General features: G+C 65.6%; 55 protein-coding genes and 1 tRNA gene (1 of these 56 running past the window's edge). 31 read left to right on the top strand and 25 right to left on the bottom strand.

Features of this window, described 5'->3' with window-relative positions; all coding sequences use genetic code 11:
• Positions 1 to 16 carry the 3' end of a LysR family transcriptional regulator gene (locus tag POF53_RS03955; RefSeq protein WP_498966473.1) on the top strand. It extends 890 nt beyond the left edge of the window, so the window shows 16 of its 906 coding nt (coding positions 891-906); the start codon falls outside the window, past its left edge; it ends in the stop codon at positions 14 to 16.
• 117 nt (positions 17 to 133) lie between these two features.
• Here POF53_RS03955 and POF53_RS03960 read toward each other — a convergent pair whose 3' ends face one another.
• Positions 134 to 1,039, bottom strand: coding sequence for a TauD/TfdA dioxygenase family protein (locus tag POF53_RS03960; RefSeq protein ID WP_062359903.1), 906 nt, complete (start codon positions 1,037 to 1,039; stop codon positions 134 to 136).
• Between the two features lie 28 nt (positions 1,040 to 1,067).
• Entirely contained in the window at positions 1,068 to 2,108 is a 1,041-nt protein-coding gene (locus POF53_RS03965; protein ID WP_498966475.1) for an ABC transporter substrate-binding protein, read from the bottom strand.
• A gap of 299 nt (positions 2,109 to 2,407) precedes the next feature.
• On the opposite strand from POF53_RS03965, the gene POF53_RS03970 reads away from it, so the two are divergent.
• The 5 genes from POF53_RS03970 (at position 2,408) to POF53_RS03990 (ending at position 7,808) form a co-directional block, all read left to right on the top strand.
• On the top strand, positions 2,408 to 3,991 hold the full coding sequence (locus POF53_RS03970) for an ABC transporter permease (protein WP_498966477.1): 1,584 nt from the start codon (positions 2,408 to 2,410) through the stop codon (positions 3,989 to 3,991).
• Positions 3,988 to 4,851 carry an ABC transporter ATP-binding protein gene (locus POF53_RS03975; protein ID WP_232854806.1) on the top strand — a complete coding sequence of 288 codons (864 nt, stop codon included), beginning with the start codon at positions 3,988 to 3,990 and terminating at the stop codon, positions 4,849 to 4,851. The genes POF53_RS03970 and POF53_RS03975 overlap by 4 nt, the downstream gene beginning before the upstream one ends.
• Before the next feature lie 85 nt (positions 4,852 to 4,936).
• Positions 4,937 to 5,013 (top strand) — tRNA-Arg (locus tag POF53_RS03980).
• Between the two features lie 328 nt (positions 5,014 to 5,341).
• Positions 5,342 to 7,072: a dipeptidase gene (locus POF53_RS03985; protein WP_498966479.1), complete on the top strand. Its 1,731-nt coding sequence runs from the start codon at positions 5,342 to 5,344 to the stop codon at positions 7,070 to 7,072.
• 298 nt (positions 7,073 to 7,370) lie between these two features.
• Positions 7,371 to 7,808 carry a CBS domain-containing protein gene (locus POF53_RS03990; RefSeq protein WP_203648906.1) on the top strand — a complete coding sequence of 146 codons (438 nt, stop codon included), beginning with the start codon at positions 7,371 to 7,373 and terminating at the stop codon, positions 7,806 to 7,808.
• A 6-nt stretch (positions 7,809 to 7,814) separates the two neighbouring features.
• On the opposite strand, the gene POF53_RS03995 is transcribed toward POF53_RS03990, so the two are convergent.
• The 3 genes from POF53_RS03995 to POF53_RS04005 all read right to left on the bottom strand — a co-directional run bounded on the left by POF53_RS03995 (position 7,815) and on the right by POF53_RS04005 (position 9,279).
• A complete protein-coding gene (locus POF53_RS03995; protein WP_028688591.1) occupies positions 7,815 to 8,453 on the bottom strand; it encodes a hypothetical protein in 639 nt (212 codons plus the stop codon).
• 70 nt (positions 8,454 to 8,523) lie between these two features.
• Positions 8,524 to 8,766 carry a DUF2789 domain-containing protein gene (locus POF53_RS04000; RefSeq protein ID WP_203648908.1) on the bottom strand — a complete coding sequence of 81 codons (243 nt, stop codon included), beginning with the start codon at positions 8,764 to 8,766 and terminating at the stop codon, positions 8,524 to 8,526.
• Between the two features lie 60 nt (positions 8,767 to 8,826).
• Entirely contained in the window at positions 8,827 to 9,279 is a 453-nt protein-coding gene (locus POF53_RS04005; RefSeq protein WP_498966482.1) for an aminoacyl-tRNA deacylase, read from the bottom strand.
• Between the two features lie 123 nt (positions 9,280 to 9,402).
• On the opposite strand from POF53_RS04005, the gene POF53_RS04010 reads away from it, so the two are divergent.
• Positions 9,403 to 10,725 (top strand): NfeD family protein, encoded by a 1,323-nt coding sequence (locus tag POF53_RS04010; protein ID WP_498966484.1) that lies wholly within the window; start codon positions 9,403 to 9,405, stop codon positions 10,723 to 10,725.
• Between the two features lie 3 nt (positions 10,726 to 10,728).
• A complete protein-coding gene (locus POF53_RS04015) occupies positions 10,729 to 11,481 on the top strand; it encodes a slipin family protein (RefSeq protein ID WP_203648914.1) in 753 nt (250 codons plus the stop codon).
• Positions 11,482 to 11,572: 91 nt separating this feature from the next.
• Here POF53_RS04015 and POF53_RS04020 read toward each other — a convergent pair whose 3' ends face one another.
• From POF53_RS04020 to POF53_RS04030, 3 genes are all read right to left on the bottom strand, one after another.
• Entirely contained in the window at positions 11,573 to 12,199 is a 627-nt protein-coding gene (locus POF53_RS04020) for a LysE family transporter (protein WP_498966487.1), read from the bottom strand.
• Positions 12,200 to 12,469: 270 nt separating this feature from the next.
• A complete protein-coding gene (locus tag POF53_RS04025) occupies positions 12,470 to 13,057 on the bottom strand; it encodes a mechanosensitive ion channel family protein (RefSeq protein WP_232854803.1) in 588 nt (195 codons plus the stop codon).
• Positions 13,057 to 14,904 carry an ATP-binding cassette domain-containing protein gene (locus POF53_RS04030; RefSeq protein ID WP_498966490.1) on the bottom strand — a complete coding sequence of 616 codons (1,848 nt, stop codon included), beginning with the start codon at positions 14,902 to 14,904 and terminating at the stop codon, positions 13,057 to 13,059. Before POF53_RS04030 ends, POF53_RS04025 begins: the two co-directional genes overlap by 1 nt.
• 113 nt (positions 14,905 to 15,017) lie before the next feature.
• On the opposite strand from POF53_RS04030, the gene POF53_RS04035 reads away from it, so the two are divergent.
• Positions 15,018 to 15,497 (top strand): TIGR02444 family protein, encoded by a 480-nt coding sequence (locus tag POF53_RS04035; protein ID WP_232854801.1) that lies wholly within the window; start codon positions 15,018 to 15,020, stop codon positions 15,495 to 15,497.
• Here the strand turns inward: POF53_RS04035 and POF53_RS04040 are convergent.
• The gene (locus tag POF53_RS04040; RefSeq protein WP_203648944.1) at positions 15,473 to 16,555 is read right to left on the bottom strand and encodes an AlgP family protein; all 1,083 of its coding nucleotides are present in this window, start codon (positions 16,553 to 16,555) and stop codon (positions 15,473 to 15,475) included. The two genes, POF53_RS04035 and POF53_RS04040, sit on opposite strands and share 25 nt — an antisense overlap.
• Positions 16,556 to 16,779: 224 nt before the next feature.
• On the opposite strand from POF53_RS04040, the gene POF53_RS04045 reads away from it, so the two are divergent.
• On the top strand, positions 16,780 to 17,445 hold the full coding sequence (locus tag POF53_RS04045; protein ID WP_232854800.1) for an FKBP-type peptidyl-prolyl cis-trans isomerase: 666 nt from the start codon (positions 16,780 to 16,782) through the stop codon (positions 17,443 to 17,445).
• A 1-nt stretch (position 17,446) separates the two neighbouring features.
• On the opposite strand, the gene POF53_RS04050 is transcribed toward POF53_RS04045, so the two are convergent.
• The 7 genes from POF53_RS04050 to POF53_RS04080 form a co-directional block, all read right to left on the bottom strand.
• The gene (locus POF53_RS04050) at positions 17,447 to 17,917 is read right to left on the bottom strand and encodes an Rsd/AlgQ family anti-sigma factor (RefSeq protein WP_050703285.1); all 471 of its coding nucleotides are present in this window, start codon (positions 17,915 to 17,917) and stop codon (positions 17,447 to 17,449) included.
• Between the two features lie 230 nt (positions 17,918 to 18,147).
• Positions 18,148 to 18,645 (bottom strand): disulfide bond formation protein B, encoded by a 498-nt coding sequence (locus tag POF53_RS04055; RefSeq protein WP_232854799.1) that lies wholly within the window; start codon positions 18,643 to 18,645, stop codon positions 18,148 to 18,150.
• 481 nt (positions 18,646 to 19,126) lie between these two features.
• Entirely contained in the window at positions 19,127 to 20,365 is a 1,239-nt protein-coding gene (locus POF53_RS04060; protein WP_498966494.1) for a heme biosynthesis protein HemY, read from the bottom strand.
• Positions 20,362 to 21,462, bottom strand: a complete 1,101-nt coding sequence (locus POF53_RS04065) for a uroporphyrinogen-III C-methyltransferase (RefSeq protein WP_232854797.1) — start codon at positions 21,460 to 21,462, stop codon at positions 20,362 to 20,364. The genes POF53_RS04060 and POF53_RS04065 overlap by 4 nt, the downstream gene beginning before the upstream one ends.
• A gap of 46 nt (positions 21,463 to 21,508) precedes the next feature.
• A complete protein-coding gene (locus POF53_RS04070) occupies positions 21,509 to 22,276 on the bottom strand; it encodes a uroporphyrinogen-III synthase (RefSeq protein ID WP_232854796.1) in 768 nt (255 codons plus the stop codon).
• Positions 22,273 to 23,214: a hydroxymethylbilane synthase gene (gene hemC / locus POF53_RS04075; protein WP_232854795.1), complete on the bottom strand. Its 942-nt coding sequence runs from the start codon at positions 23,212 to 23,214 to the stop codon at positions 22,273 to 22,275. The genes POF53_RS04070 and hemC overlap by 4 nt, the downstream gene beginning before the upstream one ends.
• 200 nt (positions 23,215 to 23,414) lie before the next feature.
• Positions 23,415 to 24,164, bottom strand: coding sequence for a LytR/AlgR family response regulator transcription factor (locus POF53_RS04080; RefSeq protein ID WP_203648967.1), 750 nt, complete (start codon positions 24,162 to 24,164; stop codon positions 23,415 to 23,417).
• 297 nt (positions 24,165 to 24,461) lie between these two features.
• Here POF53_RS04080 and argH point away from each other — a divergent pair, with 297 nt between their 5' ends.
• The gene (gene argH / locus POF53_RS04085; RefSeq protein WP_232854793.1) at positions 24,462 to 25,856 is read left to right on the top strand and encodes an argininosuccinate lyase; all 1,395 of its coding nucleotides are present in this window, start codon (positions 24,462 to 24,464) and stop codon (positions 25,854 to 25,856) included.
• A gap of 112 nt (positions 25,857 to 25,968) precedes the next feature.
• Here the strand turns inward: argH and POF53_RS04090 are convergent, their stop codons facing one another.
• Complete coding sequence (locus POF53_RS04090; protein ID WP_232854792.1) at positions 25,969 to 26,628, bottom strand: glutathione S-transferase family protein; 660 nt, start codon at positions 26,626 to 26,628, stop codon at positions 25,969 to 25,971.
• A 146-nt stretch (positions 26,629 to 26,774) separates the two neighbouring features.
• On the opposite strand from POF53_RS04090, the gene POF53_RS04095 reads away from it, so the two are divergent.
• The 3 genes from POF53_RS04095 to POF53_RS04105 all read left to right on the top strand — a co-directional run bounded on the left by POF53_RS04095 (position 26,775) and on the right by POF53_RS04105 (position 30,390).
• Entirely contained in the window at positions 26,775 to 27,074 is a 300-nt protein-coding gene (locus POF53_RS04095) for a hypothetical protein (protein WP_203648973.1), read from the top strand.
• A gap of 51 nt (positions 27,075 to 27,125) precedes the next feature.
• Positions 27,126 to 27,371 (top strand): TIGR02647 family protein, encoded by a 246-nt coding sequence (locus POF53_RS04100; protein ID WP_050703275.1) that lies wholly within the window; start codon positions 27,126 to 27,128, stop codon positions 27,369 to 27,371.
• Positions 27,372 to 27,525: 154 nt separating this feature from the next.
• The gene (locus POF53_RS04105) at positions 27,526 to 30,390 is read left to right on the top strand and encodes a class I adenylate cyclase (protein WP_203648975.1); all 2,865 of its coding nucleotides are present in this window, start codon (positions 27,526 to 27,528) and stop codon (positions 30,388 to 30,390) included.
• A gap of 145 nt (positions 30,391 to 30,535) precedes the next feature.
• On the opposite strand, the gene rnk is transcribed toward POF53_RS04105, so the two are convergent.
• The 3 genes from rnk to cyaY form a co-directional block, all read right to left on the bottom strand.
• Positions 30,536 to 30,946, bottom strand: a complete 411-nt coding sequence (gene rnk, locus POF53_RS04110) for a nucleoside diphosphate kinase regulator (RefSeq protein ID WP_232854790.1) — start codon at positions 30,944 to 30,946, stop codon at positions 30,536 to 30,538.
• A gap of 156 nt (positions 30,947 to 31,102) precedes the next feature.
• Positions 31,103 to 31,321, bottom strand: coding sequence for a DUF1289 domain-containing protein (locus POF53_RS04115; RefSeq protein ID WP_203648977.1), 219 nt, complete (start codon positions 31,319 to 31,321; stop codon positions 31,103 to 31,105).
• A 1-nt stretch (position 31,322) separates the two neighbouring features.
• Positions 31,323 to 31,655, bottom strand: coding sequence for an iron donor protein CyaY (gene cyaY / locus POF53_RS04120; RefSeq protein WP_028688616.1), 333 nt, complete (start codon positions 31,653 to 31,655; stop codon positions 31,323 to 31,325).
• A gap of 207 nt (positions 31,656 to 31,862) precedes the next feature.
• On the opposite strand from cyaY, the gene lptM reads away from it, so the two are divergent.
• From lptM to POF53_RS04150, 6 genes are read left to right on the top strand one after another with little or no spacing between them, the layout of a single operon-like run.
• Positions 31,863 to 32,069 (top strand): LPS translocon maturation chaperone LptM, encoded by a 207-nt coding sequence (gene lptM / locus POF53_RS04125; protein ID WP_050703271.1) that lies wholly within the window; start codon positions 31,863 to 31,865, stop codon positions 32,067 to 32,069.
• Positions 32,070 to 32,078: 9 nt separating this feature from the next.
• Positions 32,079 to 33,326, top strand: a complete 1,248-nt coding sequence (gene lysA, locus POF53_RS04130; RefSeq protein WP_254463882.1) for a diaminopimelate decarboxylase — start codon at positions 32,079 to 32,081, stop codon at positions 33,324 to 33,326.
• Positions 33,327 to 33,330: 4 nt separating this feature from the next.
• The gene (gene dapF, locus POF53_RS04135) at positions 33,331 to 34,161 is read left to right on the top strand and encodes a diaminopimelate epimerase (RefSeq protein WP_110734086.1); all 831 of its coding nucleotides are present in this window, start codon (positions 33,331 to 33,333) and stop codon (positions 34,159 to 34,161) included.
• Between the two features lie 13 nt (positions 34,162 to 34,174).
• A complete protein-coding gene (locus POF53_RS04140; RefSeq protein WP_254463881.1) occupies positions 34,175 to 34,885 on the top strand; it encodes a DUF484 family protein in 711 nt (236 codons plus the stop codon).
• Complete coding sequence (xerC, locus tag POF53_RS04145; protein ID WP_498966502.1) at positions 34,885 to 35,784, top strand: tyrosine recombinase XerC; 900 nt, start codon at positions 34,885 to 34,887, stop codon at positions 35,782 to 35,784. The genes POF53_RS04140 and xerC overlap by 1 nt, the downstream gene beginning before the upstream one ends.
• Positions 35,781 to 36,476 (top strand): HAD family hydrolase, encoded by a 696-nt coding sequence (locus tag POF53_RS04150; RefSeq protein ID WP_254463879.1) that lies wholly within the window; start codon positions 35,781 to 35,783, stop codon positions 36,474 to 36,476. Before xerC ends, POF53_RS04150 begins: the two co-directional genes overlap by 4 nt.
• Before the next feature lie 199 nt (positions 36,477 to 36,675).
• Here the strand turns inward: POF53_RS04150 and sutA are convergent, their stop codons facing one another.
• From sutA to glnK, 3 genes are all read right to left on the bottom strand, one after another.
• The gene (sutA, locus tag POF53_RS04155; RefSeq protein ID WP_110734080.1) at positions 36,676 to 37,005 is read right to left on the bottom strand and encodes a dormancy-specific transcriptional regulator SutA; all 330 of its coding nucleotides are present in this window, start codon (positions 37,003 to 37,005) and stop codon (positions 36,676 to 36,678) included.
• Between the two features lie 431 nt (positions 37,006 to 37,436).
• Positions 37,437 to 38,771: an ammonium transporter gene (locus tag POF53_RS04160; protein WP_028688622.1), complete on the bottom strand. Its 1,335-nt coding sequence runs from the start codon at positions 38,769 to 38,771 to the stop codon at positions 37,437 to 37,439.
• Positions 38,772 to 38,818: 47 nt separating this feature from the next.
• Complete coding sequence (gene glnK, locus POF53_RS04165; protein ID WP_002555808.1) at positions 38,819 to 39,157, bottom strand: P-II family nitrogen regulator; 339 nt, start codon at positions 39,155 to 39,157, stop codon at positions 38,819 to 38,821.
• Between the two features lie 406 nt (positions 39,158 to 39,563).
• Between glnK and POF53_RS04170 the strand changes: the two genes are divergently transcribed.
• The 9 genes from POF53_RS04170 to POF53_RS04210 all read left to right on the top strand — a co-directional run bounded on the left by POF53_RS04170 (position 39,564) and on the right by POF53_RS04210 (position 49,947).
• On the top strand, positions 39,564 to 39,827 hold the full coding sequence (locus POF53_RS04170; protein WP_203648991.1) for an accessory factor UbiK family protein: 264 nt from the start codon (positions 39,564 to 39,566) through the stop codon (positions 39,825 to 39,827).
• A 3-nt stretch (positions 39,828 to 39,830) separates the two neighbouring features.
• Complete coding sequence (locus POF53_RS04175; protein WP_498966506.1) at positions 39,831 to 40,184, top strand: gamma-glutamylcyclotransferase family protein; 354 nt, start codon at positions 39,831 to 39,833, stop codon at positions 40,182 to 40,184.
• A gap of 41 nt (positions 40,185 to 40,225) precedes the next feature.
• Positions 40,226 to 40,654, top strand: coding sequence for a TOBE domain-containing protein (locus tag POF53_RS04180; protein WP_203648995.1), 429 nt, complete (start codon positions 40,226 to 40,228; stop codon positions 40,652 to 40,654).
• A 920-nt stretch (positions 40,655 to 41,574) separates the two neighbouring features.
• Entirely contained in the window at positions 41,575 to 44,286 is a 2,712-nt protein-coding gene (mgtA, locus tag POF53_RS04185) for a magnesium-translocating P-type ATPase (RefSeq protein ID WP_498966508.1), read from the top strand.
• 10 nt (positions 44,287 to 44,296) lie between these two features.
• On the top strand, positions 44,297 to 44,731 hold the full coding sequence (locus tag POF53_RS04190) for a DUF2493 domain-containing protein (protein WP_232854786.1): 435 nt from the start codon (positions 44,297 to 44,299) through the stop codon (positions 44,729 to 44,731).
• A gap of 50 nt (positions 44,732 to 44,781) precedes the next feature.
• On the top strand, positions 44,782 to 46,269 hold the full coding sequence (locus POF53_RS04195) for a YifB family Mg chelatase-like AAA ATPase (RefSeq protein WP_498966511.1): 1,488 nt from the start codon (positions 44,782 to 44,784) through the stop codon (positions 46,267 to 46,269).
• A gap of 227 nt (positions 46,270 to 46,496) precedes the next feature.
• The gene (locus POF53_RS04200; RefSeq protein WP_203649041.1) at positions 46,497 to 46,748 is read left to right on the top strand and encodes a DUF2790 domain-containing protein; all 252 of its coding nucleotides are present in this window, start codon (positions 46,497 to 46,499) and stop codon (positions 46,746 to 46,748) included.
• A gap of 31 nt (positions 46,749 to 46,779) precedes the next feature.
• The gene (locus POF53_RS04205) at positions 46,780 to 47,796 is read left to right on the top strand and encodes an alpha/beta hydrolase (RefSeq protein ID WP_498966513.1); all 1,017 of its coding nucleotides are present in this window, start codon (positions 46,780 to 46,782) and stop codon (positions 47,794 to 47,796) included.
• 363 nt (positions 47,797 to 48,159) lie between these two features.
• Positions 48,160 to 49,947 carry a monovalent cation:proton antiporter-2 (CPA2) family protein gene (locus POF53_RS04210; protein ID WP_498966515.1) on the top strand — a complete coding sequence of 596 codons (1,788 nt, stop codon included), beginning with the start codon at positions 48,160 to 48,162 and terminating at the stop codon, positions 49,945 to 49,947.
• A gap of 3 nt (positions 49,948 to 49,950) precedes the next feature.
• Here POF53_RS04210 and POF53_RS04215 read toward each other — a convergent pair whose 3' ends face one another.
• Positions 49,951 to 50,238 carry a HigA family addiction module antitoxin gene (locus POF53_RS04215; RefSeq protein WP_498966517.1) on the bottom strand — a complete coding sequence of 96 codons (288 nt, stop codon included), beginning with the start codon at positions 50,236 to 50,238 and terminating at the stop codon, positions 49,951 to 49,953.
• A 477-nt stretch (positions 50,239 to 50,715) separates the two neighbouring features.
• Here POF53_RS04215 and POF53_RS04220 point away from each other — a divergent pair, with 477 nt between their 5' ends.
• Positions 50,716 to 51,000 carry a DUF6124 family protein gene (locus tag POF53_RS04220; RefSeq protein WP_028688634.1) on the top strand — a complete coding sequence of 95 codons (285 nt, stop codon included), beginning with the start codon at positions 50,716 to 50,718 and terminating at the stop codon, positions 50,998 to 51,000.
• Positions 51,001 to 51,090: 90 nt separating this feature from the next.
• Positions 51,091 to 52,002: a LysR substrate-binding domain-containing protein gene (locus POF53_RS04225; protein WP_234561890.1), complete on the top strand. Its 912-nt coding sequence runs from the start codon at positions 51,091 to 51,093 to the stop codon at positions 52,000 to 52,002.
• A gap of 117 nt (positions 52,003 to 52,119) precedes the next feature.
• On the opposite strand, the gene POF53_RS04230 is transcribed toward POF53_RS04225, so the two are convergent.
• Entirely contained in the window at positions 52,120 to 54,090 is a 1,971-nt protein-coding gene (locus POF53_RS04230) for an amidohydrolase (protein ID WP_498966520.1), read from the bottom strand.
• Between the last annotated feature and the right edge of the window lie 60 nt (positions 54,091 to 54,150).

Below are 54,150 nucleotides of genomic sequence, written 5' to 3' on the forward strand. Positions count from 1 at the left end.
TGATACCGAGTTGTAGCGGATAGGGGCTGCTGCGCAGCCCTTTCGCGGCGCAAGGCTGCTCCTACAGGGGAACAAGATCTCCTGTAGGAGCGGCCTCGTGCCGCGAAAGGGCCGCAAAGCGGCCACAACGATCTCAGCCCTTGCGCGTGGTCCGGCTCAGTTGCCCATCCACCCCCACCGGCACCTCGCCAGCCAGGGTCACGCGGCGCACGATGCGCGGCTGGGTGCCGTAGTCATCCACTGCATAGTGCTGCGTCGCGCGGTTGTCCCAGATCGCCACGTCCCCCGCCTGCCAGCGCCAGCGCACGGTGTTTTCCAGGCGTGTCACATGCCCCTGCAGCAGCGCGAACAGATGCTGCGAGTCCGCCAGCGAGTAACCCTTGATACGTTTGACGAAATGCCCCAGCTGCAACGCCCGCTCGCCGCTGATCGGATGCACCCGCACCACCGGGTGCTCGGTCTCGTAAACCGTCGAGGTAAACACCTTGCGGTAACGCTCCAGCTTGGCCGGATCGACATCCGGCTTCACGCTGGCATAGTCGTATTCGTTGCTGTGCACCGCCCACAGCTTGTCGGCCAGTTCGCGCAGTGGCTCGGGCAGTTCCTGGTAAGCCGCGGCGGTGTTGGCCCACACCGTGTCGCCACCGGCAGCCGGGGCCACCACGCTGCGCAGGATCGAGGCCTTGGGGTAGGCGTCGACGAAGGTCACGTCGGTGTGCCAGGAGTTGGCCCGCTGCCCCTCGGCGCCATCGAGCTGCAGCAGGTAGCTGGTGCCATCGACCACCGGCACCGTGGGGTGGGCGATCGGCTCGCCGAGCAGCTGGGCGAAGGCCTCCTGGCCCACGTCGTCCAGGTGCTCCTGGGCCCGGAAGAAGATCACCTTGTGGCGCACCAACGCCGCCTGGATGGCATCGATGGTGGCTGGATCGAGGTCGGCGGACAGCTTGATACCACGGATCTCGGCGCCGATGCGCCCGGCAACGGGGTGGATGTCGAGTTCGAGGGTTTGCGGCGCGGTGGCCAGTGCGGCGTTGCTCATGGTCGTGCTCCTCACGGTTGTTGTCGGGTCAGCGGGCGGCCTGGACGGCCTGGTCCTGGCGCTGTGCGGCATCGATGAAACGCGGTTCGATCCAGTCGGCCACCTGGAAGCCGCGGCGGATCAGGCGCTCCTTGACGGCCAGGTCCACGCCCTGTTGCAGCAGGCCGACGAAACCGGCATCCAGGCGTGGGTCGAAGTAGTTGGCAAGGTTCTCCTGGGCAAGGTCGTCGCGCAGGATCGCCTTCGGCCAGTTGGCGGTGTTCGCGACCAGGTCCACATAAGCTTCGCGGTTGCGTTCGTCGCGCAGCCACTTCACCGCCTGCTCCTGGGCGTTGACCACCCGCTGCACCAGGTCGGGGTGCTGGCGGATGAACTCGCCGGTACCGAGCAGCACCGCCTGGGTGCTGCCGGCGCCCTTGAGGTCGCGGGAGTTGACCGGCAGCTCGACCAGCCCGCGTTCGCGCAGCGACAGCAGGTTGGACAGGCCCCAGGTGGCGTCGATCTGCTTGGCGGCCAGGGCGGCGTTGGCCGCGTTGAAATCGAGGTTGATGACTTTCAGCTCACGTTCGGACAGCCCCTGGCTGGCCAGGGCGCTGGCGAACGACAGCTGGTTGGCGGTGCCGCGGAACACCGCCACGCGCTTGCCCTTGAGGTCCTGCAGGCTGTGGATGCCCGAGCCCGGCACCACACCGAGGTAGCTCTTCACCCCACGCACCCCGGCCGACAGCACACGGGTGTCGAGGCCGTTGGCCTTGCCGATGATCGCGGCCAGGTCGCCCAGGTAGGCGAAGTCCGCCTGGCCGTTGGCCAGGGCCTCGTTGACCACGGGGCCGGCGCCCTTGAAGAAGCGCCAGTCGATACGGATGCCGTCCTTGGCGAACTCTTTCTCCAGCAGTTGCTGGTCGCGCAACACATCCACCACGCCGCCGGCGCTGGGCTTGCTGCCGGCGCTGAGGTCGGGCACGGCGATGCGGATCACATCCGGCTGGGCGGCATGGGCTGCCACGGGCATGGCGCTCAACACGGCGGCGAGCAACGGGCTGAGCAGCTGGCGGAAGGCGGTTTTCATGGCAAGGCTCCTTGGCAGGCTGCCACCGGCGATGGCCGGCGCTATGGGCCAGAAGCTAGGCGGGTCTGGTTAGAACCTACAAAGATCAAAACTTCATTTTTTAGTAACCAGAAGGCATAAATCAGGCGCCATGCGGGCCTGCGGCTGGCTTGCAGGAAACGCATGGAAAATATGAGGAAAACGCAACGGGACGGGGCTTTCGCATGCACCGGGCGCATGCTCTTATCTCTTGAGTTTCGCTTGTGAGAATTTTTAATTCCATAAGTGAATAAACAAGGAACGGTTTGAGAGGTGCCCTGATGAGCGAAGTCTTGAGCGTAAGCCTACGCCGTCTATGGGGGCCGCTGCGCGGCCCTTTCGCGGCGCAAGGCCGCTCCTACCTGCCGTGGATCGTGCCACTGGCGGTGGCGGCCTTGTGGGTCGTCGCCAGCCGTGAGCACTGGATGAGCGAGCAGATCCTGCCTGCCCCCGCGCTGGTCTGGCAAAGCGCGCAGGAGTTCGGCTCGGGCGAGCTCTGGACTCACCTGTGGATAAGTCTGCAGCGCCTGATCTGGGGGTTGCTGGCAGGGATCACCAGTGGCTTGCTGCTGGGTACCTGGCTGGGCGGATCGCGGCGGGCGCAAACACTGGTGCTGCCCACCTTCGTCGCCCTGGCGCAAATCCCGACCCTGGCCTGGATCCCGCTGTTCATGCTGTTCTTCGGTATCGGCGAACTGCTCAAGCTGGTGGTGCTGGTCAAAGCCGTGGTGGTGCCGGTCACGCTGCATACCCTGGTGGGTGTGCGCGATGCCCAACCTAAACTGCGCGAAGCCGCCGCCGTCCTGCGCCTGCCCCCTCACCTGCTGTTCCTGCGCCTGCTGCTGCCCGCCGCGCTGCCGGCGTTTCTTGCCGGTGTGCGGCTGGCCCTGGCCACCGGCTGGACGTCATTGCTGGCGGTGGAACTGCTGGCCTCCAGCGAAGGCATCGGCTACCTGATGGTCTGGGGGCGGCAGTTGTTCATGCTCGACCTGGTGTTCCTCTGCATCTTGCTGATCGGCCTGGTCGGCGCACTGATGGATCGCGGCTTCTCACGCCTGGAACGCGGCCTGTTGCACTGGCCGCAACCGGCCACGGGCGAACAGCTGCGCGGCCAGGTGCCACGCGGCTGGCAAAGCCTGCTGCTGCCCGCGGGGCTGTTGCTGCTGTGGCAGGCGGCCAACAGCCTTGGCTGGGTCGATGCCAACATCCTCTCTTCACCGCTGGATGTGCTGCGCAGCCTGTACGCAGGCCTGCTCGACGGTTCGTTACCCGAGGCCCTGCGCCTGAGCCTGCAACGCACCCTGGCCGGTCTGCTGCTCGGCGGCGGGGCAGGCTTCGTGCTGGGCCTGCTGCTGGGCCTGTCAGCCAACGCCGAGCGCCTGCTCGGCCCGAGCCTGTCGGCGCTGCGCCAGGTGGCGCTGTTCGCCTGGGTGCCGCTGCTGACTGCCTGGTTCGGCCTGGGCGAGGGCGCCAAGCTGGTGTTCGTCGCGCTGGCGGCGTTTTTCCCGCTGCTGATCGCCACCCAGCGCGGCATCGCCAGCCTCCCACCACAGCTAGGCGAGGCGGCACAGGCCCTGCGCCTGGACCTGCCACACCGGCTGCGCCTGCTGGTGCTGCCCGGCGCCGCCCCGGCGATCTTCGCCGGGCTGCGCCTGGCGCTGATCTACGCCTGGCTCGGCACCATCGGCGCCGAGTACTTCATGCCCTCGGACGGCGGCATCGCCAGCCTGATGATCGGCGCCCAGCAATTGTTCCGCATGGACCAGGTGATGGCCGCCATGGTCCTGATCGGCCTGGTAGGCGCCCTGCTCGGCCACCTCGGCCAACGCCTCGAATCGCGCGCCACGCGCTGGAGATCCGCATGAACGCCTTCATCACCCCGGCCCTGCACGCGGCCAACCAACCCGACGCCACGCCGCCGCTGGTCAGTTTCGAGGGGGTCGGCAAGACCTTCAGCGTCGATGGCCAGCCCTTCGAGGCGATCCGCGATTTCGACCTGTCGATCAACGAAGGCGAGTTCATCGCCATCGTCGGCTCCTCCGGCTGCGGCAAGTCCACCCTGCTGCGCCTGCTGGTGGGGCTGGACACCGACTACAGCGGCACGATCCAGGTCGACGGCCAGCCGGTCAACGGCATCGGCGGCGAACGCGGCATCGTGTTCCAGGAGCACCGCCTGTTCCCATGGCTGACGGTGGCGCAGAACATCGGCCTGGGGCTGGTCAACGAGACACTCACCCAGGGCGAGCGCGCCCGGCGCGTGCACGAGTACGTGCAACTGGTGGGCCTGGTCGGCTTCGAATCGGCCTATCCGCACCAGCTGTCCGGCGGCATGGCCCAGCGCGTGGCCATCGCCCGTGGCCTGGTGGCCAGCCCACGGATCCTGCTGCTGGACGAACCCTTCGGCGCCCTCGACGCGCTGACCCGCCAACAGCTGCAGGATGAACTGCTGGCGATTCGCGAACGCTCGGGGATCACCATCCTGCTGGTCACCCACGATGCCGAGGAGGCGACCTACCTGGCCGACCGGGTGGTGGTGCTGGAGCCGAGGCCCGGACGGATCAAGGCGGTGGTGGAAATCGACCTGCCGCACCCGCGCCAGCGCACCGGCGTGGCATTGCATGGCTTGCGCGAAAAGGTCCTGCACCAGATCACCGGCCATGGCGGATATCTGAAGCCGGCGGTACAGCGGGTGGAGGGGCTGCGCCCGGAGCTGATCGCACTGTGACCGGCCCCGCTGTCCCCCTGGGAAAAAACTCCACAGATCAAGGCCATGGACGCCACCGACACAGATGGGTATCATGCGGCCCGTTGCACTCGTAGCTCAGCTGGATAGAGTACTGCCCTCCGAAGGCAGGGGTCGTGGGTTCGAATCCCGCCGAGTGCGCCATGACATCAGCAAAAGCCCCGCTCAGATCGCTCTGGCGGGGCTTTTTCGTTTCCGGGCCTCAGCACTGCACGATGATCTGGCCTTGCAAGTTCCGGAACATTGGTCTCGAGGGGGCTTCTCTGGTGACACGATGCTTATTACAAAAAGCGCTAATGATACGCATTTTTGTCATAAACCTGCGGGCCGCGCCGTAGATGAAAGCTTGCACGTTTGTGCAGAAAAGCACATTGCCACCTCTCCCGTGCCGGTGGTCATTGGTGATAGCTTGAGCATCTTCCGTTTGCGTAAACGGTCACCCTCCACCCCTTGCAAAGGAATGCCCACACCCATGCCCTTCACCAAGCTATCCGCCGTATCGCTCCTGCTGGCCAGCGTGGCCATGTTCTCGATCCCGGCCCAGGCCAACCTCTCCCAGCAGCAGTCCGCCGCCATCATCAAGGCCTACGACGGCAGCGACCCGGCCGACTTCAAGCAGTTCCTCGGCAAGCTGGCCGGCAGCGACCTGGCCAAGGCCGCCAAGCTGGACGACACCCTCAAGCTGTACCTGGCCGGCAAGCCGCTGAGCGCCGAGCAGCAGGACGAGATCAACCGCCTGCTGGGCCTTTACACCCGCATCAAGTACGGCAAGGCCGCCAAGGAAACCCTGCGCGAGCTGGTGGAAATCCCGACCGTTCGCAAAGAGGGTGTGCCGCAGCACGAGAACCCTGAGTTCATCAAGATCGCCGACAAGATCAAGGCCCTGGCCGAGGGCTTCGGCCTGACGTTCCGCAACATCGACAACCGCGTCTACGAGATCACCCTCGGTGAAGGCAAGGAAGTGATCGGCATCCACGCCCACGCCGACGTGGTACCGGTCACTCCGGAAAACTGGAAGCTCAAGGACGGCACCAAGCTCGACCCGTTCAAGGTCACCCTGGTGGGCGACCGCATGTATGGCCGCGGCACCGAGGACGACAAGAACGGCATCGTCGTCGCGCTGTACGCGCTGAAGGTGGCCAAGGACGAGAAGCTGCCGCTGGCGCGCCAGTTCAAGCTATTGGTGGACACCACCGAGGAAACCACCGGCGACGCCATCCCCTACTACTTCGAACGCAACGCCACCCCCGACTACAACCTGGCGCTGGATGGCGGCTACCCGGTGGTGATCGCCGAGAAGGGCTATGGCACCGTCATGGCCACCTTCGCCAAGCGTGCCGGTGACGGCAAAGGCGCCGAAGTGATCAACCTCACCGGTGGCCTGGCCACCAACCAGATCCCCGGCAGCTCGGTGGCGACATTGACCGGCGACAAGCCGGCCGACCTGGCCAAGGCGCTGAACAAGGCCGGCGCGGCCTACGTCAAACGCCATGGTGGCGACTTCAGCATCGACGCCAAGGTCGACGGCAAACAGGTGCTGCTCACCGTGACCGGCGTGTCGGCGCACTCCTCCGAGCCCGAGTCCGGGGTCAACCCGGTGGCGCGCATGCTCGACTTCCTCAACGGCCTGGGCAAAGACGTACCGCTCAAGCACAACCACATCACCGACGCCGCCCGCTACGCCGCCGACAACTGGGGCCTGGACTACCTGGGTAACAAGCTCGGCGTCGGCTTCAAGGACGACTTCATGGGCCCGCTGACCACCTCGCTGACCTTCGTCGGCCTGGATGACCAGGCGCTGAAGCTGGCCGTGAACCTGCGCATTCCAAAGGGCAAGTCGCTCGACACCCTGAAGGGCGAGATCGCCGGCAAGCTCGATGCGTGGAAGGCCAAGAGCAAGACCCCGGTGGCCTTCGACTACACCCTCGACGAGCCGATGTACCGCAACCCCGAGGGCGAATGGGTCAAGGCCCTGCTGGCCGTGGCCAGCGAGAACCTGGGCATGAAGCACGAGTACGGCACCTCCGCCGGCGCCACCTCGGTGCATGACCTGCCCAATGGCGTGCAGTTCGGCCTGGCCATGCCGGACGTGAAGTACACCGGGCACAACGACAACGAGTTCAAGACCGTGGAGCAGTTCATGCTCGACCTGCAGATCGTCAGCGAGATGGTGGCGCGGATCGGGCAGATGCCGAAGCTCTGAGGTTCTCGTCCCCTTAGGTCCGTCCCTTTCAAGGTTTTTGCGATTTTTGGGATATGGCCGCTCCGATTCAAGATTGCCGGGGTCGCTTTGCGACCCTTTCGCGGCACAAGGCCGCTCCTACAGGCGACCGCGCCCTGGTAGGAGCGGCCTTGTGCCGCGAAAGGGCTGCAGCGCGCCCTGGTGGACGCGATGACGTTTTTCAATCACCTCGATGCCGTTTCCTGCATTGCCGTGCAGAGCGCCGTGCCGGATGCTTTATTTACTCCGACACGTCGCGTTTCCACCCACAGAGGCCCGTATGAAGAACGTCGAACAAATCCTCAAAGCCAAGTCCCAGCACCAGACCGCCTACACCATCGGCCCTGATGACTCGGTGCTGGATGCCTTGAAGCTGCTGGCGGAGAAAAATGTCGGCGCCTTGCCGGTGGTGAACAATGACCAGGTGGTAGGGATCGTCAGCGAACGCGACTACGCCCGTAAACTTGTACTCAAGGGGCGCTCATCTCCATTCACCAAGGTACACGAGATCATGAGCGCCCCTGTGATCACCGTGGAACCCAAGCAGAACCTTGAGTACTGCATGAACCTGATGACCAACCGCCACCTGCGTCACCTGCCCGTGGTTGAAAACGGCAAGCTCATCGGCCTGCTTTCGATCGGTGACTTGGTTAAAGAGATCATCGCTGAGCAGGCAAACCAGATTGTCCAGTTAGAGCAATACATCCGCGGTGAATGACCCTGCTCAGTGATAGGCGCGCTCCAGCTCGTCCAGCTGATGGTCGAAGCTGCGCAGGCGCGCCGACCAGGTGTACACCAGCACTTCCAGATCCCGGTTGAGCACGGCGGTGTTGCCGCCGTCACGGGCCGGCGCGTCGCACAGGTCCAGCTGATAGCGCTCGCGGGCCATGGCCGTGGCCACGCTGGACAGGTCGCGGGCGTTGGCCAGCCAGTGATGGTGATGGTCGTGCACTTCCCGGTCGAGTTCCCGGCACTGACGCTTGAGGGCGTCCAGGCTCTGCTCCAGCGGCGTGCCCTTGAGCTCGCCCATCACCTCCTCGAAGGTGCGCCCGGAATGCCAGTAGCTGCCCCAGAAATAACGGTCGAACACCGTCTCGACCCGGCGCAGGGCGACCTTGGTGTTCCAGATGGTCAGCAACGTTCGCCCCTGGGCGACTTCGCGCCTGTTCAGGTGCAGCTGCTGCCAGGCGATCCACGCCAGGCCGCACAACGCCACCGCCGCGGTCACGGCGGCGGCGGCATAGAGAAATTGCACGGCCTGGTTCATCGTGTGGGTGTGCCGGATACCGTAGAAGTAGCCGGCGGTCAGGGTGCCCAGGATCGTCACGGTGCACCAGAAGCCCGGTGCGTAGGGATCTTTCATTGCGCCATCCCCTCTTGTTTTCCCTGAGCATAGCAACGGCCCGATCACCCATCAGGTGCCGCTCGGCGCTTTATTTGCGGGGGCGACGCAGCGCTTCGTTGAGTTGGTCGAAGGGTACCGCCCAATCGGCGTCCTCTTTGATGCTTTCCTCCAGGAAGTCTTTTTGGGCCTTGGTCCAGAACGGTGCATCCACCAACTTGATCTCGTTCTTCAACGGCGAATGACTGGTAATGAACTGGTCGATGCTCTTGGCATCGTCCGGCAGGCCCAGTTGCTTGAACAGTTCGGAAAACTTGTGGATCGGCGCTTCCATGATTCACTCCTATGGCCGGGCCGGTCGTCCACGACGCCAGCCCGGCGTGGGTTGCGAGCATCAGCTCAGTTCGCGCACTTCGGCGTGCGGCACCAGTTTCAAGTATTGCTCCATGCTCATGTGGATAAGGTGATCGTGGTCACCTGCCTCGAGATAGACATCACCCTGGCGGGTAAGGGTCCGGTCGAGCAGCATGGGAATGTTGTAGGCGTCGCCCAGGGCCGGGATGGCGCCGCGTTCGCAATCGCCGAACAGGCTCGGCAGGTTGCTTTCGCGGGTCAACTGCCAGGCGCCGGTCATGCGCACCTCGGTCATGTCCAGGTGCCGGTTGGCCGGCAGCACGGCCATGATGTAGTTGCCATGGCGGTCATCGAGCATCACCGACTTGGCGACCCGCTCGGCGGGTACGCCGGCCGTGCGCGCCGACTCCAGGCTGGTGGCCGAATGGGGATGGGGAATGATGTCGTAGTCGCAGTTGGCCTGGTCCAGGCGCTGCTGAAGGGTCTTGGCCATACGCATGATGCACCTCCGGTTTTGCCCCCACCCTCAAGTTTAGGCCGTGGTCCAGCAGCCACGGCTAAACTTCAAGGACAGGTCCGCATGAGGTGACGACAGGTGATCGCCCGGCGCTGGCGCATGCTGCTGTTGTTGCTGATCCTGGGCTTCGCTCCGGGCGGCTTGGCCGCGCCCGGCGGCAACGTGTGGCTGCTGAGCGTCGACGATGCCATCGGCCCGGCCAGCGCCGACTACCTGCTGCGCGGACTGGACCAGGCCCAGGCCCAGGGCGCGCAACTGGTGGTGATCCGCCTCGACACCCCCGGCGGGCTCGACAGCGCCATGCGCCAGATCATCAAGGCCATTCTCGCCAGCCCCGTGCCGGTGGCCACCTACGTCGCCCCGGGTGGCGCCAGGGCGGCCAGCGCCGGCACCTACATCCTCTATGCCAGCCACGTGGCGGCCATGGCCCCGGGGACCAACCTGGGCGCGTCGACGCCGGTACAGATCGGCGTCCCCGGCAAGGACGAAAAGCCCGCCGCGAACAACGAACAGGACACTCTCGCCCGCAAGCAGATCAACGACGCCGCGGCCTACATCCGTGGCCTGGCGCAACTGCGCGGGCGCAACGCCGACTGGGCGGAAAAGGCCGTGCGCGAGGCGGTGAGCCTGTCGGCCAGCGAAGCCCAGCGGCTGAAAGTGATCGACCTGGTCGCCGCTGACCTGCCCGACCTGCTGCGCCAGCTCGACGGCCGGACGCTGACCGTCGCCGGCCAGTCAGCATCAATGCAGACCGCCGGAGCCAGTGTGGTGGAGCACCTGCCGGACTGGCGCACTCGCCTGCTGGCAGTAATCACCAACCCCAGCGTGGCGCTGATCCTGATCATGATCGGCGTGTACGGCCTGCTGTTCGAATTCATGAATCCGGGCTCCGGGGTCGGCGGCGTGGTCGGCGGCATCTGCCTGCTGCTGGCGCTGTACGCCCTGCAATTGCTGCCGGTGAGCCACGCCGGGGTGGCGTTGATCCTGCTCGGGGTGGCGTTCATGGTCGCCGAGGCGTTCCTGCCCAGTTTCGGGGTGATCGGCTTCGGCGGCATCGTCGCCTTCGTGGTCGGCGCGGTGATCCTGATGGACACCGACGCCCCTGGCTTTGGCATTCCGCTGACGCTGATCATCAGCCTGGCGGTGCTCTCGGCGCTGTTGCTCGGTGGCGTGCTGGGCATGGCGCTGAAGGCGCGCAAGCGCGCCCTGGTCAGCGGCGATGCCGGGCTGGTCGGCAGCCTGGTGACGGTGACCCAGGTGCGCGCGGACAACCCGTTCTGCGGCTCGGTACAGGCCCAGGGCGAACAGTGGCAGGCGCAGTGCGCGACACCGCTGCAGCCGGGCCAGCACGTGCGGGTAACGGCCCGTCATGGCGTGACGCTGGAGGTCAGCGCCACTGCGCCCACGGCGCAAGGAGAGTAGACGATGTTCATGCAATTCGGATTCAGCGCCGTGCTGGTGCTGCTGGGCATACTGCTGCTGTCGGCCCTGCGCATCCTGCGCGAGTACGAGCGCGGCGTGGTGTTCCAGCTCGGGCGCTTCTGGCAGGTCAAGGGCCCAGGGTTGATCATCCTGATTCCCGGTATCCAGCAGATGGTCCGCGTGGACCTGCGCACCGTGGTCCTCGACGTGCCGCCCCAGGATGTGATCACCCGCGACAACGTCTCGGTCAAGGTCAACGCCGTGCTGTACTTTCGCGTGCTCGACCCGCAGAAGGCGATCATCCAGGTCGAGGACTTCCTCACCGCCACCAGCCAGCTGGCCCAGACCACCCTGCGCGCCGTGCTCGGCAAGCACGAGCTGGACGAACTGCTGGCCGAGCGCGAGCAGCTGAACTCGGACATCCGCGAGGTGCTGGACGCGCAGACCGACGCCTGGGGCATCAAGGTGGCCAACGTCGAGATCAAGCACGTCGACCTCAACGAGTCGATGGTCCGCGCCATCGCCCGCCAGGCCGAGGCCGAACGCGAACGACGGGCCAAAGTGATCCATGCCGAAGGCGAGCTGCAGGCGTCGGAGAAACTGATGCAGGCGGCGCAGATGCTGGGCAAGGAGCCGGGGGCGATGCAGTTGCGCTACATGCAGACGCTGGGGTCGATCGCCGGGGACAAGAGCTCGACCATCGTGTTTCCGATGCCGATGGATCTGCTCAAGGGGCTGGTGGACAAGCAGAAATAGCGGCGCGGCATTCGCGGGTATACCACTCCTCTCCAGGACAGTGGCGTACCTGTGGGAGCGGGTTTACCCGCGAATGGCTTCATGCGATTGATCAGATCGGCGCCCGGCGCAGAGTGGCGAGGAACGTCGCCGCACCGATGAACAGCCCGGCAAAGGTGCGGTTCAGACGCTTCTGCTGCTTCGGTGTGCGCAACAGGCGCAGCACCCGCGAAGCCAGCCCGGTGTAGCCCGCCATCACCAGCAGGTCGACACTGATCATGGTCACGGTGATCGCCACATACTGCGGCAGCAACGCCTCGTGCGGGTTGATGAACTGCGGCAGCACCGCCAGCATGAACACCAGCGCCTTGGGGTTGCTGACGTTGACCAGGAAGCCGCGGAACACCAGGCTCAACGGCTTGCCGATCGGCCGCACACCGGACTCGTCGCTCATGTCCATCGGCAGGGCGCGCCATTGCTTGTAGGCGAGGTAGACCAGGTAGGCGACGCCGAACCACTTGATGACCTGGAAGGCAGTGGCCGACGCGGCGAGGATGGCGCCGACGCCGGCGGCGATGATGGCGATCTGCACGATCAGGCCCAGTTGCAGGCCCAGGGCGTTCCAGTAACCACGCCAGAAACCGTACTGCAGCCCGCTGGACATCGAGGCAATGGCCCCGGCGCCCGGCGACAGGCTGATCACCCAGCACGCGGCAAAGAAGGCCAACCACGTTTCCATCGACATCGCACACCTCGCTCGAACAGCTTTTGCAAACCGCTAAACTAAGGTGTTGGCGAAAAAATAACCAGTGGTTTTTGCAGTGTCTCAGCAGGCCTCTTCGCGGGTAAACCGCTGACCACGCCGACCTGCGCGTTCCCTGTAGGAGCGGCCTTGTGCCGCGAATGGGCTGCGAAGCAGCCCCAAGATTTCAGTACTGGCAACGTTGCCGGGGCCGCTTTGCGGCCCATTCGCGGCACAAGGCCGCTCCTACAGACGAATGAGCCAGACTTAATCGGCCTCGATGGCCGGGTCTATGGCTGGAGCAGGTACTTCAGCCCCCCGCCAACGGCGCACGGCCTTCTGGAAGAACTGGCTGTTCGGCACCTGTACCAGCGCCCCACCCGCCTCCGGCGTTTCCATCAGCGTGGTGTACAGCAGGTTGATGGCGATCACCCGGCCTTTCACCCCCGGCTTGTCGAGGGTATCGACCAGCTCGACCACATCGCCGATGCGAAACGGCCCGACGGTGAAGATCAGCACCGCGCACAGCAGGTTGGACAGCACGCTCCAGATGGCGAAGAAGGCCACCGCCGCTACCGCGACGAAGCCCGACAACGCCGTCCACAGCACCGTGGCGGAAACCCCCATGCGCTCCAGCACAAACAGCAGCGCGCTGCCCATGATCAGCCAGCGCAGGGCGCCGCGCACCGGCACCATCAGTTCGTGCGGCAACGGGTAGCGCTCGCCCAGGCTACGCAACCCACGGGCAACCATGCGTTGCAGGATGAAGGCGGCAATCAGGATCAGCAGGATCTGCAGCCCCAGCCAGAAGGTGTCCATCCACTGTCCTGGCAGCAGCGAGCGCAGCTCCTCCATCAGGACAGCGCCTCGAGCTCGGCCTGCATGCTTTCCAGCGTTTCCAGGGCTTCCATCCAGGCTTCCTCAAGCTCGCCTTCGCGTTGCTTGAGCTTGGTCTGGCGAGCCAGCAAGTCGCGCAGTTCATCCTTGCGCGAGGCTTCGTACAGGCCGCTGTCGCCCAACGCCGTTTCGATCTCGGCCAGTTGCTGGTGCACCTGGTTGAGTTCGGTCTCCAGCTTGTCGGCCGCCTTCTTGTGCGGCGCCAACTGCTGGCGCAAGGCCGCGGCAGCCTGGCGCTGGGCCTTCTTGTCGGTCTTGTCCGGGTTTACCGGAGCAGAGCTGGCCGGCGCGTTACGCTGGCGGAACTCCACCAGCCAGCGGCTGTAGTCGTCCAGGTCGCCATCGAAGGTGTCGACCTTGCCATCGGCCACCAGCAGGAAGTCGTTGGTGGTGCTCTTGAGCAGGTGACGGTCGTGGGACACCACCACCACGGCACCGGCGAACTCCTGCAGGGCCATGGTCAGCGCCAGGCGCATCTCAAGGTCGAGGTGGTTGGTCGGTTCGTCGAGCAGCAGCAGGTTCGGCCGCTCCCAGGCGATCAGCGCCAGGGCCAGGCGGGCCTTTTCGCCACCGGAGAAATTCACCACAGGCTCATCGACACGGTTGCCGTGGAAGTCGAAGCCGCCGAGGAAGTCGCGCAGGGTCTGCTCGCGCTCACCCGGGGCGATGCGCTGCAGGTGCAGCAGCGGGCTGGCCTTGTCGTCCAGCGAGTCGAGCTGGTGCTGGGCGAAGTAACCGACGGCGAGGTTCTCGCCGCGCACCAGGCGCCCGGACAACGGCTGCAGCTCGCCGGCGAGGTTCTTGATCAGGGTCGACTTGCCCGCGCCGTTGGGGCCAAGCAGACCGATGCGCGCACCCGGCGCCAGTTGCAGCTTGACCTTCTCGAGGATGGCCTTGTCGCCATAGCCCAGGCGGCCTTCGGACAGGTCGAGCAAGGGGCTGGAGATCTTCTCCGACTCGCGGAACACGAAGTCGAACGGCGAGTCGACGTGGGCCGCCGACAACTCCTCCATGCGCTCCAGGGCCTTGATCCGGCTCTGCGCCTGGCGGGCCTTGGTGGCCTGGGCCTTGAAACGGGCGATGTACTTTTCCATGTGCGCGCGCTGCGCCTGCTGCTTCTCGTAGGCCTGCTGCTGTTGCGCCAGGCGTTCGGCGCGGGTGCGCTCGAAGGCGCTGTAGCCGCCCTTGTAGAGATTGAGCTTGCGCTGTTCGACATGCAGCACATGGTCGACCACGGCATCGAGGAAGTCGCGGTCGTGGGAGATCAGCAGCAGCGTGCCCGGGTAGCCCTTGAGCCACTCCTCCAGCCAGAGGATGGCATCGAGGTCCAGGTGGTTGGTGGGCTCGTCGAGCAGCAGCAGGTCGGACGGGCACATCAGTGCCTGGGCCAGGTTCAGGCGCATCCGCCAGCCACCGGAGAAGTCGCCGACGCGGCGGTCCATCTGCTCGTTGCTGAAGCCCAGGCCGGCCAGCAGCTTGCGCGCACGGGCATCGGCGGTGTAGCCGTCGGCGCTGTCCAGCTCACTGTGCAGGCGCGCCAGGGCGGTGCCGTCGTGGGCCTGCTCGGCGGCCGCGAGATCCGCCTGGACCTTGCGCAGGCGGGCATCACCGTCGAGCACATAGTCCACGGCGATGCGGTCGAGGGTGTCGACCTCCTGGCGCATGTGGGCAATGCGCCAGTCGCCGGGCAGCAGGCAATCGCCGGCATCGGGCGACAGCTCACCGCGCAGCAGGGCGAACAGGCTGGATTTGCCGGCGCCGTTGGCGCCGATCAGGCCGGCCTTGTGACCGGTGTGCAGGGTCATCTCGGCGCCTTCTAGCAGGCGCTGGGGACCACGCTGTAAAGTGAGGTTCGATAGTCTGATCATGATGGTCGCGGAGTCTACCAGCTTCGCCGATCACTGGCGCGAGTGAAACCATGCACACCGACCTGTGGAATCACGCCCTGGCCTTGTATGCCCGGCCAGGCGTCGAGGCTGCCAGCCTGGCCCTCCAGGAACTGGGCGGCGATGTCTGCCTGCTGCTCTGCGGCACCTGGCTGCAGGCCCGCGGCGTGGCCGCCGATGAACAGCGGATCGCCGCCCTGCAGGCCCTGGCCGGCCCCTGGCAACGCGATGTGGTGACGCCGCTGCGAGCGCTACGCCGGCAATGGCGCGAGCAGGCGCTGGCCGACCCGCAACTGAGCGTGATGCGTGAGCAGGTGAAGGCGCTGGAGTTGCAGGCTGAACGCACCTTGCTGGAGCGTCTGGAGGCGTTGGCGCACGAGTGGCCTGCGCAAGCGGGCGCCGCGCAGGACTGGCTGACCCGGCTGGCGCCGGACCAGACCCGGGACCACGACGCACTGCATCAGCTGCGCGCCGCGGCCCGTGAGCTTCAGGACGCCGAAGTCGGCGACTGAGCCGGTGTGGCGGTTGCCGCAGGCGTGGCCGCGCTGGTCGCAGGCGTCGGGGTGGCGCTGGCGGTCGGTGTGGCTGGCTTGCTTTCGGCTGGCTTGCTGGCTACAGACTTGGCCGGAGCTTTGGCAGCGGCCGGTTTGGCTGCTGGCTTGGCTGCAGGTTTGGCTGCAGGTTTGGCCGCTACTGGCTTGGCCGGGGCCTTGGCGGCAGCAGGCTTGGCCGCTGGTTTGGCTGCTGGTTTCGCTGCAGCGGTCTTTGCCGGTGCCTTGGCAGCAGCTGGTTTGGCCGCTGGCTTGGCAGCAGGTTTCGCGGCGGCGGTCTTCGCCGGGGCCTTGGCAGTAGCAGGCTTGGCCGCTGGCTTGGCGGCAGGTTTCGCGGCGGCGGTCTTCGCCGGTGCCTTGGCGGCAGCAGGCTTGGCCGCTGGCTTGGCCGCAGGTTTCGCGGCGGCGGTCTTCGCCGGTGCCTTGGCAGCAGCAGGCTTGGCCGCTGGCTTGGCGGCAGGTTTCGCTGCAGCGGTCTTCGCGGGAGCCTTGGCAGCAGCCGGTTTGGCCGCTGGCTTGGCGGCAGGTTTCGCGGCTGCAGTCCTCGCCGGGGCCTTGGCCGCAGCAGGCTTGGCCGCTGGTTTGGCAGCAGGTTTCGCGGCCGCTTTCGGTGCCGCAGTACGCGAGTCCAGGGCCTTGGCGGCCGCCTCACGCACTTTGCCAACACCCTGGGCCAGTTTCAGGCTTTCCTGGGCATCACGCTTGAGTTGCTGGATGTAAGTTCGGGTCTGGGCCTGGCGATCCTTGAGCGAATCGAGCAAGTGTTCAAGTTCACCCGCGGCTTTTTGCGCCTTGCCCTGAGCCTTGGCTTTACCGGCCTTGGCGGCGTCCTGCAACTTCAGGCGAGCGTTATGCAGTTTCTCCTGGGCCTTGCCACGTTGTTTTTCCAACTTGGCCAACAGTTTCTCGGCATCCGCCAGCGCTTGGGAGCAGGCATCTTCCAAATGTTCGAGCAAGCTACCCGAAAGTTGCTGGAGCAGGTGCAACGGCGTACTGACTGCTTTCTTCTTGGCCGACATGGTTTACCTCCTGGCTGACGAGAGTGCGGCTCATACTATGCTTCTGCTGCTACCGCCGCTAGGGCATGTTGACAGTCTCAGTAGCGCCGCGTTGCATGCCTGGGCAAAGTTGTTGTCTTGCAGCTGGAAACAAGTGTAGTTGCCCATTAGTGCACTGCCGATATTTACACATCTTCGCCCAACAACGCTGGCATACTTTGCGCTCTTTACCGCAGGAACCGTCCATGCCTCGTTATCTGATTCTGGGCCTGTGCCTGGTGATGCCGCTCTCCCTGGCCAATGCCGAAACCGCCCCCGCCAACGACAGCGACCTGGCCTACAGCCTTGGTGCCAGCCTGGGCGAGCGCCTGCGCCAGGAAGTCCCCGGCCTGCAGCTCGACGCCCTGGTCGAAGGCCTGCGCCAGGCCTACCAGGGCCAGCCGCCACGCATTGCCAAGTCACGCATGCAGGCCATCCTCGAGCAGCACGAGACGCAAGCCAACGCCGCCGCCGAACAGGCCCAGGTGGACAAGCTGGTGGAAGCGGAGAAACGCTTCATTGCCGGCGAGCGGGCCAAGGCCGGGGTACGCGAGCTGCCCGAGGGCATCCTCTACAGCGAACTGGCCAACGGCAGCGGCGCGCAACCCAAGGCCAGCGGTCGCGTGCAGGTGCGCTATGTGGGGAAACTGCCGGATGGCACGGTGTTCGACCAGAACCTGCAACCGCAATGGTTCAAGCTGGACTCGGTGATCGAGGGCTGGCAGGTGGCACTGCCACGGATGAAGGCGGGGGCGAAATGGCGCCTGGTGATCCCGTCGGCGCAAGCTTATGGCGCCGACGGTGCGGGTGACCTGATCGCACCCTATACCCCACTGGTGTTCGAGATCGAACTGCTGGACGTGGCCAACTGAATCAGGCCTGCAGCGCGTCCTCTTCCTTGTGCGCGGTATGCAGCACTTCGATGAGGCAGTCCTCCAGCTCGAAGCGTTCTCGCAACAGGCCACCCAGCTTGCCCAGCTTGTCCGCGAAGCGCTCGGGGTCGGTGCACTCGCCCTTCTCGCAATGGTCATTGAAAGCCAGCGCGATCTGGGTGCTGTCATCGATACGCGGGTTGATCTGTGTGGCAAGCTCCAGGGCCTTGGTATCGCCAAAGGCCTTGGCTTCGCTGACCAGCTGCTCGCTGACTTCGAAGTGCCAGGCCGAGACATAGTCGACCAGGAGCGCGCAAAAATCGCGGTTCTTGTCCTTGTCGGCAAAGGCCGGCTTGGCATCGCGCAAGGCGCGGAAGGCATGCACCAACTCCTGGCGCTCCTCCAGCCAACGATCGATCAGCTTGTGAACACCGCCCCAGCGTTCCTGGGCGTTCTGGCAACTATCGAGCATGGCGATCTCTTCCCTTCTGGGTAGATGCCGCTGCACCTCGCGACACAACACCGTGGCACAAAGGTGACGTCAGCAAACGGCATCGAGCAGTTGTATTTTCGGTAAGCGTGCTGGGAGATTATTCCCGTGCGACCTGCCCTTCAAGGTACGCAGCAGACTAAGTTCATACAAGCGTTTAATCCCGCCGTCGGCCACCGCTGGTCGCGCAATCCCAGGTGCATTGCCGTGGATCAACCCGCCGCGTCCTGGCGCAATCGATACAGCACCAGCCACGACAACGGCACCGCCGCCAGCAACAGGAACGCCAGCAGGCTCCATTCCGGCAGGGTCAGGTCGAGGAAGCTCCAGTTGACCGACACGCAGTCCGGGCTGCCCAGCAGGAATGCCTGCAGGATCTCGCTCCACGGGCGTTCGACCACATGCGCCAGGGGCAGGTGGCAACCACTGGCGGGCAGCGGCTCGGCCTGCAGCCAGACATGCCGCCCGGCCAGCAAGGCGCCAGCCAACGCGAACAGCAGCGCCAGCCAGGCAGGCCAGCGGCGGCCGCCAGCGTGGAACATGGCAACCAGGCAGGCCAGCGCAAAACAGCCCAGCATCAGGCGCTGGCTGAAACACAACGCGCAGGGGTCCAGGCCGACCACGTTTTCGAGACGAAACGATGCGACCAGCACCGCCACGGCGGCCAGGAAGGCGGGAAGGAACGAGCTGCGCAAGCAGGCCAGCGACATGGGCAGAAGTGATCCGAAAATGAAGGAAGTGGTGTGAAACGGTAGAGGAAAGGGGCGCTTTGTATCAAGGCGCTACAGTGCAGACAAGTCGCTGAATGGCTAGGGAATCATTTTCGCGGAACGTGGGAATATTCCGACGCGGACGAAGGACGATTCGACGCCCTCTACGCAGAGGGCGTCTTGAGTCATCGCTCATCAGATAATGCAACGCGCCGCTGGCAAAACATCGCACCGGCACAAGCAGGTATGCCCGCGATGCGCGACAGGTCCATCCCTTTCAAGGTCTTTGCGCTTTTTCGGATATGGCCGCTTCAATTCAATATTGCCGGGGCTGCTTTGCAGCCCATTCGCGGCACAAGGCCGCTCCTACAGGATTGCGCGATCACCTGTAGGAGCGGCCTTGTGCCGCGAAAGGGTCGCAAAGCGACCCCGGCGAGTCCAAGTCGAACGCCCCTTCTCAACACCTTGAAAGGGTTGGGTCTCAGGCCCGAACCCCCTCCGGCAGCGGCAACGCCAGCAGGCGCTCATCCAGCAGCCCCAGGCCCTCCTGGAACAGCTGATTGCTGCGCTCGGTCTCGCCGAGACCGGCCAGCAAGCGTGCCAACTCGGCGCAGGTTTCCGGATTACGCTCCAGGCGCAGACTGCTTTCCAGATAGTCCCGCGCCTTGCCCCACAAGCGGTTCTGCAGGCTCAGCCGGCCGAGGGTGAGCAGCAGGCTAGGATCCTGCGGATGCTCCTTCAGCCAGCCTTCGGCCGTCTGCAGCTGGCGCGCCGGATCGTCGCCGCGCACCAGCCCGTAAAGGCGCGCCAGATGGCTTTCGTAGCCGCGCTTGAGCGCGCCGCGAAGCACCTGTTCGGCCTCGCCCTGGGCACCGACCTGACGCAGTTGCTCGGCGTAGGCCGACACCAGTTGCGGTTCCTGGCGCCGGGCATTGGTCAGCTGCTGCCAGGCGCGCTCGAGCGCCTGGCGTGCCGTCTGCGGATCCTCGCCACGGGCCGCAGCGAGGCCCAGGTTCTGGCCCCAGGCGCGCTGCTCCAGGTCAGCCAGTTCCGCCGCAGGCAACACCTTGTGCTTGCGCAGGTCCGGCAGCAGGCGGATCAACGCCGGCCAGTCGCCCCTCTCCAGATGCAGGCGCTGCAACAGGCGCAGCACCTGGGCGTTGTGCGGATGACGCTCCTGCATCGCCTGCAGGGCCTCCAGGGCACCCTCGCTCTCGCCCCGGTCCATCTGCAATTGGGCATGGGTCAGGGCAACGGCGAGCTCGGCCTGGGGCTGGCGTTCCAGGGCGCGTTCGAGCAGATTGTCGCGTTCCTCGACCCGTCCCTGTTCGTTGGCGGCACGCGCGGCGCCGAGGTAGTAGAGCAGCGGCTGGCGATCGGACTCGGCAGCACGCTGCAAGTGCCGCTGGGCACTGGCCCAGCGCCCCTCGGCCAGGTCCAGCTGGCCTTGCTCGACAGCGATACGGGTGCGGCGGCTGCGGTTGCGTCGCGACCACGGGTTGACCACCCCAGACGAAGTCAGCACCAGCCCGACCAGGTAACGCACCAGCAACAGCAGCAGGATGATACCGACCAACGCGCCGAGCGCCGCCCACAGTCCCGACTGGTAGCGGAAGCTGCCGTAGGCGATCAGTACGTAGCCACTGTGCTTGGCGATCGCGATGCCCAGCGCCGCGGCGACGACAATCGCCAATACCGCCAGCAGGTAGACACGCTTCATGGCTTGGCCCCTTCGGCGGCAGCCGGCAGGTGGCGACGCTGGATATAGGCCTGCACTGCGGCCAGGCTCTCGCTCAGGTCAGGCGTGACCACCGACACCGGCTGTTCGGCCAGCTGGTTGAGGTTGTCGAGCATCGCCTTGCTTTGCGGGTTGTCCGGGTTGAAGTTGGCCAGTAACACGCTGCGCGCATCGTCCAGGGCCTGGGCATAGACCTTGGCCTCGCCGTTGAGCGCCGCCCACTGCGCCTGCTCGATGGTCAGGCTCAGGGCCAGGCGCAGCTGGTTGAGCGACTGCCCGGACAGCAACGGGCGCACGTTGTCGTCGGCATTGAACTCGATCTGGAAGTACTTGGAGATCTCGGCCCACCACTGCGACCAGCGGCTGGCGCCATCGCCATCGGCGGTCAGCGCGCCCATGGCGTCAGCCTTGCTGTCGAATTCCGGCGACTGGGCACTGAGCTGCTGCACCAGCTCGCGTTGCGCGGCGAGCTTGAGGAACAGCCCGGTGCGATCCGGCTGCTCGGTGCCGGATAGCGTCGCCAGGCTGCGGGCCAACTGTTCGCGGGCGGCGAAGGCGCCGGGATCGCTCTGCTCGCGAAGGATCTCATCGGCACCTTCGACCAGCGCCTTGGCGCTGGTGATGTCCTGCAACGCCGACAGGCGCAGGGTGGCCAGGCGCAGCAGGTGCTCGGCCTCGGCCAGGCGCCACTCCTTGCGGCTCTCCCCGAGCACGGTTTCCAGGCGCTGGCTCAGGCGTTGCTGGTCGCCCTGCAGTTGCGCCACCAGGCGCCGGCGGTCTTCCAGCTCACTGGCCGCCGGCAGGCTGCCCAGCTGCGCACTGAGCTGCTGCTCACGCTGCTGCAGCGCGTCGGCGCGCTGATTGAGCGCTTGCAGGTGTTCGCCCTGGTCATGCTCGCTGCCTTGCAGCTGGCGGACCTGCCAGGCGCCCCAGCCGCCAACCGCGACGCCGGCGGCGCCCAGCAGCAGGGCCAGTAGCGCCAAGCCGTTGCCGGAGCGTCGGGCGGGTTTGGCGGTGACGGATTGCGACGCTTCTGGCGCCGAGGGCTGTTCGGTGTTGGACAAGACAGTTTCGCTCACGTATCCATCCTTTGCATGGTGGCGCATCGCTCTCTAGCTTAGCGCCTTAAGAGGCAGGCGCAGCGCTTCGCTGCACGGCTGCCAGCAAGGCCGCGGCGCTGGCGCCACGGCAATCCACAATGTCTTTTGCCCCGAGTGCACGGGCCTGCTCGGCCACCCGGGGGCTGGGCACGAACAGCGGCAAGCGGGAAAACCGCGGCCAATCCGCACCTGCCAGTCGATGCAAGTGTTCCAGACCCTGCCCACTGCTGACCACCAGGCCATTGAGGCGTTCCCCATCGATGCGCTGGGCGAGGGTCGTGGCGGGGTAGTGCGGCAGGCAGCGGCGATACAATTCCAGATAATCGACACTAGCACCTTGCTCGGCAAGACGCTCGGCCAGCAGTTCACGACCTCCGACACCGCGAACGATAAGGACGCGGGGTGCCGGCACGGCCATAGCCTCGCGCAGGGCGGGCAGTGCGAGCAAGGCTTCGCTGTCATCGCCGGCCGCCGGAAAGGCCACCTGCAACCGGTGCTCCTGAAGGATCCGCGCCGTCGCCTCGCCCACCGTGAACCAACCGGCGGACGGCGGCGTCACCCCTGCCTCGGCGAGCTGCTCCAACAGCAGGCGGGCCGCCGGCTTGCTGACCACGATGATGGCCCGGGCCTCGCCGATCGCCCGCAGGCGCTGCACCTGCTCAGGGCCTGGAGCAATCGCCTCGATCACCAGCAACGGCAGGCTGGCGCTGGCGATGCCCGCGTCGGCCAGGGTCTGCGCCAGCGCCGCACAGTCCTCTTCAGGCCGGGTCAGCAGCAGGCGCCAGGGGCTCACGGGTGGCCGGCCTCGCCGTAGACTTCCTTGAGGATCGCCTCGGCGCCCTGCCCGAGCAGGTCTTCGGCGACCTGCACGCCCAGGCGCTCGGCATCGGCACGCGGCGCCCGGGCCTCGGCCACCAGCAAGATGCCGCCGGAGGGCTGCCCGACCAGGCCGCGCAGCCACAGCTGCTCGCCTTCGAGCACCGCGTAGCAGGCGATCGGCACCTGGCAGCCGCCATTGAGGCGCTTGTTCAGGGCACGCTCGGCCACCACCCGGTCGGCGGTGTCGGCATGGTGCAACGGCGCCAGCAAGGCATGAATCTCGGCGTCGGCGCTGCGGCATTCGATGCCCACCGCGCCCTGGCCGCCCGCCGGCAGGCTGTCATCGACGCTGATGGAGGCAGTGATGCGGTCCTCGAAGCCGAGGCGGATCAGGCCGGCGGCGGCGAGGATGATGGCGTCGTACTCGCCGGCATCGAGCTTAGCCAGGCGGGTGTTGACGTTGCCGCGCAGGAAGCGGATTTCGAGGTCGGGCCGGCGCGCCAGCAACTGGGCTTGGCGGCGCAGGCTGGAAGTGCCGACGATGCTGCCGGCCGGCAAGGCCTCGAGGCTGGCGAAGTTGTTGGAAACGAAGGCGTCGCGCGGGTCTTCACGCTCGCAGATGCAGTACAGGCCCAGGCCCTCGGGGAAGTCCATGGGGACATCCTTCATCGAGTGCACGGCGATATCGGCCTCGTTGTCGAGCAGGGCAGTTTCCAGCTCCTTGACGAACAGGCCCTTGCCGCCGATCTTCGCCAGCGGCGCGTCGAGCAGCTTGTCGCCGCGGCTGACCATTGGCACCAGGGTCACCAGAAGGCCGGGATGCGCCTGTTCCAGGCGGGCTTTGACGTATTCGGCCTGCCACAGGGCCAAGGCACTTTTACGGGTGGCAATGCGGATTTCGCGAGTGGACATGAAACGCACCGATCCAGAGAAATGCGGTCGATGATAACAGCTCCTCCGGCTGTTCCCGCAGATTCAGATCAGCAAACACGCTCCCTGCGCGGTCGATACTGGTCGTGATTTGCGTGGGAGCGGGCTTGGCCCGCGATTGCGATGGCGGACCTTGCGCTGCTATCGCGGGGCAAGCCCGCTCCCACGCTGCCAACAGGTATTCAGTGCAAGGACTGCATCATCTTGCGCACCCCCGCCACATGGCGGCGGCTGACGGTCAGGGCGTCGCCATCCAGGCCCTTGAGATAGAGCTGGAAATGCCCCAGCGGCGTGCGCTGCAGGCGTTCGATGCGCTCACGGGCAACCAGCGCGTTGCGGTGGATGCGCACGAAACGCTCGCCAAACTCGTCCTCCAGGGCCTTGAGCGGTTCATCGAGCAGTACCTCGCCCGCCTCATGGCGCAGGGTGACGTACTTGTGGTCGGCGATGAAGTAGATGACCTGGGGAATGGGGATCAACTCGATGCCTTTGCGGGTACGGGCACTGATATGGCTGCGCGGGCCGCCACCGGCCTCGCCGGCCGGGCGGGTCAGCGCCGCCAGCTGGGCACGGTTGGGTTTTTCCGCCCGGCGCAGGGCGTCGCGCAGGGCCTGCGGCTGGATGGGCTTCTCGACATGGCTCAGGGTGCTGTCCCTGAAGGCTTCGCTGCCGTATTCATCGTCGCCGGTGCAGAACACCACCGCCGGCGGCGACTCGCGCTCGCACAGCCGGGCGGCGACCTGCAGGCCATCGAGGCCCGGCATGCCGATATCCAGCAGCACCACATCGGGCTTGAGGCTTTCGATCAGGGTCAGGGCCTCCTCGCCGTTGGTGGCGCTGGGCTCCATCACGGTGTAACCCTCCAGCTCGCCAAGCAGCCGGCTCAGGCGCTCGCGGCCCAGGGGTTCATCATCAACGATCAGGACATTCATAATTGCGCTGGATTCCTGAGTGAGTCTCGCACGGGTATAGCGTAGACAAGTGTGGGGCGACCGAAACGCGGTCACGCTACAGACCGGTGCGAAGGCCAAAGATTCACTGGTCTGGCAGATTCACCGCCAGTCCTTTGTCCAACTGTAGACGCTCCGTGGAACACTGCCGTTCAATCGTTGAATATGCCGCACCCCCTTGTAACCGGACGATTCTCGCGACCAGCGCCCTGCGGCGGCGGGCGCAACCCTGCTATGATCGCGACACTTTTTCCGTTCACGCCTTCAACGAGTGAATCCATGAGCACCGACAAGACCAATCAGTCCTGGGGCGGCCGCTTCAGTGAGCCCGTCGACGCCTTCGTCGCCCGCTTCACCGCCTCGGTCGATTTCGACAAGCGCCTGTACCGCCACGACATCATGGGTTCGATCGCCCACGCCACCATGCTGGCGCAGGTCGGCGTCCTCAGCGATGCCGAGCGCGACACCATCATCGATGGCCTGAAGACCATCCAGGGCGAAATCGAGGCCGGCACCTTCGACTGGCGCGTCGACCTCGAAGACGTGCACATGAACATCGAAGCGCGCCTGACCGACCGCATTGGCATCACCGGCAAGAAGCTGCACACCGGCCGCAGCCGCAACGACCAGGTGGCCACCGACATCCGCCTGTGGCTGCGCGACGAGATCGACCTGATCCTGGCCGAGATCACCCGCCTGCAGCAGGGCCTGCTGGAGCAGGCCGAACGCGAGGCCGAGACCATCATGCCCGGCTTCACCCACCTGCAGACCGCGCAGCCGGTGACTTTCGGCCACCACCTGCTGGCCTGGTTCGAGATGCTCAGCCGCGACTACGAGCGCCTGGTGGATTGCCGCAAGCGCGCCAACCGCATGCCCCTGGGCAGCGCCGCGCTGGCCGGCACCACCTACCCGATCGACCGCGAACTGACCTGCAAGCTGCTGGGCTTCGAAGCCGTGGGCGGCAACTCGCTGGACAGCGTCTCGGACCGCGACTTCGCCATCGAATTCTGCTCGGCGGCGAGCATCGCGATGATGCACCTGTCGCGCTTCTCCGAAGAGCTGGTGCTGTGGACCAGCGCCCAGTTCCAGTTCATCGACCTGCCCGATCGCTTCTGCACCGGCAGCTCGATCATGCCGCAGAAGAAGAACCCGGACGTGCCGGAGCTGGTGCGCGGCAAGAGCGGCCGCGTGTTCGGCGCCCTGACCGGCCTGCTGACCCTGATGAAAGGCCAGCCGCTGGCCTACAACAAGGACAACCAGGAAGATAAGGAGCCGTTGTTCGACGCCGCCGACACCCTGCGCGACTCGCTGCGCGCCTTCGCCGACATGATCCCGGCGATCAAGCCCAAGCACGCGATCATGCGCGAAGCGGCCCTGCGCGGTTTCTCCACCGCCACGGACCTGGCCGACTACCTGGTGCGCCGCGGCCTGCCGTTCCGTGACTGCCACGAGATCGTCGGCCACGCCGTGAAGTACGGCGTCGATACCGGCAAGGACCTGGCCGAGATGAGCCTGGACGAGCTGCGCCAGTTCAGCGACCAGATCGAGCAGGACGTGTTTGCCGTGCTGACCCTGGAAGGCTCGGTCAACGCCCGCAACCACATCGGCGGCACCGCGCCGGCCCAGGTGCGCGCGGCAGTGGTTCGCGGCAAGGCCCTGCTGGCTTCGCGCTAAACCACAATCGCGGGGCAAGTCGCATCGGCGCACCGCCGCTCCCACCAGCCTCGCTCAGGCTCGTGGGAGCGGCGGTGCGCCGATGCGACTTGCCCCGCGATCGTTTGTGGCCTCAGCGCTTGCTCTTGATCATTTCGAGGAACGCCGGCATCGCCGCCTCCTTGTCCGCCACGATCCGCGCCATGTGCGGGTTCTCACGCAGTTTCTCCAGCAACGCCGTCGCCTGCGGGAAATCCGCCAGGAAGTCGACGTTCAGCACCTTCTTGCCCACCGCGCAGGCCAGGTCGACCGAGAAGCAGAACATCAGGTCGGCGATGGTCAACTGCTCCCCGGCCACGTATGGCTGGAACCGTCCATTGCGCTTGAGGGTGGCGAAGCCTGCCAGCAGGTCCGCCCGCGCCCGCTCCTTGATCAGCGGCTCCACCGCCGCGCCGAAGAACGCCTCGGCGTAGCAGGTACGCGCCGGCAATTCGATATACAGCTCGATCTCCCGCAGCAGCTCGCGGACCTTGGCCTGGCCGAAGGCATCGGCCGGCAGCAGCGCCTTGCCCGGCTGGGTCTGTTCGAGGTAATCGAGGATCACCCCGGTCTCGCTGAGAAAACCGTGCTCGGTCTGCAGCGCCGGTACCTTGCCACGCGGGCTTTTGGCCAGGGCCTCGGGGGCCTGGCCGCCGAAGAATGGTACCTCTTCGAAGGGCACGCCTTTCTCCAGCAAAGCCAGCTTGACCATGTTGTAGTAGTTGCTGACCGCGAATCCATGAAGCTTGAGCATTGAGACAGCCTCCAAGGCCGTATGGGGTTGGCCCGGCTTTTATAGCCCCCTTCCCCACCCTTGGCCAGCGTCATGCCCGGCGTCGATGACCGGGCATTGCCGGCACGGGCGTGGCACACTGTGCATCCCACCACAGGAGTAACGCCATGAGCGAGCCCACCGACATCGACAATGACGACGAAGACTTCGCCGAGGCGACACTGACCCAGGCCATCGAGAACCAGATCGAAAGCGGCGAGCCGCCGGCGGCCAAGGCCACGTTCAACAAACTGAGCCTGGTCGGCTACGAGCGCGAGGACATCCTCAACCTCATGGCCCACGTGCTGGCCATCGAAATCGACGCCATGCTCGACGAAGACCGCCCGTTCAACACCGAATGGTACGAAACCGCCCTGCGCGCCCTGCCGGAGCTGCCACCTGAGGCGGATCAAGGCGACATCGAATAAACCTGACTACACTCCTGACTTCCATCCTTGTCTCGAAGTCAGGAGTAGCCCATGCCCTTCAACCCCGAACTGATCGCCGAACTGGAAGTGCTTGCCCAGTTCAACCTGGACAGTCACCAGGAAGGCATCAAGGTTTGTAGCGACGCCTCCCCGGCATTGGTCGCCGCAGCCAAGCGCCTGCACGACAAAGGTCTTACTGACCAACCCGACGGCGGCTACCTCACCAGCCTGGGCACTGATGCCGCCGAAAGTATGCAGTTACTCCTCAGGGTGCTTAAAACTCCGCAGCCTGCCTGAGTTCACCAAGCCCGCCCCCGTGGGAGCGGGCTTGCCCCGCGATGAGCCCTAGAGGATCGCTGTAAAACTGACGTCAAAAAGCCACCAACCCCTTATCCGACCGCCCCACTCAGGCTAAACTCGCCAGTGCTCCCCCTGCCTGCCTGAGTGCGCAATGAACCACCCCCATGAAATCCGCCCCGATCTCGACCAAGGCATCGACCGCAAGGAGCTGTCCAAGCTGCGCGCGCGTTTCCTGAAGATCAACCAGGGCCGCCTGGCACGGGCCATGGAGGGGCTGTCCACGCGCCAGCAGCAGGTCCTCACCCTGTTGCCGCTGTTCTTTCACGTTAATCACCCGCTGCTGCCGGGTTATGTCTCGGGCACCACCCCCGCTGGCGTGTCCGGCTTCGAACCCGACAGCGACCTGCTGGCCGAGGCCCAGCGCCTGACCCGCTCGTTCACCTACAAGCCGCGCCACGGCAAGCCGCCGCAACCGATCCACGGCCTGTTCCTGATGGGCAGCCTGGGCACCCTGGCCCAGGCCGAACAGAGCGACATGGACCTGTGGGTCTGCCATGCACCCGACCTGGACGAGCAGGCCCTGGCCGACCTGCGGCGCAAATGCCAGCTGCTCGAGGCCTGGGCCGCCAGCCAGGGCGCCGAGGCGCACCTGTTCCTGATCGAGCCTCGCGGCTTCGTCCAGGGCGAGCGTGACAGCCAGCTCAGCTCCGACGACTGCGGCACCACCCAGCATTACCTGCTGCTCGACGAGTTCTACCGCACCGCCATCTGGCTGGCCGGACGCACGCCGCTGTGGTGGCTGGTGCCGGTCTACCAGGAGCACAACTACCGCGACTACACCCAGACCCTGCTGTCCAAGCGCTTCATCCGCGCCCAGGACGATCTCGACCTTGGCCACCTGGCGCACATCCCGTCGGGCGAGTTCGTCGGCGCCGGGCTATGGCAGCTGTTCAAGGGCATCGACTCGCCCTACAAGTCGCTGCTCAAGCTGCTGCTCACCGAGGCCTACGCCAGCGAGCACCCGCAGGTGCGCTGCCTGAGCCTGGACTACAAGCAGGCCGTGTTCGCCAACCAGCTGGACCTGGACGAGCTCGACCCCTACGTCATGGTCTACCGGCGCATCGAACGCTACCTGCGCCAGCGCGGCGAATCGGCACGCCTGGAGCTGGCGCGGCGCAGCCTGTACCTGAAGGTGAACAAGAAGCTCAGCGACCTGGGCCGCACCCGCAGCGGCGGCTGGCAGCGCCAGCTGCTCGGGCGCCTGACCGAGGAATGGGGCTGGGACGAGCGCCAGCTGGCGCTGCTCGACAGCCGCAGCCAGTGGAAAGTGCGCCAGGTGGCGGTCGAGCGCCGTGAGCTGGTGGCCGAGCTGAACCACAGCTACCGCTTCCTGACCCAGTTCGCCCGCCTGCAGAACGCCAACAGCCGAGCCGACCAACGCGACCTCAACGTCCTCGGCCGGCGCCTGTACGCCGCCTTCGAGCGTCGGGCCGGCAAGATCGAGGTGATCAACCCGGGCATCGCCCCGGACCTGGCCGAAGACACTCTCACCCTGGTGCACTCGCCCAACCGCAAGGAACCGGGCACCCATCACTGGGGCCTGTACAACGGCAACCTGGGCGTGCACGAGTGGGAACACTTCAGCCCGATCAAGCGCTGCCGCGAGCTGCTCGAGCTGCTCACCTGGGCCCATCGCAATGGCGTGATCGACAGCGGCACACGCCTGGCCCTGCACCCTGGCGCCAGCGACCTCAGCGAGTTCGAGCTGTTCAACCTTGTCGGCAGCCTGCAGCAGAGCATCCCCCTGCCGTTGGAGACGGTCAGCGAGGTGCGCCTGCTGCAACCGAGCGTGGCCGACGAGATCCTGCTGCTGGTGAATGTCGGGGTCGATCCGCTGCGCCATCACCGCGACCTGAATATCCTGATGACCACCGAGCGCACCGACTCGCTGAGCTACGCCGGGGTGCGCGAGAACCTTGTACTGACCCTCGACCAGATCACCCTCAACAGCTGGAACGAGGTGCTGGTGCATCGCTACGACGGCGAGCATGCGCTGATGCGCTGCCTGCGCGACTTCCTCAACAGCCTGGGCCAGCGCAGCCACCGCCCGCGGGTGCGGGTGCGCTGCTACTGCCACAACCGCGCCCAGGCCATCAGCCAGCGGGTCGAGGACATCTTCGACACCGTGCAGCTGCTGCTCGACCAGGGCCTGAATCACCGCTACCTGCTGCAGGTCGCCCAGCACACCCACATCCTCGACTTGCAGCCCGGGCAAGTCACCCTGGCCAGCCTCGCCGACCATGATGCGGTGCTGGCGGCCCTAGGCGAAGAGCGCATCCGCTACAGCCCGCTGCACCTGGACGCCCATGCCCTGCAGGACCACGACCTGCCGCTGGTCCTGGCCCAGGGGCGCCCCGGCTGCATCCAGGTGTTCTACCGTCTGCTCGAAGGCTGGGCCGACCTGTACGTGCTCGACGAGCACAACGCGCTTTGGCAACAACGGTTGCCGTTGCAGGACGAGCAGCACCTGCTGCTGCCGCTGCAACGTTTCCTGCAATCGATGCTGATGCGCCGCGATGCCCAACTGCCCCTGGACAGCCTGCCGCTGGCGTCGCTGGACATCCTTTACTACCAGCTGCTGCCTTCAGGCATTGGCAAGGCGCGCAGCCTGGAGCCGCGGCAGACACCGCTGGACAGCCAGAACCAGGCGCACTACGAGGTCCAGGCGATCCTCCAGGCGGGTACCGGCGACGAGGTGCATGTCACGCTCTACTGCGACCAGCAGGAGTTTTCCGAACTGGAGCACGGCGACCAGCTGTATGCCGTGGTCGCCCGGCAGATCCTGGGCCAGCGCCGCAGCAGCGGCCGTTACCGCTGCTACATCACCGACCTCGACCTGTCCGAGCTGCTGGAAGACGAGCAGGGGTCCACCAGCCTGTACCTGCGCTACAAGCGCGAGCTGGAGCAGGCGCTCAACGATGGGCTGGAACAGCTGCAGGCGCGGCTGGAGCCCTGATTTTCTCTGCCTTCACCGATCCCTCTGTAGGAGCGGCCTCGTGCCGCGAAGCGGCCCCGGCACTATATGACCTGGCACAGCAGGTGGGGCCGCTTCGCAGCCCTTTCGCGGCACAAGGCCGCTCCTACAGGGCATTTACGCAGCATCAGAGATCGAAATCCCCTGCCGCCTCCGGCTGGTACTCGACCGCCAGCAGCTCCAGCTTGAGGGTCTTGCCGCCCGGCGCCGGCCAGTCGATCTGGTCACCCACCGACAACCCCAGCAAGGCACAGCCGATCGGCGCGAGGATCGAGACATTGCCCTCGGGGCCGGCATCCTTCGGGTACACCAGGGTCAGGTGATAGTCCTTGCCACTGGCGATCTCGCGGCAGTGCACGCGCGAGTTCATGGTCACCACGCCGGCCGGGACTTCCTCGTGACCCACCACATTCTCGGCACGGTCCAGCTCGTCCTGCAGGGCGAGCACACCCGGGGTGCTTTCATCGAGGTCGTCGAGCAGGCGCTCGAGACGCTGCACGTCCAAGCGGGTGAGGATGAGGGAAGGCTTGGTGCTCATGATCCAGTCAGACTCCTTTGAACAGGCAATTTTCAACAGGCAGATAAAGCAAAACCCCGCCCAAGGGCGGGGTTTGCGAAATGCTGTGGCGTCATCGACGCAGACCCTGACACTACCACAGCGGGGCAAATACTCAAGCCCACACCTTCGTTGTGCCTATGCCGATGCCCGCGATTTCAGGGCCAGCGCCTCACGACAGATCTGCCGGCGCCGCTCGTCATCGGCCGAGCGCCACTCGCGGATATGCTCGACGTGGCGGTGGCAGCCGGTGCAGACCTTGCGCTCATCCAGCCGACATATGCTGATACAAGGTGACGGCACCGCCGGGCTCACGTTGCTGTAGAGCGGCTTGGGTGGCCGGGGCAGGTCGCTCATCTCAGATCTCGTCGAAGTCCAGCTTCTCGCCGGCGCGCTCCCAGACGATGCGCTCGAGCATCTCGCCCAGCAGCTCTTCGCTCTTCTCGCAGACCCACTTGCCGCTCTCTTCGTCGTAGTCGAAGTGGAAGCCACCGGACTTGTCCGCCAGCCACAGCTGGCGCAGCGGCTCCTGGCGGCTGAAGATCAGCTGGCTGCCGTTGTCGAACTTGACGGTGAGAACGCCGGCGGAGTTCTCCATGTCCAGGTCCATGCCGCTTTCATCGAACAGGTCTTCCAGGGCCTGTTGGGTCGCATCGACCAGGTCGTGGAAACGCGCTTCGCTCAAACTCATTGCAGGGACCTCGAAAAATGGCTGTACACACGCAAGCCGGGCACGATAAGGGCGAACGCCTCAAGCTACAAGCTAATCGCTGTAAGAAAAAGCCGCATGTCCTTCGGTCGCCCACGCCCGCCGAGCGGGGGCGCCCCTTGCATAGGCAATCAGGTGGGCGCTCGGTATACTCGGCCGCAATACTGCATATTTCCAAGGATTTCACCCATGAAACGCCTGATTTCCTCCCTCGCGGCGCTGGTCGCGGTTGCCTGCCTCGTTTCGGCCTGCGGTCAGAAAGGCCCCCTGTACCTGCCTGAAGACGGCAAGGACGGCAAAGGCCCGCGCAAATCGCACCAGCATGCCAAGCCTGTCCAGCCGCAACCGGTGCTGGTGCAGCCGCAAGAGCAGCCAGAAGAGTCGCCCGCGCAGTAAGGAAATCTCATGGACGCATTCAACTACCGCGGCGGCGAGCTGTTCGCGGAAGGGGTGGCCCTGACGGCGATCGCCGAACGCTTCGGCACGCCCACCTACGTGTACTCGCGCGCCCATATCGAGGCCCAGTACCGCAGCTACACCGACGCCCTGCAAGGGGTCGAGCACCTGGTCTGCTTCGCGGTCAAGGCCAACTCCAACCTGGGCGTGCTGAACCTGCTGGCGCGCCTCGGCGCGGGCTTCGACATCGTCTCGGGCGGTGAGCTGGAGCGCGTCCTGGCTGCCGGCGGGCGCGCCGATCGCGTGGTGTTCTCCGGGGTCGGCAAGACCCGTGAAGACATGCGCCGCGCCCTGGAAGTGGGCGTGCACTGCTTCAACGTCGAGTCCACCGACGAGCTCGAGCGCCTCCAGGTCGTTGCCGCCGAAATGGGCAAGACGGCCCCGGTTTCGCTACGTGTGAATCCGGACGTCGACGCCGGCACCCATCCGTACATTTCCACCGGCCTCAAAGAGAACAAGTTCGGCATCGCCATCGCCGACGCCGAGGCGATCTACGTGCGCGCCGCGCAGTTGCCCAACCTGGATGTGGTCGGCGTCGACTGCCACATCGGCTCGCAGCTGACCACCGTCGAGCCCTTCCTCGACGCCCTCGACCGCCTGCTGGTGCTGGTCGATCGCCTGGCCGAGTGCGGCATCCACTTGCGCCACCTGGACCTCGGTGGTGGTGTCGGCGTGCGCTATCGCGACGAACAGCCACCGCTGCTGGCCGACTACATCGCCGCCATTCGCGAGCGCGTCGGCGAGCGTGACCTGACCCTGGTGTTCGAGCCGGGCCGCTACATCGTCGCCAACGGCGGCGTGCTGCTGACCCGCGTGGAATACCTCAAGCACACCGAGCACAAGGACTTCGCCATCATTGACGCGGCCATGAACGACCTGATCCGTCCTGCCCTGTACCAGGCCTGGATGGACGTCAGCGCGGTCAAGCCCCGTGACGGCGAAGGCCGCGCCTACGACCTGGTCGGCCCGATCTGCGAGACCGGCGACTTCCTGGGCAAGGACCGCGTAATGGACCTGGCCGAGGGCGACCTCCTGGCCGTCCGCTCCGCAGGCGCCTATGGTTTCGTCATGAGCTCCAACTACAACACCCGTGGCCGTTGCGCCGAAGTGTTGGTCGATGGTGACCAGGCCTTCGAAGTGCGCCGCCGTGAAACCATTGCCGAACTGTTCGCCGGCGAAAGCCTGCTGCCGGAGTGAACCCATGTTGCTGCGTTTTACCAAGATGCACGGGCTGGGCAACGACTTCATGGTCCTCGACCTGGTCAGCCAGCACGCACACATCCAACCCAAGCACGCCAAGCAATGGGGCGATCGCAATACCGGTATCGGCTTCGACCAGTTGCTGATCGTCGAGGCGCCGAACAATCCGGAAGTGGACTTCCGCTACCGGATCTTCAATGCCGACGGCTCCGAAGTCGAGCAGTGCGGCAACGGCGCGCGCTGCTTCGCCCGCTTCGTGCTGGACAAGCGCCTGACCGCCAAGAAGCGCATTCGCGTCGAGACCAAGGGCGGCATCATCGAGCTCGATGTGCGCAACGACGGCCAGATCTGCGTCGACATGGGCCCGCCGCGCTTCGTGCCGGCCGATATCCCGTTCATTGCCGACGAGCAGGCCAGCAGCTACGCGCTGGAAGTCGATGGCCAGGTGCACCAGATAGCCGCCGTGTCCATGGGCAACCCGCATTCGGTACTGCGCGTCGACGACGTGCGCAGTGCGCCGGTTCATGAGCTGGGGCCGAAGATCGAGCATCACCCGCGCTTCCCGCAGCGGGTCAATGCTGGCTTCATCCAGGTGGTCGACCGCCACCGCGCCAACCTGCGGGTATGGGAGCGTGGCGCCGGCGAGACCCAGGCCTGCGGTACCGGCGCCTGCGCCGCGGCCGTGGCGGCGATCAGCCAGGGCTGGATGGACTCGCCGGTGACCATCGACCTGCCGGGTGGCCGTCTGAGCATCGAGTGGGCAGGCCCTGGCAAACCGGTGCTGATGACCGGCCCTGCAGTCCGCGTGTTCGAAGGACAAGTTCGTCTCTAAGCGAGTATCCGCCATGACCGATCAGCCTAACGTTGCATCCCCGCAGGCCAGTGAGCTCGATGCCGAAGCGGTGGTCGCCTACCTGCGCGACCACCCGACCTTCTTCGCCGAGCACGACGAACTGCTGCTCGAACAGCGCATCCCCCACCAGCGCGGCGATAGCGTGTCGCTGGTGGAGCGCCAGCTCAAGCTGCTGCGCGACCGCAACATCGAGATGCGCCATCGCCTGTCGCAGCTGATGGACGTGGCCCGCGACAACGACCGGCTGTTCGACAAGACCCGCCGGCTGATCCTCGACCTGCTCGACGCCGGCACCCTCGAAGAGGTGGTGATGGCGGTCGAGGACAGCCTGCGCCAGGAATTCCAGGTGCCCTTCGTCAGCCTGATCCTGTTCGGCGAAAACGCCGCGCCCGTGGGCCGCTGGGTCTCCGGTGCCGAGGCGCAACAGGCCATCGGTGGCCTGATCGGCGGCGGCAAGACCATCAGCGGCAGCCTGCGCGAGCATGAGCTGGCCTTCCTGTTCGGTGATGCCCAGCACAAGGAAGTCGGTTCCAGCGCCGTGGCCACCCTCGAGTACCAGGGCCTGCACGGCGTGCTGGCGATCGGCAGCCGCGACCCGCAGCACTACAAGAGCAGCGTCGGCACCCTGTTCCTCAGCTACATCGCCGAGGTGCTTGGCCGCGTGGTGCCGCGCTTCACCCAGACGCTGCGCTCGGTGCGCTGATGGAACGCCAGCTGGAGGCTTATTGCGCTCACCTGCGCAACGAGCGCCAGGTGTCCGAGCACACCCTGCTGGCCTACCGTCGCGACCTCGAGAAAGTCATCGAATTCTGCAACACCCAGGGCATCGCCGGCTGGGGCGCCCTGCAGGTCCAGCAGCTACGCCAGCTGGTCGCCCGCCAGCACCACCATGGCCAGTCCTCGCGCAGCCTGGCGCGCCTGCTTTCGGCGGTGCGCGGCCTGTACCGCTTCCTCAACCGCGAAGGCGATTGCCAGCACGACCCGGCCAACGGCCTGGCGCCGCCCAAGGGTGAGCGGCGCCTGCCCAAGGTGCTGGACACCGACCGCGCCCTGCAACTGCTCGATGGCGGCGTCGACGACGAATTCATCGCCCGTCGCGACCAGGCGATCCTCGAACTGTTCTACTCGTCCGGCCTGCGCCTGTCGGAGCTGACCGGGCTCGACCTTGAACACCTGGACCTGGCCGCCGGGCTGGTGCAGGTGCACGGCAAGGGCGGCAAGAGCCGCGTGCTGCCGGTCGGCCGCAAGGCCCGCGAGGCGATGCAGGCGTGGCTCAAGCTGCGCGGTATCGCCGGCCCGCGGGACAGCGCGGTGTTCCTCAGCCGCCAGGGCAAGCGCCTCGGCCCCCGCGCCATCCAGCTGCGGGTCAAGGCCGCCGGCGAGCGCGAGCTCGGCCAGCACCTGCACCCGCACATGCTTCGCCATTCCTTCGCCAGCCACCTGCTGGAATCGTCCCAGGACCTGCGCGCGGTGCAGGAGATGCTCGGCCATGCCGACATCAGCACCACGCAGATCTACACCCACCTGGACTTCCAGCACCTGGCAGCGGTGTACGACAGCGCCCACCCTCGGGCCAAACGCAGCAAGGACACGGACTCATGAGCATCAAGCTGATCACCTTCGACCTGGACGACACCCTCTGGGACACCGCGCCGGTCATCGCCAGCGCCGAAGTCGTCCTGCGCGACTGGCTCGAAGCCAACGCGCCGATCCTCGGCGGCGTGCAGGTGGAGCACCTGTTCGCCATCCGCGAGCGCCTGGTGCAGGCCGAGCCGGGCCTCAAGCACCGTATCAGCGCCCTGCGCCGACGGGTGCTGTTCCACGCCCTGGAAGAGGTCGGCTACAGCGAGAAACACGCCCAGGAGCTGGCCAACGAAGGTTTTGAAGTGTTCCTGCATGCCCGGCACCAGGTCGAGGTGTTCCCCGAGGTGCAGCCGGTGCTGGAGATCCTGCGCCACCACTACACCCTCGGCGTGGTCACCAATGGCAATGCCGACGTGCGCCGCCTGGGACTGGCGGACTACTTCCGCTTCGCCCTGTGCGCCGAGGACCTGGGCATCGGCAAACCGGACCCGGCCCCGTTCCTTGAAGCGCTGAAGCGCGGCGAGGTGGACGCGGGGGCGGCGGTGCACGTCGGCGACCACCCGGGCGACGACATCGCCGGCGCCCAGCGCGCCGGGTTGCGGGCGGTGTGGTTCAACCCGCAACACAAGCCCTGGAGCGGCGAGCAGGCGCCGGATGCCGAGATCCAGCGGCTGTCGCAGTTGCCCGATGTGCTCGCGCGCTGGCGCTGAGCAGGCTTCGCCATCCCTCTAGGAGCGGCCTTGTGCCGCGAAAGGGCTGCGCAGCGGCCCCAGGATTTTAGTATCGACAACGACCCTGGGGCCGCTTTGCGACCCTTTCGCGGCACAAGGCCGCTCCTACAGAGACCGTGCCAACCTGACAGGCACAAAAAAGCCCGCAGCGACGGCGGGCTTTTTTGCGTTCAACCACTCAGATAGGGCGGCTGCCGTACTTGTTGTCCGGCTTCTTGGGCGGATCGGCGACCACGTTGGCCTCCACTTCCTGCACCTTGCCACCGCGCGACAGGAACTCTTCCATCGCCTTGGCCAGCGCATCGCGCTCTTTCTGCTTGGCTTCCATGCTCGGCATCTCGTCTACCGAGACCGCCGCCTTGGACTTGCCCTTGGCCGCCGGAGCCGGGCTGCTGTCGTCGTCGCCGGAGTCTTCCGCGCCGTCGTCAGCCGCTGCCTCAAGGCCTTCATCAGCCTCGTCTTCGTCGCCTACCTCGAGGTCGTCATTTTCCAGATCGTCGTCGCTCATGTTCTACCTCATGACTTGCGAAAAGCAGGTTAGTTATAGACCGGTGCAGCCGTAGACCGGCAGCCACCAGTGAAAATTCAACTGGCCGTGGATTGGCCACTGCCCTGGGTGTCCACCCCCTCATGGGGGGTCCGGCACCCTGCAGGCCCTGCTCCTGGCAAGGCCTGACAAAATTTTTTGAGCCCTTGCTGGCCACAGGCTATTGGCAAGCCTAGCAAAGGGTAGCGAAGTGTGTGGACTACTCGTCCAGCTTCCTTCGGCGCGCATTCTAGCGCGCTCGCAGAAAAAGCAAAGCACCAGAAACACCCGATGGCTTGTAAGTTTTAACCCCAGGTCGCGATCAGCGCAGGGAAACCGTTTGCCCCAGGCCAAACGGTAAATTACAGGCAAAAAAATGCCCGGCGAACCGGGCAAGTTTTCCAGCATCGCGGTTACAGGTTGTAGCCGCGCTCGTTGTGTTGAGCCAGGTCGAGGCCGACCGACTCTTCTTCTTCGCTGACCCGCAGGCCCATCACCAGGTCCAGGACCTTGAGGATCACGTAGGTAACAATGGCGGTGTAGACCACGGTGAAGATCACACCCTTGGCCTGGATCCAGAACTGCGCGGCGATGTCGGTGACCGCGCCGAAGCCGCCCAGGGCAGGCGCCGCGAACACGCCGGTGAGCAGGGCGCCGATGATGCCGCCGATGCCATGCACGCCGAAGGCGTCGAGGGAGTCGTCATAGCCCAGCTTGCGCTTGAGGCTGGTGGCGCAGAAGTAGCAGACCACGCCGGACACCAGGCCGATCACCAGGGCGCCCATCGGGCCGACGGTGCCGGCGGCCGGGGTGATGGCGACCAAGCCGGCAACCACGCCCGAGGCGATGCCCAGGGCGCTTGGCTTGCCGTGGAAGATCCACTCGGCGAACATCCAGCCCAGGGCGGCGGCGGCGGTGGCGATCTGGGTCACCAGCATGGCCATGCCGGCGGTGCCGTTGGCGGCAGCGGCGGAACCTGCGTTGAAGCCGAACCAGCCGATCCACAGCATGGCCGCGCCCATCAGGGTGTAGCCCAGGTTGTGCGGGGCCATCGGCGTGGTCGGATAGCCTTTGCGCTTGCCCAGCACCAGGCAGCAGACCAGGCCGGCGATACCGGCGTTGATGTGCACCACGGTGCCGCCGGCGAAGTCCAGCACGCCCCAGTCCCACATCAGCGCGCCGTCACCGCTCCAGACCATGTGCGCGATCGGCGCATAGACCAGGGTGAACCACACGCCCATGAAGATCAGCATCGCCGAGAACTTCATGCGCTCGGCGAAGGCACCGACGATCAGCGCCGGGGTGATGATGGCGAAGGTCATCTGGAAGGTGATGAACACCGCCTCGGGGAACAGCGCGGTGGCCGAGGTCAGGCCCGACGGCGTGACGCCGTTGAGGAAGGCCTTGGAGAAGCCACCGATGAAGGAATTGAAGTTGAGCACGCCCTTTTCCATACCCGCGGTATCGAAAGCCAGGCTGTAGCCGTAGATGACCCAGAGGATGCTGATCAGCCCGGTGATGGCGAAACACTGCATCATCACCGACAGCACGTTCTTCGAGCGCACCATGCCGCCGTAGAACAGGGCCAGGCCCGGGATGGTCATGAACAGGACCAGTGCCGTCGAGGTGAGCATCCAGGCGGTGTCGCCGGAGTTCAGCACGGGGGCGGCAGTTTCCTCGGCCAGGGCCAGCCCTGGCATTACGAGGGACAATAGGGCTCCTAGCCCTGCGATCTTGCGCAGAGTCATGTTGTTTTCTCCTGGGGCGTTGGGTTTGGTGAGGCTTTGCTTGGCGCTTAGATCGCGTCGGTATCGGTTTCGCCGGTACGGATGCGGATCGCCTGCTCCAGATTGACCACGAAGATCTTGCCGTCGCCGATCTTGCCGGTGTTGGCCGCCTTGGTGATGGCTTCGATCACCCGATCGAGGTCCTTGTCGTCAATGGCGACATCGATCTTCACCTTGGGCAGGAAATCGACCACATATTCAGCGCCGCGATACAGCTCGGTGTGACCCTTCTGCCGGCCGAAGCCTTTGACTTCGGTCACGGTGATGCCCTGAACGCCGATTTCCGACAGCGACTCGCGCACGTCGTCCAGCTTGAACGGCTTGATGATGGCAGTGACTAGCTTCATGAAACTCTCTCCCGATTTGGTGGACTTGCCCCAGGAAAACAAACCCGTCTCAAGTCTAAGCGCAGCGCCTGGCTTTGTAACGCGTCGTCGGCTCCATCCTCCCCGCCGACGCACGATCCGGCTGTGACGAAGAACCTTCCGGCTCCGCCTGCGCACTGCCTGGTCACAAGGGACTGCATCAGTGCATGGCTCGCTCAGGTCATTGCAGAAACCTTGCCAGTTGGCGCAAGTCACGGGAAAACAGGTAGTTGCGTGAACCGGTAGGGATTGGCCAATCGCCAGCAGGGAAAAAGCGCACAAAATCGGTGCGCGACCTTTGGCCGCCCTGCGCGAAAAGCGTGCAGCGCAAGTGGCCCGGGGGCCCGTGCTACACTGCTGCCCTTTCAGTGATCAGCGGATACCAGACATGCTCGCGCCCAAAGCCTTCCTCGATGCCCTGAGCGACCAGGCATCGCGCCTGTTCAGCGGCGATACCGCCGCGCCTCGTGCCGAACTGGAAAGCCAGTTCAAGGTGCTGATGCAGGGCGCCTTCAGCAAGCTCGACCTGGTCAGCCGCGAGGAATTCGACAGCCAGATGGTGGTGCTGGCCCGCACCCGCGCCCGCCTCGAAGCCCTCGAGCAGCAATTCGCCGAGCTGGAAGCACGGATCGCCCCGCCTACTCAGGAATAAGTCATGCAACCGTCCAGCGATTACCCGGTGCTGCTGTTCTCCTACGGCACCTTGCAGGACAAGGCCGTGCAACTGGCCAACTTCGGCCGTGAACTGACCGGCCAGGCCGACCGCATGCCGGGCTATCGCCAGGACTGGGTGCAGATCACCGACCCGCAAGTGCTGGCCACCAGTGGCAAGAGCCACCACCCCATCGTCTCCCCCAGCGAGCGGGCCGAAGACAGCGTCGCCGGCATGGTCTTCCAGATCAGCGAACAAGAGCTGGCCGCCGCCGACCGCTACGAAGTATCGGACTACAAGCGTATCGCCGTCGGCCTCGCCTCGGGGCTGACCGCCTGGGTTTACGTACGCGCCTGAATCCTTTGGGCGTGGTGATTGATCACACGGAGTGCTTCCCCATGAAAGTCAGTGCACGCAATGTCTTCGAAGGTACTGTCAGCGCCGTCCAGCCTGGCGCGGTGAATGCCGAGGTCGAGCTGACCCTGGGCGGCGGCGAGAAGCTGGTGGCGGTGGTCACCATGGCCAGCCTGCACAACCTCAACATCAACGTCGGCAAGCAGGCCGTGGCGCTGGTCAAGGCGCCTTGGGTAGTGCTGATGACCGATGCCGCCGGCTACAGGCTGTCTGCGCGCAACAGCCTGGAAGGCGAAGTGCTGCGGGTCGGTGACGGCGCGGTGAATGCCGAGGTGGTGCTGAAGCTCTCGGGCGGTACCAAGGTGTATGCCATCGTCACCCGCGAAGCGGTGCAGGAGCTCGGCCTGAAGCCGGGTGTTAAGGCCACTGCGCTGATCAAGGCCTCGCACATCATCCTGGGCGCCAAGCCTTGATCGAATGCCTGCTTCTGCCTTGACCAGGCAGAAGCGCGCGCACCCTGTGGGAGCGGCTTCAGCCGCGAAGCAAGCGACGCGGTGGATGGCACCGGCTTCGCCGGTGTTCGCGGCTAAAGCCGCTCCCACAGGTACCACGCCAACCTGTAGGAGCGGACTTGCCCCGCGATAGCACTTGCGCAGTACCTTGCATTAATTCCCCTCCCAGCAGATGAAACATATTTAAGTTACGCCTTCCCGGTTGACTTCCCCGCTATGCTTTGCATAAAGTTCACCCGCCCCGAAAAGCGGGCCTTTATTTCAACTCACGAAGAATTCAATGGACACAGTATCTAGTCGCTGTCTGGCAGCCTTTGGCCGCCAGGCACTTGAACCGGAACTCCGGGCCCGCCCCTAGGTCGGGCAAGCCGCGCCAGAGCCTGCTGCTCCGCCGTCGCTTGTCGCCCCGGGTGCCCGCCCGGTCGGAGGCAAGCTCATGAACCTCGATATCGCCATCCCTCGCCTGCGCACCTGTGCGCACAAGGCCCCGCACCGTCCTGTCCTCGGCTGGGGTCTGACCTCGTCCCTGGAACCGCCCAGTCGATAGCGCGCCCGTTGCTGCCTGCAGTGACGCGCGCCGTGCTGTCCGTTCGCTGAACTGACGCCATATAAATCGTCAGAAACTTCCGAACTTTAAGTAATTAAAGTTCGTTGAAGTTCTATTGCCCGCCATTTAACAAAGGGATTAACCGACCATGGAATCAGCCAGTAGAAAGTTCGCTGCCGATCTTATTTCCGGCATTCGCCAGCGAACACGTAAACGTCGGAAAAACCACGTTTTTCATTGTTTGAATCATTGCGACACGGGACACGTTCACTCACCTTCCCAACCGTGAGTCGACTGTGTGTCGTGCCGCCTCCTGCGGCAGGAGCACAGCCAAATGACCGTAAAAGACCGCAACACCCACAGCAAAGCCGGCGATGATGCCCGCCTGTCCATGCGTGCCGCCCGCGAGGCACGCAACGGCCTGGCCGTGACCCTGGCCAACCTCGACGCCAGCGAGCTGGGCCTGACCGAACACGAGGCCGCCAAGCGCCTGCAGCGCGACGGCGCCAACCAGGTCGCCCACGACAAACCGCAACCGGCCCTGGTGCAATTGCTCAAGGCCCTGCACAACCCCTTCATCTACGTGCTGCTCACCCTCGCCGGCATCAGCTTCGTCACCGACTACTGGCTGCCGGTAAGCGCCGGCGAGCTGGAGGAAGCGGACCTGACCAAGGTCATCATCATCATGACCATGGTCAGCCTCAGCAGCCTGCTGCGCTTCTGGCAGGAGTACCGCTCGGGCAAGGCCGCCGATGCGCTCAAGGCCATGGTCCGTACCACCGCCACCGTGCTGCGCCGCGAGCGCCACGACCAGCCGGCGCGCCTGCGCGAAGTGCCGATGAACGAACTGGTGGCCGGCGACATCGTGCAACTGGCCGCTGGCGACATGATCCCCGCCGATATCCGCCTGATCGAGTCCCGCGACCTGTTCATCAGCCAGGCCGTACTGACCGGCGAAGCGCTGCCGGTGGAGAAATACGACACCCTCGGCCACGTCGCGCAGAAATCCGCCGGAGGCAGCGCCAACGATGAAAGCGGCCTGCTGGACCTGCCCAACATCGGCTTCATGGGCACCAACGTGGTCAGCGGCCGCGCCCGCGCCGTGGTGGTGGCCACCGGCAAGCGCACCTACTTCGGTTCGCTGGCCAAGGCCATCGTCGGCTCGCGCAGCCAGACCGCCTTCGACCGCGGGGTGAACAGCGTCAGCCGTCTGCTGATCCGCTTCATGCTGGTGATGGTGCCGGTGGTGTTCATGCTCAACGGCGTGGTCAAGGGCGACTGGAGCGACGCCTTCCTGTTCGCCCTGGCCGTGGCCGTGGGCCTGACCCCGGAAATGCTGCCGATGATCGTCAGCGCCAACCTGGCCAAGGGCGCCGTGGCCATGGCCCGGCGCAAGGTGGTGGTCAAGCGCCTGAACGCCATCCAGAACTTCGGCTCGATGGACGTGCTGTGCACCGACAAGACCGGCACCCTGACCCAGGACCGCATCATCCTCGAGCACCACGTCGACGCCAGCGACCACCAGGACCCGCGCCTGCTGCAACTGGCCTGGCTCAACAGCCACCACCAGAGCGGCGTGAAGAACCTGATGGACCAGGCCGTGCTGCGTTTTGCCGGCGAAGACCAGGGCTTCCAGCCACCCTATGCCTACGCCAAGGTCGACGAGCTGCCCTTCGACTTCATCCGCCGGCGCCTGTCGGTGATCGTCAAGGATGCCCTGGGCGACCACCTGCTGGTGAGCAAGGGCGCCGTCGAGGAAATGCTGGCCATCGCCACCCATGTCGAAGAAGGCGGCCAGCGGGTCGTCCTGGATGCCGGACGACGCCAGCAACTGCTGGATACCGCCAGCGCCTACAACCAGGAGGGCTTCCGCGTGCTGCTGGTTGGCACCCGCGACATTCCGGCCGCCGCCGGCAAGCCCCAGTACCACACCGATGACGAGCGCGAGCTGGTGATCCGGGGCTTCCTGACCTTCCTCGACCCGCCCAAGGAAACCGCCGGCCCGGCCATCGCCGCCCTGCGCGAGATGGGCGTGAAGGTGAAGGTGCTGACCGGCGACAACCCGGTGGTCACCTGCAAGGTCTGCCGCGAAGTGGGCCTTGCGCCCGGCCAGCCGCTGCTCGGCCAGGACATCGAGCGCCTGGACGACACCCAGCTCAAGGCGCTGGTCGAGGAACGCACGGTGTTCGCCAAGCTCACCCCGCTGCAGAAGTCGCGGGTGCTCAAGGCGCTGCAGGCCAACGGCCACACCGTGGGCTTCCTTGGCGACGGCATCAACGACGCCCCGGCGCTGCGCGATGCCGACGTGGGCATCTCGGTGGACAGCGGTACCGACATCGCCAAGGAATCGGCCGACATCATTCTCCTGGAAAAGAGCCTGATGGTGCTGGAAGAAGGCGTGCTCAAGGGCCGCGAAACCTTCGGCAACATCATGAAGTACCTGTGCATGACCGCCAGCTCCAACTTCGGCAACGTGTTCTCGGTGCTGGTGGCCAGCGCGTTCATCCCGTTCATGCCGATGCTGGCGATCCACCTGCTGCTGCAGAACCTGATGTACGACTTCTCCCAGCTGTCGCTGCCGTGGGATCGCATGGACAAGGAATTCCTGCGCGAGCCACGCAAGTGGGATGCCCGCAACATCGGCCGTTTCATGCTGTGGATCGGCCCCACTTCGTCGATCTTCGACATCACCACCTTCGCCCTGATGTGGTACGTGTTCGCCGCCAACAGCGTGGAAATGCAGGCGCTGTTCCAGTCCGGCTGGTTCATCGAGGGGTTGCTGTCGCAAACGCTGGTGGTGCACATGCTGCGCACCCGCAAGGTGCCGTTCTTCCAGAGCACCGCGGCGCTGCCGGTGATCCTGGCCACCGGCCTGGTGATGTGCCTTGGCATCTACATCCCGTTCTCGCCGCTGGGGGCCATGGTCGGGCTGGTGCCGCTGCCCTGGGAATACTTCCCGTGGCTGGCCGCCACCCTGCTGGGCTACTGCCTGGTGGCCCAGGGCATGAAGACCCTGTACATCCGCCGCTTCGGCCAGTGGTTCTGAGGGGGTGGCCATGCGCGTACTGATCTGCGCGGGGCGCAACTACGCCGACAGCCAACGCTGCCGCCAGGCGCTGGACGCCCTCCAGCGCCAGCAACCGATCCGGGTGCTGATCCACGGCGGCAGCCAGCACCTGGGCGGCGAGATCGAAGGCTGGGCCCGCGAGCAGGGCGCCGACATCGTGCGCTACCCGCCCAACTGGCAACTGCACGGCAAGCTGGCCGAGCGCCTGCGCAACGTCTTCATGCTGCGCGACAGCCGGCCCGACCTGGTGCTGGCGTTGCCGGGCGGGGACGACACCGAGGAACTGCTGGCACGGGCGCGGGGTTCGGGGATTCCGGTGATCTGCGGCAGGCAGCCTCGGGCGGCAGGCGCCAACGGTACTGAGTGCCAGGCCGGACAAAACTCGACGCACTCTTCTCGTCCACCTGCCCAGGAGCACCACTAAGCTTTGCCAGGCCGCAGGATGCGGCCATCACCTGCAAATACGGAGTGCCCATGTCCCTCGCCCTCGTCCACAGCCGCGCCCAGGTGGGCGTGCAGGCCCCCGCCGTCAGCGTCGAAACCCATCTGGCCAACGGCCTGCCCACGCTCACCCTGGTCGGCCTGCCGGAAACCACGGTCAAGGAGAGCAAGGACCGGGTACGCAGCGCCATCGTCAATTCCGGGCTGGACTATCCGGCCCGGCGCATCACCCAGAGCCTCGCCCCCGCCGACCTGCCCAAGGACGGTGGCCGCTACGACCTGGCCATCGCCCTGGGCATCCTGGCCGCCAATGGCCAGGTGCCGGTAGCCACCCTCGACGACATCGAATGCCTGGGTGAGCTGGCCCTGTCGGGCGCTTTACGCCCGGTACAGGGCGTGCTGCCCGCGGCATTGGCGGCCCGGGATGCGGGCCGGGCGTTGGTGGTGCCTCGGGAGAATGCCGAGGAGGCCAGCCTGGCCAGCGGCCTGGTGGTGTATGCGATGGGGCACCTGCGCGAGCTGGTGGCCCACCTGAACGGCCAGCCCGCGCTGTCTCCCTACGCAGCCAATGGCCTGCTGCTGGAACAACGCCCCTATCCGGATCTCAGCGACGTCCAGGGCCAGATCGCCGCCAAGCGCGCCCTGCTGGTCGCCGCGGCCGGTGCGCACAACCTGTTGTTCACAGGTCCCCCGGGCACTGGCAAGACCTTGCTTGCCAGTCGTCTGCCCGGGCTGCTGCCGCCGCTGGACGAGCGTGAAGCGCTGGAGGTGGCGGCGATCCGCTCGGTCAGTGGCCATGCACCGCTCGACAGCTGGCCGCAGAGACCCTTTCGTCACCCCCATCATTCCGCATCCGGCCCGGCATTGGTGGGCGGCGGCAGCCGGCCGCAACCCGGCGAGATCACCCTGGCGCACCATGGCGTGCTGTTTCTCGACGAGCTGCCCGAGTTCGAACGGCGAGTGCTGGAGGTGCTGCGCGAACCGCTGGAGTCCGGCGAGATCGTGGTGGCCCGGGCCAAGGACCGGGTGCGCTTCCCGGCGCGCTTCCAGCTGGTGGCGGCCATGAACCCCTGCCCCTGCGGCTACCTGGGCGACCCCACCGGCCGCTGCCGGTGCAGCAGCGAGCAGGTCCAGCGTTATCGCAACAAGCTGTCGGGCCCACTGCTCGACCGCATCGACCTGCACCTGACGGTGGCTCGGGAAAGTACCGTGCTGACCCACCAGCCCAGTGGCGAGACCAGCGCCAACGTCGGCCAGAGGGTGGCCGAGGCCCGGGCGCTGCAGCAGCGCAGGCAGGGCTGCGCCAACGCCTTCCTCGACCTCAAGGGACTGCGCCGGCATTGCCCGCTGGAGCCGGTTGACCAGGCCTGGCTGGAGCAGGCCTGCGAACGGCTGACACTGTCGTTGCGGGCGGCGCACCGGCTGCTGAAGGTCGCCCGCACGCTGGCGGACCTGGAGGGCGCGCAATCCATCGCCAGGGCGCACCTGGCGGAAGCGTTGCAGTACCGACCCAGCGCTTGATGCTGCCTCCCTGTGGGAGCGGGTTTACCCGCGAAACAGACAACGCGGTGCCTGGCACCCGCTTCGCGGGTGTTCGCGGGTAAACCCGCTCCCACAGAAGCTGGCCAAGACGCACTCAATCAGCGTCATAGCGGAAATATATTTTGTGCACAAACTATTTGCGCGCAATATTAATCCCAAGCAGCAAGCAGTCGCCATTCCCACTCAGCAGAACCCGGAGAACGATCATGACCCTTCGCAAAGCCTTCGCCCTCACCGTTACCACCCTGGCCCTCGGCACCAGCGTCAGCAGCTTCGCCAGCGAAGCCACCCCGTACCACTACGGCATGGACCTGGACATCGCCAAGGTCGTCAGCGTCGATGCACCCGCCAGCGTCCAAGGCCAGGCCAGCACCGCCACCCTGACCTACCGCGACAGCAGCGGCCAGCTGCGCGCCGTGAGCTACGTGCAACCCACCGTCCTCGCCAACCAGAACTGAGCCACGGCTCGAACCCTAAAGGAGCTAGAACATGAAACTGTCCCACACCCTGACCGCCGGCCTGCTGGCCCTCGCCGTAAACAGCGCCTTCGCCGCCGGCAGCCCTGGCGTCGAGCACACCACCCAGGGCTTCCTCGAGGCCCTGGCCGCCGGTGGCGGCAAGCCGCTGGAAACCCTCGTGCCCAAGGATGCCCGTGCGGTGCTGAGCGGTGCCCAGGCCGGGGTGAAGGTCGACCTGTCGGGGATCCGCGTCGAACGCCGGACCATCCAGGCCGATGGCCAGCCGCTGGAGATCCGCGTGGTGCGGCCCGAAGGCGCCAAGGGTGAACTGCCAGTGTTCATGTTCTTCCACGGCGGCGGCTGGGTGCTGGGCGACTACCCCACCCACGAACGCCTGATCCGTGACCTGGTGGTGGGCTCCGGTGCCGCGGCGGTGTACGTCGACTACACGCCATCGCCGGAGGCCAAGTTCCCCACCGCGATCAACCAGGCCTATGCCGCCACCCGCTGGGTCGCCGAGCACGGCAAGGAGATTGGCGTGGACGGCAGCCGCCTGGCGGTGGCCGGCAACAGCGTCGGCGGCAACATGGCCGCGGTGGTGGCGATCAAGGCCAAGGAGGCCGGCACGCCGAAGCTGCGCTTCCAGGCCCTGCTGTGGCCAGTGACCGACGCCAACTTCAACAACGCGTCCTATAACCAGTTCGCCGAAGGGCACTTCCTGACCCGCAACATGATGCAGTGGTTCTGGAACAACTACACCACCGACCCGCGCCAGCGCGACGACATCCATGCCTCGCCGCTGCGCGCCAGTCTCGAGCAGTTGAAAGGCCTGCCGCCGGCCCTGGTGCAAACCGCCGAGATGGACGTGCTGCGCGACGAAGGCGAAGCCTATGCCCGCAAGCTCGACGCCGCCGGGGTACCGGTGACCGCCGTGCGCTACAACGGTCTGATCCATGACTACGGCCTGCTCAATGTGCTGAGCACCGTGCCCAGTGTGCGCAGTGCCATGGACCAGGCGGCACAGGCCTTGAAAACCCATCTTCAATAAGTGGCCGATCACCATCGCGGGGCAAGCCCGCTCCCACGCAAGGTGTCAGACCTTCTTCGGAGTGTGCGCAGTGCCATGGACTAGGCGGCGCAGGCCTTGAGAATCCATCTGCAATAAGTGGTTGATCGCCATCGCGGGGCAAGCTCGCTCCCACGCAAGGTAGCTGACCTTCGTGGGAGCGGCGATGCGGCGGCCCGACTTGCCCCGCGATTGATTCGGCAAAGGTCCTACTTTCAGAACGCTGCTTCCTGTAACCCCAGGATTGTCCTGTTTCCCTCCCGGCCCGAAAATGCCCGCCTCTTTCATCGATGGCATAAGCTGTTGCATCAAACGCTGCCGCACGCAGTTCAAGGAGTCCGAGCAATGCCACACGAAGGCAGCCTTCTACAAACCGCCGTCATCTTCCTCCTCGCCGCCGTGGTCGCCGTGCCCCTGGCCAAGCGCCTGCAACTGGGCGCCGTGCTCGGCTACCTGCTGGCCGGCGTGGCCATCGGCCCGCAGGCCCTGGGGCTGATCCGCGACACCGAAAGCGTCGCGCACATCTCCGAGCTGGGCGTTGTCCTGCTGCTGTTCATCATCGGCCTGGAGCTGTCGCCCCGGCGCCTGTGGCTGATGCGCAAGTCGGTGTTCGGCGTCGGCACCGCGCAGGTGGTCCTGACCGGCGCGGCGCTCGGCGCCATCGCCCTGTTCGGTTTCAGCCAAAGCCTGCCGGCGGCCATCGTGCTCGGCCTGGGCCTGGCGCTGTCGTCCACCGCCCTGGGCCTGCAGAGCCTGGCCGAGAGCAAGCAGCTCAACGCGCCCCACGGCCGCCTGGCCTTCGCCATCCTGCTGTTCCAGGACATCGCCGCGATCCCGCTGATCGCCCTGGTGCCGCTGCTGGCCGCCAGCGGCCCGGACACCAGCCAAGGCGACAGCTTCGAGCATGGCCTGAAGGTCTTCGCCAGCATCGCCATCGTCATCGTCGGCGGCCGCTACCTGCTGCGCCCGCTGTTTCGCACCGTTGCCCGCACCGGCCTGCCGGAGGTGTCCACCGCCACCGCGCTGCTGGTGGTGATCGGCACTGCCTGGCTGATGGAGGAAGCCGGTATTTCCATGGCCCTGGGCGCCTTCCTCGCCGGCCTGTTGCTGGCCGACTCCGAATACCGCCACGAACTGGAAGCGCAGATCGAACCGTTCAAGGGCCTGCTGCTGGGGCTGTTCTTCATCAGCGTCGGCATGGGCGCCAACCTGCGCCTGCTGTTGGAAATGCCGCTGGTGCTGCTGGGCATGACCATGCTGTTGATCGCGGTGAAGCTGGTGCTGCTGATCGGCGTCGGCCGCATCGCCGGGGGCCTCAACAGTGCCAGCGCGCTGCGCCTGGGCATGGTGCTGGCCGCCGGTGGCGAATTTGCCTTCGTGGTGTTCAAGCTGGGCAAGGACCAGGGCCTGTTCGACACCCTGACCTACGACCTGCTGCTGATGACCATCACCCTGTCGATGGCCCTAACCCCGCTGCTGATGATCGGCTGCGCCCGCGCCCTCAAGCGTCCGCAACCCGCCCGGGAAGTGCCCGAGCAGTACAAGCAGATCGACGCCGGCACGCCACGGGTGGTGATCGTCGGCATGGGCCGCATGGGCCAGATCGTGGCGCGCATCCTGCGGGCGCAGAAGATCCCTTTCGTCGCCCTGGAAACCTCGGTGGACACCATCGAGATGACCCGCATGTTCGAGCAGGTGCCAGTGTTCTACGGCGACCCGTCGCGCACCGAGGTGCTGCATGCGGCCAAGGTAGACGAAGCCGAGTACGTGATCATCACCATCGACGACCCCGAGGCCGCCACCCGCACGGCCGAGCGGGTCAAGCGCCTGTACCCGCACCTGAAGGTCATTGCCCGGGCGCGCAACCGCCAGCATGTGCACAAGCTGGTGGACGTGGGCGCCGAGCCGATTCGCGAGACCTACCATTCCAGCCTGGAGATGAGCCGGCGGGCGCTGGTCGGGCTGGGGCTGACCGAGGCCCAGGCGGCGGATCGCATCGCCCGCTTCACCGAGCATGACGAGCAGGTGCTGGAGGCCCAGGGGCATGTGCGCGACGACCGGGCCAAGGTGATGCAGACGGCCAAGGAAGCGCGAGTGGAGCTGGAGCGGTTGTTTGCGTCGGATGAGGATTGACGCTCAGGCGAACGCGAGCCGCTCGATGGGTGGATGCTCGCGGTGCGCGGCCTGCCACAGGTCGTAAGCCGCCTGCTCGGCCAGGTACTGACGGGCACTGCCAAGACCGGCCAGTTCGAGGCGATAGGCCAGGTCGGCTGAAATGGCTGCATGGCCGTTGAGCACTGTGGATAACTGACCACGTGAATAGCCCAGGTGGCGGGCCAGGGAAGAGACGTTCATGCCGATGGCGGGCAGGACGTCTTCGCGCAGGGCTTCGCCGGGGTGGGGTGGGTTGTGCATAGTTGTCACTTCGTCTTGAAATCTTGGGGCTGCTACGCAAGTTCTCGCCACTGGATAGCAACTGGTTTCGCCTGAAACCATACAACAGCGGCAGTGCAGATCAACCGAGAAGCTTCCGACAAGCTCGAAGGAATGTGTTCAAAAAACGCTCGAATCTGCTGAGCTCAGCCATGTCCTACGTGATCTGAAAACCTTTCCTACTGAGCAGCCTGCAGCCCAAGAAATACCCTACAAAGTCTGTCGATACCCTTCTGATTGTCCGGGGAAATCATGCCCTCTAGGCTGACCAGGTCGCTGTCGGTTCAGCGATCGGGCGTGGAAACCCGGCTGGTTGGTTATCGGATTATCTGTCGTAACGGCAGCTGTACGCGGGAGGCCGCAAAGCCTGCCGGGGTTCTCCGATAACCTGGTTTTCCACCCCGTGTACAGCCGCCACCCTTCGCGTGGAAACGGACGGTGCCGGTCAATTTCTATCGGAGTTTGACCATGAAAAAGATCGTCCCCGACCCACCCCTCCCCGACACCCGCCACCACCCCTTCGGCAAATGCGACGCCGGCCACCCACCGCTGTTCGCAGTAAACCCCAATATCAACGCCCACGACGCCCTGGTGCATGTCGCCGAGTACCTGCGCAGTGCCTACAACGTCGGCTACAAGGCGCTGGAGCATATGGATGAAACCGGCAGGAGCCTGTTGTGGGCCAGCCTGCATGGCATCGAGATGGCCGAAGGCCTGACGGAAGCGATGCTGGAGGGAATCGAGTCGTCCTGAGCGATATTGGCTTGAAGGGAGTTGGATGAGGGCCACCATCGCCCGGTAGACTGCGAACCATTGTCCCCGGCGCGCTGCGGAGATCGCCCCTTGGAAGACCTCAACTCCCTCTACTACTTCACCCAGGTGGTCGAGCACGGTGGCTTTGCCCCGGCCGGACGGGCGCTGGACATGCCCAAGTCCAAGCTCAGCCGGCGCATCGCCGACCTGGAGGAGCGCCTCGGCGTGCGCCTGCTGCACCGCACCAGCCGGCACTGCTCGCTGACCGAGATCGGCCAGGCCTACTACAACCGTTGCCTGGCCATGCGCGTGGAAGCCGAGGGTGCCGCCGAGATCATCGAGCGCAACCGCAGCGAACCACGCGGGCTGGTGCGCATCAGCTGCCCGACCACTCTGCTCAACTCCTGGGTCGGACCGATGCTGACCCGCTACATGCTAAAGTATCCGCAGGTGGAGCTGTTCATCGAGAGCACCAACCGCCGCGTCGATCTGCTGCATGAGGGCTTCGACGTGGCGCTGCGGGTGCGTTTCCCGCCGCTGGAGAACACCGACATGGTGATGAAGGTGCTGAGCAACAGCACCCAGTGCCTGGTCGGGCATCCGTCGTTCCGCGAACAGCTTGCGCAAGGCTTTGACCCGCTGCAACTCAGTGAGCTGCCCAGCGTGCATTGGGGTGGCGCCCAGCGTGAATACCAGTGGGAGCTGTTCCAGGGTGAGGACATGAGCCGCAGCCTGGTGATCCCGCACAAACCACGGATGGTCACCGACGACCTGTTCGCCCTGCGGCATTTCGTGGTGGCGGGCGTGGGGATCGCGCACCTGCCCAGGGTGGCGGTGCGCGAGGACCTGGCGGCGGGGCGGTTGGTGGAAATGCTGCCGGACTGGCATCCGCGTTGCGGCATCGTGCATGCGATCTTCCCGTCGCGGCGCGGGTTGCTGCCGTCGGTGCGGTCGTTGATCGATCATCTGGCGGAGGAGTTCGCCATCAGCGACATGGCTTAGATACTGGGGCTGCGTTGCAGCCCTTTCGCGGCACAAGGCCGCTCCTACATGGGAATGCGCTCGCCTGTAGGAGCGGCCTTGTGCCGCGAAAGGGCCGCAAAGCGGCCCCTGGCCCACTCAGAAGGCGAAGCAGGAACAACCCAACGCACCCCAGAAGCCCTGGTAATCACTCACCGGCACACTGGAATGCCGCGCCTTCTCATGGCTGTGGGCATGCACCCCGCACGGCCCGACACACTGGTGCAGCGCCGCCGCCATCGGCGCACCGGCGCGCCAGTGCCCCGGCACCTTGGCCACCGGCGACCACTCCGGCAACACCGGCACCTGCGCAGGGCCCAGCTTGTCGAACTCGGCGGCGCCGTACACCACCTTGCCGTCGACGATGGTCAGCACCGACTCGATGCCCTTGATCGCCTCTTCATCAACGCTGAAGAAATCCAGCGACAGCGCCGCCAGGTCCGCCAGCTGCCCGACCTTGATCTGCCCCTTCTTACCCTGCTCGCTGGAGAACCAGGCGCTGCCATGGGTGAACAGCTGCAGCGCGGTCTCACGGCTCAGGCCTTCCGGGTAAAGTCCCAGCCCGCCGACGGTCTTGCCGCTTACCATCCAGTACAGCGAAGTCCACGGGTTGTAGCTGGACACGCGGGTAGCGTCGGTGCCCGCCCCCACCGGCACGCCCATGTCGAGCATGCGCTTGATCGGCGGGGTGTGTTCGGCGGCCTTGGCGCCATAGCGGTCGACGAAGTACTCACCCTGGAAGGCCATGCGGTCCTGGATGGCGATGCCACCGCCCAGTGCCCGGACCCGCTCGATGTTCTGCGGGGTGATGGTTTCGGCATGGTCGAAGAACCACGGCAGGCCATTGAACGGAATGTCGCGGTTGACCTTCTCGAACACATCGAGCATGCGCGAGATCGACTCGTCGTAGGTGGCGTGCAGGCGGAACGGCCAGCGCTGCTCGACCAGGTGACGCACCACCGGCTCCAGCTCCTGCTCCATGGTCTGCGGCAGGTCCGGACGCGGCTCGAGGAAGTCCTCGAAGTCGGCGGCGGAGAACACCAGCATCTCGCCGGCGCCGTTGTGGCGGAAGAAGTCGTTGCCGTCGCCCGGCTTGACCTTCTGCGTCCAGTTCTTGAAGTCGGCCAGTTCTTCCTTGGGCTTCTGGGTAAACAGGTTGTAGGCGATGCGCACGGTCAGCTGGTCGTTATTGGCCAGCTCCTGGATCACCTGGTAGTCGTCCGGGTAGTTCTGGTAGCCGCCGCCGGCATCGATGGCGCTGGTCAGACCCAGGCGGTTGAGCTCGCGCATGAACTGGCGGGTGGAGTTGACCTGGTACTCCAGCGGCAGCTTCGGCCCCTTGGCCAGGGTGGCGTAGAGAATGGTGGCGTTGGGCCGGGCGATGAGCATGCCGGTGGGATTGCCGAACTTGTCGCGCTGAATCTCGCCACCCGGGGGATTGGGCGTGTCCTTGCTGTAGCCCACTGCCCTGAGCGCGGCACGGTTGAGCAGCGCGCGGTCGTAGAGGTGCAGCAGGAACACCGGGGTGTCCGGCGCGGCCTGGTTGATCTCTTCCAGCGTGGGCATGCGTTTCTCGGCGAACTGGAACTCGTTCCAGCCACCGACCACGCGCACCCACTGCGGGGTCGGCGTGCGCTCGGCCTGGTCCTTGAGCATGCGCAGGGCGTCGGCCAGCGACGGCACGCCTTCCCAGCGCAGTTCGAGGTTGTAGTTCAGGCCGCCGCGGATCAGGTGCAGGTGCGAGTCGTTAAGGCCGGGGATCACCGTGCGCTGCTTGAGATCGATGATCTGCGTGGCGGTCCCCTTGTGGGCCATGGCTTCGGCGTCGCTGCCCACGGCGAGGAACTTGCCGTCCTTGATGGCGACGGCGCTGGCGGTGGGCTTCTCGCGGTCAACGGTGTGCAACTTGCCATTGAACAAGATGAGGTCGGCGGTCATGGGATCTCCTGAAAGGGCGGCATGGGCGGAATCGGTGAACGGCAATGCGCTCCACAGCGCGCCGGCGGCACCGAGCACGGTGCTGGTGGCGAGAAACTTGCGGCGGCTCTGGTCGGTAGGGTCCTGGCTCATGGTGCTCTCCGTCCGGGTGGGTGATCGGCAGGCGGTTGAAGGCTAGCAATGGATCACGGC

The organism is Mitsuaria sp. RG, assembly GCF_028369275.1.
In the GTDB taxonomy this organism is placed as follows: Bacteria; Pseudomonadota; Gammaproteobacteria; order Pseudomonadales; family Pseudomonadaceae; genus Aquipseudomonas; species Aquipseudomonas peradeniyensis.

What these genes read in the sequence shown, in the direction of transcription:
- POF53_RS03960 (WP_062359903.1), bottom strand. Translation starts at nt 1,039, where the DNA reads ATGAGCAACGCCGCACTGGCCACCGCGCCGCAAACCCTCGAACTCGAC.
- POF53_RS03965 (WP_498966475.1), bottom strand. Translation starts at nt 2,108, where the DNA reads ATGAAAACCGCCTTCCGCCAGCTGCTCAGCCCGTTGCTCGCCGCCGTG.
- POF53_RS03970 (WP_498966477.1), top strand. Translation starts at nt 2,408, where the DNA reads ATGAGCGAAGTCTTGAGCGTAAGCCTACGCCGTCTATGGGGGCCGCTG.
- POF53_RS03975 (WP_232854806.1), top strand. Translation starts at nt 3,988, where the DNA reads ATGAACGCCTTCATCACCCCGGCCCTGCACGCGGCCAACCAACCCGAC.
- POF53_RS03985 (WP_498966479.1), top strand. Translation starts at nt 5,342, where the DNA reads ATGCCCTTCACCAAGCTATCCGCCGTATCGCTCCTGCTGGCCAGCGTG.
- POF53_RS03990 (WP_203648906.1), top strand. Translation starts at nt 7,371, where the DNA reads ATGAAGAACGTCGAACAAATCCTCAAAGCCAAGTCCCAGCACCAGACC.
- POF53_RS03995 (WP_028688591.1), bottom strand. Translation starts at nt 8,453, where the DNA reads ATGAAAGATCCCTACGCACCGGGCTTCTGGTGCACCGTGACGATCCTG.
- POF53_RS04000 (WP_203648908.1), bottom strand. Translation starts at nt 8,766, where the DNA reads ATGGAAGCGCCGATCCACAAGTTTTCCGAACTGTTCAAGCAACTGGGC.
- POF53_RS04005 (WP_498966482.1), bottom strand. Translation starts at nt 9,279, where the DNA reads ATGGCCAAGACCCTTCAGCAGCGCCTGGACCAGGCCAACTGCGACTAC.
- POF53_RS04010 (WP_498966484.1), top strand. Translation starts at nt 9,403, where the DNA reads ATGCTGCTGTTGTTGCTGATCCTGGGCTTCGCTCCGGGCGGCTTGGCC.
- POF53_RS04015 (WP_203648914.1), top strand. Translation starts at nt 10,729, where the DNA reads ATGTTCATGCAATTCGGATTCAGCGCCGTGCTGGTGCTGCTGGGCATA.
- POF53_RS04020 (WP_498966487.1), bottom strand. Translation starts at nt 12,199, where the DNA reads ATGGAAACGTGGTTGGCCTTCTTTGCCGCGTGCTGGGTGATCAGCCTG.
- POF53_RS04025 (WP_232854803.1), bottom strand. Translation starts at nt 13,057, where the DNA reads ATGGAGGAGCTGCGCTCGCTGCTGCCAGGACAGTGGATGGACACCTTC.
- POF53_RS04030 (WP_498966490.1), bottom strand. Translation starts at nt 14,904, where the DNA reads ATGACCCTGCACACCGGTCACAAGGCCGGCCTGATCGGCGCCAACGGC.
- POF53_RS04035 (WP_232854801.1), top strand. Translation starts at nt 15,018, where the DNA reads ATGCACACCGACCTGTGGAATCACGCCCTGGCCTTGTATGCCCGGCCA.
- POF53_RS04040 (WP_203648944.1), bottom strand. Translation starts at nt 16,555, where the DNA reads ATGTCGGCCAAGAAGAAAGCAGTCAGTACGCCGTTGCACCTGCTCCAG.
- POF53_RS04045 (WP_232854800.1), top strand. Translation starts at nt 16,780, where the DNA reads ATGCCTCGTTATCTGATTCTGGGCCTGTGCCTGGTGATGCCGCTCTCC.
- POF53_RS04050 (WP_050703285.1), bottom strand. Translation starts at nt 17,917, where the DNA reads ATGCTCGATAGTTGCCAGAACGCCCAGGAACGCTGGGGCGGTGTTCAC.
- POF53_RS04055 (WP_232854799.1), bottom strand. Translation starts at nt 18,645, where the DNA reads ATGTCGCTGGCCTGCTTGCGCAGCTCGTTCCTTCCCGCCTTCCTGGCC.
- POF53_RS04060 (WP_498966494.1), bottom strand. Translation starts at nt 20,365, where the DNA reads ATGAAGCGTGTCTACCTGCTGGCGGTATTGGCGATTGTCGTCGCCGCG.
- hemC (WP_232854795.1), bottom strand. Translation starts at nt 23,214, where the DNA reads ATGTCCACTCGCGAAATCCGCATTGCCACCCGTAAAAGTGCCTTGGCC.
- POF53_RS04080 (WP_203648967.1), bottom strand. Translation starts at nt 24,164, where the DNA reads ATGAATGTCCTGATCGTTGATGATGAACCCCTGGGCCGCGAGCGCCTG.
- argH (WP_232854793.1), top strand. Translation starts at nt 24,462, where the DNA reads ATGAGCACCGACAAGACCAATCAGTCCTGGGGCGGCCGCTTCAGTGAG.
- POF53_RS04090 (WP_232854792.1), bottom strand. Translation starts at nt 26,628, where the DNA reads ATGCTCAAGCTTCATGGATTCGCGGTCAGCAACTACTACAACATGGTC.
- POF53_RS04095 (WP_203648973.1), top strand. Translation starts at nt 26,775, where the DNA reads ATGAGCGAGCCCACCGACATCGACAATGACGACGAAGACTTCGCCGAG.
- POF53_RS04100 (WP_050703275.1), top strand. Translation starts at nt 27,126, where the DNA reads ATGCCCTTCAACCCCGAACTGATCGCCGAACTGGAAGTGCTTGCCCAG.
- POF53_RS04105 (WP_203648975.1), top strand. Translation starts at nt 27,526, where the DNA reads ATGAACCACCCCCATGAAATCCGCCCCGATCTCGACCAAGGCATCGAC.
- rnk (WP_232854790.1), bottom strand. Translation starts at nt 30,946, where the DNA reads ATGAGCACCAAGCCTTCCCTCATCCTCACCCGCTTGGACGTGCAGCGT.
- POF53_RS04115 (WP_203648977.1), bottom strand. Translation starts at nt 31,321, where the DNA reads ATGAGCGACCTGCCCCGGCCACCCAAGCCGCTCTACAGCAACGTGAGC.
- cyaY (WP_028688616.1), bottom strand. Translation starts at nt 31,655, where the DNA reads ATGAGTTTGAGCGAAGCGCGTTTCCACGACCTGGTCGATGCGACCCAA.
- lptM (WP_050703271.1), top strand. Translation starts at nt 31,863, where the DNA reads ATGAAACGCCTGATTTCCTCCCTCGCGGCGCTGGTCGCGGTTGCCTGC.
- lysA (WP_254463882.1), top strand. Translation starts at nt 32,079, where the DNA reads ATGGACGCATTCAACTACCGCGGCGGCGAGCTGTTCGCGGAAGGGGTG.
- dapF (WP_110734086.1), top strand. Translation starts at nt 33,331, where the DNA reads ATGTTGCTGCGTTTTACCAAGATGCACGGGCTGGGCAACGACTTCATG.
- POF53_RS04140 (WP_254463881.1), top strand. Translation starts at nt 34,175, where the DNA reads ATGACCGATCAGCCTAACGTTGCATCCCCGCAGGCCAGTGAGCTCGAT.
- xerC (WP_498966502.1), top strand. Translation starts at nt 34,885, where the DNA reads ATGGAACGCCAGCTGGAGGCTTATTGCGCTCACCTGCGCAACGAGCGC.
- POF53_RS04150 (WP_254463879.1), top strand. Translation starts at nt 35,781, where the DNA reads ATGAGCATCAAGCTGATCACCTTCGACCTGGACGACACCCTCTGGGAC.
- sutA (WP_110734080.1), bottom strand. Translation starts at nt 37,005, where the DNA reads ATGAGCGACGACGATCTGGAAAATGACGACCTCGAGGTAGGCGACGAA.
- POF53_RS04160 (WP_028688622.1), bottom strand. Translation starts at nt 38,771, where the DNA reads ATGACTCTGCGCAAGATCGCAGGGCTAGGAGCCCTATTGTCCCTCGTA.
- glnK (WP_002555808.1), bottom strand. Translation starts at nt 39,157, where the DNA reads ATGAAGCTAGTCACTGCCATCATCAAGCCGTTCAAGCTGGACGACGTG.
- POF53_RS04170 (WP_203648991.1), top strand. Translation starts at nt 39,564, where the DNA reads ATGCTCGCGCCCAAAGCCTTCCTCGATGCCCTGAGCGACCAGGCATCG.
- POF53_RS04175 (WP_498966506.1), top strand. Translation starts at nt 39,831, where the DNA reads ATGCAACCGTCCAGCGATTACCCGGTGCTGCTGTTCTCCTACGGCACC.
- POF53_RS04180 (WP_203648995.1), top strand. Translation starts at nt 40,226, where the DNA reads ATGAAAGTCAGTGCACGCAATGTCTTCGAAGGTACTGTCAGCGCCGTC.
- mgtA (WP_498966508.1), top strand. Translation starts at nt 41,575, where the DNA reads ATGACCGTAAAAGACCGCAACACCCACAGCAAAGCCGGCGATGATGCC.
- POF53_RS04190 (WP_232854786.1), top strand. Translation starts at nt 44,297, where the DNA reads ATGCGCGTACTGATCTGCGCGGGGCGCAACTACGCCGACAGCCAACGC.
- POF53_RS04195 (WP_498966511.1), top strand. Translation starts at nt 44,782, where the DNA reads ATGTCCCTCGCCCTCGTCCACAGCCGCGCCCAGGTGGGCGTGCAGGCC.
- POF53_RS04200 (WP_203649041.1), top strand. Translation starts at nt 46,497, where the DNA reads ATGACCCTTCGCAAAGCCTTCGCCCTCACCGTTACCACCCTGGCCCTC.
- POF53_RS04205 (WP_498966513.1), top strand. Translation starts at nt 46,780, where the DNA reads ATGAAACTGTCCCACACCCTGACCGCCGGCCTGCTGGCCCTCGCCGTA.
- POF53_RS04210 (WP_498966515.1), top strand. Translation starts at nt 48,160, where the DNA reads ATGCCACACGAAGGCAGCCTTCTACAAACCGCCGTCATCTTCCTCCTC.
- POF53_RS04220 (WP_028688634.1), top strand. Translation starts at nt 50,716, where the DNA reads ATGAAAAAGATCGTCCCCGACCCACCCCTCCCCGACACCCGCCACCAC.
- POF53_RS04230 (WP_498966520.1), bottom strand. Translation starts at nt 54,090, where the DNA reads ATGAGCCAGGACCCTACCGACCAGAGCCGCCGCAAGTTTCTCGCCACC.